The sequence below is a fragment of the Burkholderia sp. PU8-34 genome (assembly GCF_053427725.1).
Map to the genome: position 1 here is coordinate 172,807 of NZ_JBSAXC010000010.1, position 57,671 is coordinate 230,477.

Below are 57,671 nucleotides of genomic sequence, written 5' to 3' on the forward strand. Positions count from 1 at the left end.
CCTTGACTTCGGAGGGACAGAACGGCGCCGTGGCGGTGGTGGGAAGAAAGGACATGGAAGCCGGAAGTCGGGTCGCGATAGGGCCATTCTACGGGCAGCCGCGACCGCCGCCGACACCGGCCCATGCGTCGTGCTCAGCGTCCGCCCGACGCGATGATGCGCGGCCATTCGGCGTCCGGCGCGCCGGCCGGATCGCTGCCGGCCTTCGCGAGCCGTTCCCGCTCGGTCGTGCGGTATTCGGTCGGCGACATCGCCAGACACTGCCGGAAGAGTTTCGCAAGGCGCTCGCCGCTGCCGAGCCCCGTGCGCCGGGCGACCTTGTCGGCCGGCAGGCTCGTATGGATCAGCATGTGGCACGCGCGCTCGAGGCGCACGTTGAGCACGAATTCCGTCGGCGTCACGCCGATTTCCTTCTTGAAGCGCCGGAGAAAATTGCGCTCGCTCATTGCGACCGATTCCGCGGTGCTCGCGATCGAGATCCGGTTGACGCTCTGTGCGCGCAGTTGCTGCACCGACGTGCGAATCGACGGGCTCGCGCTCAGTTCGCGGATCGCCCACATCGACTGCGCGTAGCGCTGGTCGACCGGTCGCGATACATTGTGGCCGATGTCCTGCGCGACGCCCTCGCCGAGATCGCTGCCGAACATGTCCAGGACCGCGGCAAATACGTCGTCGCCCGGCTGCCCGGACGTCGCCGGCGCCGACACGAGACTCGATGAGCCGGCCGCCGGTTTCGACGCAACGATCTCGGAAAGCTTCATCGCATCGGCGATCCAGCGGGCATTCGCGCGGATGTCGGTCAACCGGCGCTGCAGCGCATCGCTCCAGGTGACGACCGCGCGATCGCCATGAAGATGAAAGAACGCGTGCGCGCGCCGGCCATGCGTGTCGTCGAGCGCGGCGGTGGCGATCTTCACGCCCGACGAAGACTGCAGCAGCCCGCCGGCCGCAGACACGAACTCGAGCTGGTAAGCGGTGCCGAGCGCCTGCATGCGGTTGGCGAGATTGAAGGCTTCTCCGAGACGTGCTGCTTGAGCCAGTGAAAATCCCGCGCTCAAAAAAATGACGACCATCCGTTGATCTTCTGCGTCCACTTGCCAAGCCCCCGACTCTCTCAGTCTTCTAATTATGACTCTCGAACCATCCGCGCCTCTATTTTGATTTAATCCATGCGCTTAATCGGATGGCGATTCTAAAGCGACACATCATAGTCCAAGCAGCGATCCAGCAGTTAATATTGTCGGCCAGCGACCGTGTTATGGCGGATTATTACAGGATATCCAGCTGGACCGGCCTTCCATCAGCAAGTTGCACGAAAGATCATTAACTCGCTTGGCTGCCGATACCTCGAATCGCATCACCCCGCGCCGAGCCGGACGATTCCGGCATTTGCCGGGCCGTCGGTCTCGTGCAATCCGCGCCGATCGACACGCGTATCGATCCGATTTTTCACGTATCTAAATATTTGTCCGATTTAAATCATCCTCTGGTTCAATTGCCTTTCGCGCAAATCGCAAACGTTTCCGCATCGCCAAAATCGAAGAACATCGGCAAACGGTATCGCAATCAAATGCGGCGGCGCCGGGGACGGCATTCCCGGCGGCTCCCGGATAGCCGCGACGCGGCGGCCGGCCGACGCGCATCAATTAGAATCGGTCACCGCCCCATTGCCTCCACGCTGCCCGTGCCTTCCGACCACCGCCTCGACCTGAACCTGTTCCGCGTGCTCGATGCCGTCTACATGCATGGCGGCATCAGCGCCGCTGCCCGCGCGTTGCACCTCACGCAGCCCGCCGTGACGCATGCGCTCAACCGGCTGCGCGCACATTTCGACGATCCGCTGTTCATCCGCCAGGGCAACCGCGTCGTGCCGACCGAGCGTACCCGCTCGGTCATCGCGGAGGTCCAGCGCCATCTGAAGGGGCTGCAAGGCGCCGCGCGCGCGCAGACTGCCTTCGATCCGGCAACCCTTGACCTCGACGTTGTCGTGGGTTTCCGCGACGTGCTCGAGTCGATCGCACTGCCGCAGCTCGTCGCCGCGTTCGCGCAGGAGTCGCCGGGCCTGAAGGTCGCCAGCCGGCACGTGCCGGTCCGCGACATCGAGCGCGAGCTCGCGTCCGGCAACCTCGATCTCGTCATCGAGCGCCGCCTGCCGACCGGCCCGCATATCGCGAGCGAGTACCTGCTCGACGAAACGCTCGTCGTCGCGATGCGACGCGACCATCCGCTCGCGAGCGCGCCGCTGCGGCGCAACGACTACTTCGACGCGCGGCACATCGCGGTGTCGTCGCTCGGCGAACCCCAGTCGCTCGACGTGCTGCTCAGCAACGACGGCCGCTTCCGCCATATCCAGATCGTCTGCCAGCATTACTTCGCGGCCTGCCAGATCGCGGCGGCCGGCGATCTGCTGCTCACGCTGCCGCACTCGTACGCGCTGCGGATGACGGCGCTGCTACCGATCGCCGTCCGGCCGCTGCCGCTGCGGCTGAAGCCGTTCCCGATCCTCGCGTACTGGCACGAAACGCGCGAAGCGGACCGCGCGCATCAATGGTTTCGCGAGCGCGTCGGCGTGCTCGTTCGCAACGTTGCCGGGGACGGTGCCGCGCTGCCTGCACACTGGCGCACACCGACCGGGTGAAGCGGTATGCTGGCGGAACTGACGGCCGCGCGAAGCGGGCTCGTCCGCCACCTTTCTCCGGAGATCCGCAATGTCGCTCATTCACGCCGCTGCCGTCCTCGAGGCCGATGCGCCCGACTTTGTCGTTAACCTGCACGCCGGTTCGCATGCGTTGACGGGTGACGAAGGAGAACGCGAAGGCGGCAGCAATCGCGGGCCTGCGCCCTTCGAGTTCGTGCTGGCGGGTCTCGCGCAATGCACGGCCGCGACGCTGCGGATGTACATGCAGCGCAAGACATGGCCGGCCGCGCGCATCGACGTGCGCACCGAACTCCACGTCGACCGCGAAGGGCTGCAGTACGTGCGCCGCATGGTGACGGTTGACGGTCCGCTCGACGACGCGCAGCGGCAACGCCTCGCGGAGATTTGCGAGAAGACACCAGTGACACTCTTCATCAAGCGCGGTACGCGTATCGAGACGACGTTGCGCTGAAGCGCGAGCCCTGGAGCAAAGACGGGAGGGGGGAGATTGCCGCCCTTCATCGGCGGGCGGACGGATTCCCGGCAATCAGGTTGACATCGAATAGTCGATTCGGTGCATGGCGCTCGCTTGAATGCATGTCGCATCATTCACCGCACTGCCCGCATCGCGAATGCGGCGCTGGAACGGATGCATTCACTCGCATTGAATCACATGAACCATTTTGGGGCAGAGATTCAAATTTATCTTGCTTACAATCCTGAAGACAATTTACGCAAACGATTTCCGCCGCCATTCGTGACAAAATTCACGAGTCTTTCATATCGATTCGCCACGTCCCGCAATGTCTGGAACAGACAATTTGCCGAAATATTTCTCACGAATTGATTATCCGTTGTACCATTAGCCGTACCACACGCAACGGGGATGACCCATGGATCTCTTGCTGTCCGCCATCTCGAAGGTGGCGGCATTGATTGTTGTCGCGTACGTGATTTATAGCGTGCACGCGGCAATTTGGGTAAGCAGCCGTCATGAAGGAAGGTACTTCCATCTTGAGTTTCAACCACGCAGGGCCAGAGGGAACACCGAGCGGGAAAAGCTCAAGCGGCTTCGCAGATTTATGTATGCTGCGGGCATTTCGCTCATCGTGCTATTCATATCTTCTTTTACGATGCTATTGACTTGAAGCATGCGCGAACTAGGGCAATTGATCATTGCATTTGCATTAACTTGCAAGGTCTAGTGCCACGAATGGTTCATGGGCAACGATGAGTGCATGTGGTAGCCCCGCCTCCCGAGCCAATCTTCCGTACGAACACTTTACGCAACCCGGATCGGCTTACCCTGCCTCGCCCCCAGTGAGGCCAGCGATGCGGCAGCAGCGCATCGATGTCGCTGGCCTTGTGGGTCGGCAAGCGAGTCAGGACGTCGCTCAGATAGGCAAGTGGATCGAGCACGTTCAGTTGCGCCGAGCGGATCAAGCATGACGGCGGCCGTGCGCCGTTCCACCGTGATCACGCCCGACGTGTAGTCCAGCTTCTCGCTCACGTCCTCGCCGATGCGCATGCGCTCGCAGCCGCACTGGCAGATCCTGCTGCCCGGTTCGTGATAAATGTCGGTGCGCGGCAGTTGCGGTGGCGCGGCGCCCGTTTCGGCTGCTCGCGTTGCCCTTCAAGTCGTGTCGGCTCGAGCTGTTTGAGCTCCATCTCGATGGCAACCAGGTCACCATTGATGGCCGCGTCGAGCAGGCTCATCTGTTCACTATTGAGCCATTCGCTGCGTCGGCCGAACTGTTGGTGTTTAAGGATCGATATCCCGTAGGTGAGTTGGTCGATACGAGGCCGCCGGTAGCGGAGTTCCCGGTTTCGTTCACTCGCTTCCCGGTCCTTCTCCCTGACCTCGGCAATCAGTTCAGCGTGAACCCGGCAGCAGCCGCGGCCGCATCGTACGTGTGCACGCTTCGGGAACCGGCGTGACGGCCAGATTCAAAGCCGCGGTGACGTTGGATGCATAGCAAACCGTGGGGCCGCATAAATAAAGATCTGATCGCAAGTACTACGTGCGTATTTGCGATCGATCGAAAACCAATAGGCGAATGATGTAGCTGCGGGTGACCGTCAATGCTACGTTCAGCGGCATTGACGCGTCATAGAAAGTACGAGTACACGCCGGAGAAGAAGTTTTTCACGACGTCATACATGACCATCATCATCACGAGCGACGCAAGCCATAAACCGATCTGATGCTTTACACGGACCTCAGGTAACAGAAATGCGACCATCACTGGCGCATAGTAGCCGATTCGACTCATCGCGAATGGGAAAACGAAGAATGCCGTCACCAGAAAGGAAATAAGCCCAAGGTGCATCACGGCGAGTCGATTCACTATGAAGTCACGAGCCTGTTGCTGTCGTACTATTTTCCAATGATAGAGGATCATCATTGGGACTATCATATAGACGGTCAATGCAACAACATACGCAGCATTGAATGTGAGTTCGAGGTCGCGATACTCTGCTACCCGCCGGCCGCCAAAATTCGCGAACAGAATTCGCGAAGCCAGTGCGAGCAGCACGCCGACGGACATACTTGTGACGGCAGAAACTACCGGTCCGCGACGTTGCGTGAGCCGTGCAATCAGCAAGAACAGTGCCGGAAAGGCAAACGTCGTATGGACCGTTGCCGCGACCAACGCACCGAGACCAGGACGCTTCCATCGAAGCGCCATATACATGGCGATCGTCAATGCCATGCCCTGGCGAATCTGGAAGAGCCCCATCGTTGCGAGGCCGACAGGAATGATGGCCCACAAGCACAAAGCGAATATTGGCCGGCGAGTGTTCCAAAGCGCGGCGATCATGGCGGCATTTAGCGCGACGACCGTAATGCGTACCCCAACCTCTGCGTCGAAGCCAATCGAGTTGATCGCGAGCACCCAGACGTGCCATCCAATTTCCTCGGTCATCGTGCTGGCCGCAAAGTTTAGCAGCGACGAGCTATCTGACCAGAGGCTCTTAAACCAATCAATGTCCGTGAACTTGAAGTAGTTGATGTAATTGTCTTGATCAAGCAGTAAGCTGCGATCTCCGAGCACCATGACACTCAGAATGGCGGCCGACAGCAATATGAAGACAACCGCAGAAGGTTGCAGTAGCTTCTTGCTAACCGAGAATGCGAGGCCGCCCTGCGAAATCGTGATCTTCATCGATCAAAACCGACATTGAGGCACACAGAGATGGCGATCGGTACGATTGCCAACATGACAAAGAGTTCGATTGCGACTCTGAGCCCGCTGCACGGAACATGCTCAACTTCACCCGACTCTTCAATATATTTGTCGGCCCATTGCATGAGCTTCGATAGCTTGTTCGTCATCAATTTGGCTTCCTCGTGTCAAGTGCACGAAGTTTCGTCTGACTATCTGCGGTGCGTACTTCGCCAATACCGCTTGACCCTCAACGCTTGTTATGCGACTTGTCGCCGTCGCTAGTGGCATACATCCGAAATGCATCGACCACGGAGAGGGCGCCCATGTTGGGCGCTGAGAATAACACATCCGGCGCTGGACGGCCATGCTGCGACGCCACCAAATCGTAGCTATCGAAGAAGCCGATTGCGGTTCGGATGCGCATTCCGGTGCCTCCGCGTTTCATCCAGACGCCCAGACCAATCATCGCGACCGAGAAGCCAAAACGACGCCTGCTTACCCATCACCCAAAGTGGTTCGATGATGCGACATAAATGCCGTGTTTTGCACTGTACATTTCGAGAAAAGACGCGTTCCTCAATGTTCAAAAATGGGGAGCAAGTTATGTGTCTGCACGAGACGCACTGCCTACGTGCTGCGGTGGTATTTTCTGATTTATCTTCGGGTTGCAATGTCCTGCAACCTCAACAAAGGAATGAATGAGATTTTCCCGAGAAGCCGCAGGTAATTCGCCCTGCATTCGCTACCAAAGTGGTGGTAACGGCCGGCACAGCAGGCTGTTGAAGCACCTCAGCGATGCGCGGCGTGCCTTTCCAAAAAAACGCCGCGTCAGCCTAGTTCGTGTCGATCTGATGCCGAACGTCACCAATCTCGGCAAGCCAATGCAATCTCCTCACTGATTTGCGCTTCTATACCGCTTTCCCGGTGAGTAAACGTACGCGCGTGAGGTTATAGGCAACCCGAGTCAGCAAGAACAACTGCTCGCCCCGTTCTCGGCCGCAATACACCGCCTGACGACACCGGCCGACCGTCTTGCCCCGGCCAAACACCTCTCTATGAATTTGGTCCGGATGACAGTGTATCTGCCCAGCGTGTCGTGCGACCATCAATCGCTGAGTTACCCGTGCGGCCAACGTTTTGCGCAACATGTGACGTTAAGCGATTGGCGCGGCAGTTCGCCCGCAACCCACCGTGTCACAGTTCTTGTCGGCCCCAACCGTGACGGGAACGGCGGTAAGTTGTGCTGCGTGCGCGAGCATTGCAGCCGCAGGGTCGCGATCGGTTGTACCACTGGCCTGCGTGACCTGCGCGTTCACAACCAAGCCGTGCCGGCTATCCGTGAGCAGCTGCCCGACATGCATAGCAGCGCGCTGGTGCAGCAACTCTTGCGAAACATATTCGCTTGACTGTCCGTACTCGATTCATGCGTCTCGTTGCTGCGATTCTCATCGTGCCAGTTCTCGCGCTAACGCACGCCACCATCGGGCGGCGCATCGTCAACGGAGCATTCATATTTTTGTGGTTCCGCGGGATTTCATTTTCGATGAAATTTGACGCGTAATTCCATTACCATAAACATCTCTCAAACCGATATCCACAAAAAGCCGATCCCAGAGAGAAAGAATTTGTGAAGGAGCAAACCTTGTAGCCACATCTGTCGCCAAGCTTGCCATTCGGCTTCTCCCTTGATGGTCGACCATTATTTTCCGCAAACCGTCGGCAAGAGCATCGACATCACCCACCTCACTCACCAGCAATCCATCTACGCCAGCACGAATAATATCCCTTGGACCAACATCACAGTCGTAACTAACCGCCGCACAACCACTTCCCATTGCCTCAGCCAAGGTTTGCGGCAATCCCTCAAATCGGGAACTCAAAACGTAAAGGTCGGCTCTCTTGTACCAATCGCCAATATTTCCAGCTCTACCCGGCATCGCAATTGATTCGTCAAGTGAGCTATCCGAGATTTTTTCTTGAAGTCGATTTCGCTCAGATCCCTCGCCAAGAATAACGAGTTTCCAACCTGGCACGCGCCGGTTAATTTTTGAAAACGCTTGAATCAGTAAATCGAATCCTTTTTGGGGCTCAAGTCGGCCTACGGCCAATAGCATTCGCGTATCCGCTGGCACAAATTGCGCGGGCGATAGCCGTGGTTCCGTATCCTCGACCGGCAAAGCAACGGGGTTCGGGATAATACTTACATTTCGACAGCTACAATTGCGCTCGAGCCAAGCCCTTGTTTCCGTCGTTAAAGCCACTACAGCAGCAGCATGTTTAAATGTCAGACTCCGCAGCCTCTCCCATATCATGCTCATTCTGAGCATGGGCGGGTGATTGTGCTCAGTAGCAATTACTTTGAATCCAAGTCCGATATTTGCAAGAATGGCAAGAATGGACGGAACCGTCATAATTCCGATTACGACATCCGGACGCTGCGTCTTCAAGAGATGACGAACTGCAGCCAACCGTCTGAAATTGGCTATCAGTCCACCAAATATCCACGATGAGGTACCGGCGAGCGCCAATTCAAGACGTACTATCCGATCATCCAATTTGTAAAAATCGGAATCAGATGACGTAAACGTTGCGATTTCTACATCGCATCCCCGCGCAGCCCATTCATTTGCAAGATTAGCGGTGACTCGCTCAGCCCCACCGCAACGCATCGAATGATTGAGGAAAAGTATCTTCATAGATTGCTTAACGATTTTTTTGCGAAATGAGAAGGTACCAGCCGAGTGACGATGCATGCATCAACGCAGTTGCAAGCAAAATTCCCGAAATTCCCATCCATTTAATTAAAACAAAATCGGCAATTGCTTTAACAAAGAAATTGATAATCGCAATAACGGCCATAGCCCGAAATCGCCCTTCACTTGCGAAGAGTTGCACCAATACAAGTACCGCGAAATAAAACGGCAGTTGTACTAGCCCCCATCTAAGGAGGGCGGATACGGCAACCGTATCCTGAGCGCTAAAGGCGCCGCGTTGGAACATCAACTGGACACCTTTCGGAGCACCAAACCAGCAGATGAGCGCGACAACCAAGCCCCCGCCAAACATCACCAGCGTCCACTTCAACGCTGTAGTACGTGCCCGACCTGGATTAGCGCTGCTCAAAATATCGGCAAAAACTGGTAATGTGGCACGACCGATAGCAAGTGCCCCCATGCTCAACAACAAACTCAAAAGTCGATTGGCATAGCCGAGCGTAGCGATCGCTCCACTGCCCAGACCTGCCACGAAATACTGATCCAATGGCGTAACGAAGCTCATAACCATTTGACCCACAATGAAGATGCCAACCGCACGATACATCGTCGGCCATTGAGAGGACCGAAAGCTAAAACGCAAACCCGGGCGGACTCCGTCTGCACGTCTAGCCAACAGGCTCAGGCAAACGGTCTGCAACAGAAAGCCGCACGTCGTGCCCCATATCAAAGGGACATATGTGTTCTTATTCGGTGTGACCAATATCCAGAGGAGGAGCACTGCTGCCGGAATACATTCCAGCAGTGTATTGACATGACGTTCACGCGCTTGCAAACGTGCACCTGAGGTGCAAATCAATAAAGTAAAGACTGAAATGAATGACATGCCCCGCGCCATTTCCCGGGACAATTCGAGCGTGCTCGGCGGCAGATGTGAATCCATAAGCCGCAACATAAAATCCCAAGCACAATAAAGCACACCGGCCAATAATGCACCAAGTAACAGGCTTGCACCTTGCAGTTCACTCAGAAATAATTTCCGCTCCTGATCCGAGAGCTTTTGAAGGCGCACCAACGTCGGAATCAGCACTACGCCCAAAACAGTTGCGATCGTCCCCGGCACCCACGTTATCATGGTGAGCGTCAGCTGGTAGGCGTCGACTGCATTACTGACGCCATACCGATACGCAATTGCCATTTCCTTAAATGCGCCGGCTGACTTACCGATCAGCACAAACAAGGAGACAAAAATTGCGCTACGCAGAATGCGCTTGTGATCGGCGTGAACAGCCGAAAAACGACTACCGATTCGTGCGATTATTGAGGCCAATGAAAATACTCTGAAACAGGGAATGCATCAAAAATCCAAGTTAAACGCGCCGAAAAATCACCTTATCCAACGAATCAATTGCAACCCATACTTCAGCGCACATTCATCCAAGATAGCTGAGATACCAAGGCATCGCATATTCGATTCCATGACTCATTCGAATCGAACCACTATAACCTAATAAAGCTCTTGCTTTATCAATATTTGCCTGAGAATGCTTTACATCGCCAGCGCGAAATTCTCTGTAAATTGGACACTGATCATTGTCTACGCCATTCTTTTTCAAAGCCTGTTTCAAAGTAGCAAACAGCTCATTCAACGTAGTCCGATCACCGACCGCGACGTTGTATACCTCGTTCTTACTTTCCTCGCCTGCAGTTGCGGCAAGAATGTTCGCCTCAATCACGTTATCGATGAAGCAAAAATCCCGACTCGTTTCGCCATCGCCATTGATATACACCTGCTCTTTCCGAATGAGCGCGCTCGTCCATTTTGGAATAACAGCGGCGTAGGCGCCATCAGGATCCTGGCGCTTTCCGAATACATTAAAATACCGCAAGCCAATTGTCCGAAAACCGTAGCTCCGAGCAAAAACATCGGCATACATCTCATTGACGTACTTCGTCACTGCATACGGCGACAATGGCTTGCCGATTCGGTCTTCAATCTTCGGCAACCCGGGATGGTCGCCGTAGGTTGAGCTTGAAGCCGCGTAGGTGAAGGATTTCACTTCGGCATCGCGCCCGGCGACCAACATATTCAGGAAACCATTCACGTTTACTTCGTTGGTTGCAATTGGATCACTAAGGGAACGTGGCACCGAGCCGAGCGCTGCCTCATGGAATACGTAATCCACACCTTTGCACGCCTTACGACAATCATCGAGAGAACGGATATCGCCCTCGATAAATCGAAATCGACTCCATTGAGTCGGCGTGACAAGACTTTGAACCTCATCGAGGTTACGCTGATAACCAGTCGAAAAATTATCAAGACCCACAACCTGCTGATCAAGTTTCAGCAGTCGTTCAAGCAGATTGGACCCGATGAATCCCGCGACGCCAGTAATCAGCCATACCTTCGGATTTCGTTGTAACTGGCGAGTAACTTCAGTGAAACTGTCAGACATTTCAGGCTCGCGTCAAAAAAGGAGCGGTAACGTAAATCAATTCACCAGTTACGAGTTACAGCCGAATATCGGTTGCACTTGAAGGGAACACGAACTTCAAATCGTAGAAGACGTGATCAGGCCTCCCAAATGCGCGAATAGCATCGGCACCAAACTCGGCAAACTCTCGATGCGCAACTGCCAACACGATCGCGTCATACTCGCCCTTCGAAGGTCTATCGATCGGATCGATTCCATACTCTTTGCGGGCAGCTTCCTTCGAAACCCACGGATCATACACGTCAACATCAACGTTGTATTCGGCGAGTTCCTGAATGATGTCGATTACTCGGCTGTTTCGGAGATCTGGACAATTTTCCTTGAAGGTCAACCCGAGCACCAAGACACGCGCGCCTTCAATATGAATGCGTCGTTTCGTCATGGCCTTGACAAGCTGCGACACGACATATCGCCCCATTCCATCATTCAGACGTCGCCCAGCCAGAATGATCTCCGGGTGGTAGCCAATCGACTGCGCCTTATGAGTCAGGTAGTACGGGTCAACGCCGATACAGTGACCGCCTACAAGACCTGGAACGAACGGAAGGAAATTCCACTTGGTTCCGGCCGCGGCAAGTACCGATTCTGTATCGATACCCATCTTGTTGAAGATGATCGCGAGTTCGTTGACCAGTGCGATATTCACATCGCGCTGTGTGTTTTCGATCACTTTGGCCGCCTCGGCAACACGAATGCTTGACGCCTTGTGCGTACCGGCGGTGATGATCTCCTTGTACAGTTCGTCGACAATGTCTGCCGCTTCAGGCGTCGAGCCAGAAGTCACTTTACGAATGGATGGCAGCCGATGCGTCTTGTCACCAGGATTGATTCGCTCCGGACTATATCCCGCAAAGAAATCTTCATTGAACTTGAGGCCGGAAACCCTCTCAAGCACCGGCACACAAACTTCCTCGGTCGCCCCCGGATAAACCGTCGATTCGTAGATCACGATATCGTTCTGCTTGAGGACGCGACCGACCGTATCGCTTGCATCGATCAATGGCTGCAGATCCGGCTGTTTATGCTCGTCGATCGGTGTGGGCACGGTAACGATATAGATATTGCAGTCCGCAAGATCCTCGTTGTTCGCGGTGACTTTCAGCCACTGCGCCTCTGCAAGCTCAGCTGAGTCCACCTCGAGCGTAGCGTCATGCCCTTCGTTCAAGGAATCGACGCGTGCTCGACTGATATCGAACCCGACCACTGGGATCTTCTTGCCGAACTCTACAGCAAGCGGCAAGCCCACATACCCCAGGCCGATAACCCCGATTTTGAATTTAAGATTTGACATAGCCCCAGTTCACCGCTTGTTTTTATTCCGGTCGAAAAATATCTTCTAAAGACTATTAATTTTTCTCGTAGTTATAGGAAACGTAGCGATAGCTGCCGTATTTACCACCATAACTATAATTTCCGCCTCGTGGTTTCATATCGTTGAAGATCAGGCCGCTGACGCGCGAACCACTTTGCGCAAGCTGCTTGACCGATTCCACCACCTCACCAACACGAGTCTGGCCAAAGCGGGCAACCAGGAACACCGTCCCCGCGACCGACGCCATGATGGCCGCGTCCGTAACAGCCAATACGGGAGGTGCGTCAATCAATACGATGTCATATTTGGCTGACGCTTCCTTCACAAAGAAAGCCCAGTTTTTGTTAAGCAGCAGTGTCGCGGCGTTCGGCGGCAGGGTTCCCGTTGTCACGATATCGAGATTGGCGATGCTGGTTCGACGGATTACCTGATCAGCAGTATGCGCCCCCGCGATGACATCCGCGACACCCGCACCTCGCTCTTCGCCAAAATATTTGTTGAGGTAGCCTCGACGCAAGTCACCGTCGATCAGCAGCACCCGCTTGCTTTCCGCCAGCACGACAGCCAAGTTGGCTGATGCAAACGATTTGCCAAGGCCAGGCGATGGGCCGGTCAGAAGCACCACATTATTGGCAGCCTCCAGCATTGCGAACTGAAGTGCGGTGCGCAGACTACGCAAACTTTCGACCGCCGGGTCACCAGGGTGCAGTTGGGCCAGCAAACTGTACTGTCCCGCTACAATCGGACCGGAGATGGTGGCAATGAGTTTGCGCTGATGCTCGCTATGCGGAACCGTAGCGTAAACTGCCAATCCGGTATGCGTCTCCAACGCACGGACGTCGGTAATGCCGGTAAAGAGCTTGTCGCGCAGAAATGCAGCGCCCGCGCCCATAAACAGACCAAGCAAAGCAGACACGGCAACGGCAAGCGCCTTCTTGGGCGAAACCGGTCGCTCGGGCAACGAAGCCGTGTCGACCATACGCACACTTCCGATCTTGCCAGCCTTCAGCAAACGTAGCTGCTCCATATTATTTCGAAGCGCCAGATAAAGATCGGTGTTCACCTGAACGTCGCGCTGGAGGCGAAGCGCATCGCGCTGCTCAGTCGGCATGCGCTTGATTTGATCTGTCAAGTCTGCAACATGCCCTTGCGCGGCGCCAATCTGCTCATCAATTGCGAGCATCCCAGGATGCATGGGACCGAAGCGCGTCAAGAGTTCCTGGCGCTTCTGCTTCATTGCGAAAAGCTGCTGCTCCGCTTCGGACGACTGGGCAAGAATCGATTTCCCCTCCTCAGTCAGATCCAAAACCTTATGCGTATTGCGATATGCGGTATATCGGTCCTCGGACTGCTCGAGGTCCCGCTTCATCTTCGGTTCCTGGACATCGAGAAACTGCAGCGAATTTTCTGCCTGCGCCGCTTTGCGATCCACATTTTGGCGAACGTACTGGCTACCGATTTCATTCAGTATAGCGCTAAGCAATACTGGATCATCGGATTGAAGCGTTGCGCTAATCACACCAGATTGCTTACCCAGTTCCTGAATACGCAACTTTTTCTGCAGATCTTCAATCGTATCTATTCGGGATGCACGAACGAGATCGAATCTAATGCCGGCCTCACCGCTCATACCGCGGACGAACAGCTTGATCGGTCCCTGTTCCGTCGAGATCGTTTCAGCGACTCCAACGCGACCTGTCAATGGCTTCTCGAAGCCGGGACCAGTTAATTCGTAACGACCACCTTGCAGCACCACAAGTTTGTACGGTTGACCTTCGAATTGTTTAGGAACATCGAATGCCTCAACGTCGATTGATTCCTTACCCCACGCAAAACCACCCATGCCGAATATGCCCGGGGAAGACAAGCCATTATTCCGACGTGCAAACCAACTGCCAATCACAGGGAAACGATGCGGCTTTGCTTGGATGAACAGCTTCAACGCGTCTACCGAGCGCGCGACGACGAGGCGTGAGCCAAGAATCTGGATTTCCGCGTCACCAGTTGACTTGATATCGAACATAGCCGAGACGCTGCCGAGAAGATCCTTCGCAGCAGATGCATCCGGACTGTCTTCGATCTGAACCATGATGTTCGATTCATAAATCGGCGTCGCAAGCAGTGCGTACAGACCTCCAGCGAGAATGAATACCGCGGAGATCGCTGCAATCAACAGCCGGTTATCGAGCAGAACATCAAGAATTGATGCGAAATCAATCTCGGCTACTTCGATGGAACTTACGTCTTCGCTATGTTTCGATTGGGCCATGAATACGACTGACTCTTTTAAATTTCAATCTTTGGTTATTGAGGCGATCTGCTTCCTATTCAGCTCACCTCGCCAGAAGCATTACTTTCCGGTCAGTTCAACTTCTGAATTCGTTGCACCCATTCCTCCACGCCTTGCTCGATCAATTTCAGGCTCTCCTCAAAAGCCGACCGGGATTGACGGTAAGGGTCCGCCACCTCCGCCCCACTAAAATGTCCAATCGGGAAAACACGCCCACGTGCATACGGGTATTGCCGCTCGATCGCGCGACGATGATCGCCTTCCATCACGAGGATCAAATCCGCGTCCCGCGAGATTTGCTCGACGAGCTGTCGGGCTCGATGGCCAGATATATCGATCCCACGATCGTTCATCAACGCCAAGGCGTGCGGGTCGGGACCGTGGCCAATCATGGCATCCAAACCTGCGGAGCTTATTTGAGCCCCCTTGATCCGATGGCGCAAAAGCCCCTCCGCCATCGGGCTGCGGCAAATATTGCCGACACACACTACAAGTATCGAGCGCATAACAAATTTAGTTCACGACGCCACGAGAAGCGTTTGCACCGACAGCAGTCGGCACCAGCAGATTGATCATGCGGCTCCAGCGCGTGAGGCCGGTGGCATCGACGTATACGACATCCTTGGGCTTCAACTCGAAATGCTCCGCGAGGGCAAAACCGACCGGCGAGCTGCCATCGAGGCGAAATACATCAGGTTTCGCGGGATCCTCGGTTGCACGTATCACGTAGATCGCGGCCGGTTCTGCGGAAGTCGGGTTCACGCTGGCGGCATTGGCCAACGCGTCGCTCAACGTAAGTTGCCCGTCGTGCATCTGAAGCGGTGTCGGCTTGTTGACTTCCCCTGCCACAAACACCTGGTTGTACGTTTGCGGCGACACCCTGACTACATCGCGATCCTGCAGCAGGATTCTTGAAACATCGAATCCGCTCGCCATCATTGCCGGAATGTTCAGCCGATATCGCTTGCCTTTACGGATGAGTTCGACCCTGCTCGTATCGCCGACGCCTGCAGGAATGCCGTTGGCAGTACCCAAAGCCTCAGGCAGCGTCATCGGGATATCTGTGATGGGCTTGATGCCGGCCTGAGCCACCGCACCTTCGACAAAAATACGCTTGCTGCGGTAGGCCACGACGCTCACCGTGATCTCGGGTGTGCGAATGTACGGCCTCAATGCCGTCTTGAGGCCACGTTGCACCTCGGCAATCGTCAGCCCGCCCACCTTGAACGTACCAATATAGGGAAACTGGACGTCACCGTTGTATCCGACCACATAGCCCGGGACCGCCTGACTGGAAAGCCCCGGTCCGCTCGGCAACGTGCCACCGGTTTCACCGATCGTATAAGTCAGGTTCGGCACGACCAGTTCCGGGTGGTCCCAAACAATGATCGAGAGGACGTCGGCGGGCCCGATCCGATAGGGCGCTGGTGCTGCCACTAATGCGTTGTAGTCCTCGGTGGTCACACGAAGACGCTCGTCTCGCTGCTTCGTGACCAGATCCGGCGTGATGGCGATCACCTGGGGAACCGTGGCTGTATTGTTTGCGTCGACGGGCTCGCTGGAGCTGAAATGCATCCCGGGCGCCAACGCACACGCGCCCAGCGATAGAGTGGAGATACCAACAAACAATACTTGACCAACGCGACGAATGAAGCGCATATGACTAGACACCAGATTTAAGTCATGCCGGCGTCACGATCTTCGTGCGCAAACGGCAATTCGCGGCATCTCGGAAAACAACGTGAATAGGTAAAACCTGCCCCGTCCCGAGTACTCGAAATTTTGTAAGAAATGTTGCGAATTGTAGCTTCTTTCCTAACGGCGGAGTCGATCTTCGTGGAAAAAATGGCCTCGCTGCAGGATCCATGTAGCGCCGGCGTCACACGCAGTTCTGGATCCTCGAACCCACGGATGCCACCCCACTATCCCGCGCTGGCAATGCAATCATCCAGATGAAACGGCGCCCTTCTTCCACTTGGCCTCCGGTCGCCTCCACCACATGCCTGCCTGAGCCGTTGCATACCTTGACGGCAACGCTCAGGCCATCAAACGCTCAGATCTGCATCGATCATATGAACCTTCGTTCGCACGACCATCCATCGGGGCACGCGGAATCTGACGATGCTGACGTAAAACCATACATAAGCGACCGCAAAAAACATCGCAAAGCAAAACAGATGGAGCGTGTAACGCCAGAATAATGTCGCAGGCGCGACCGCGATCAGGCAGAGCATCCAAAGGTATGGCGACGTCATCGAGTTCCGCTGCGTAAGCCGACGCGCAGATTTCGAGCCGACTGCCCAACGCATGATGCGCTTGTACACGAGCATATGAAGGTGAACGCCATCCGGAATTCCCGGCGACATGCCTCGCACGAATCGTTTCCGATAAATCGAGAAAATAACTTCAAAGATCGGATACATGAAAAGCAGAATCGGATACCACGCCGAGACAGCATGATTCCGCATGACGAGCATGATGGAAAGTTCCGCCAGCATGAAACCGATGAAGTATGCGCCGCCATCGCCAAGGAAAATCAAACCGCCGGGGAAATTCCAGACAAAAAATCCGAGAACCGCACCCATCATGATCAGCGATGCAGAAAGAACGACTGCATCCCCCACTTCAAAAGCGACATACGCCAATGAAGCGAACATCATGAGAGCAACCATTGATGCAAGACCATTGAAGCCATCGACGATATTGATCGCATTGGCAAGTCCCGCGGTGGCAAAAATGGTAATGACGAACGAGACCGCGACATAAGACAGCGCAAGATCAAGCCAGGGAACGCTGACACGCGTAACGGCAATATCGAGCACCCAATATCCAAGGGCAGCTGCCAGCATCGTGCACACCAACCTTGCTCGCGGCGAAACACGCTTGGTCAGGTCTTCGCACAGTCCAGAAGCAAACGCAGGCGCACTGCATGCGACCAGAAGAAGAATGGTGTTTGAAATGGACCAATACGTGAAATGCAGCCAGACAGCCGAGACAACGATTCCAATCAAAATACCGACTCCGCCGATGCGAGGCACCGGTCGTGCGTGAAATTTCTGGACGCCCGTCGTGTCAGTATCGCCTCCGGCGAATCGCTCATTCATTGACGCGTAACGAATGATCAGCAGCGTAATGGAAAGAGAGCAAAGAAATGCAACAATAAGATTATGCATTTTTGGTCTTGATCATGTTGTTGATACATTTACCCCGTAGCGCATCAATCGCACTTACCCGTCGGATTTTCCGTTCACGACAGAGCAAGCCGCCGGCGACGACCTGTACAAAACCAGCCCTTGCGCCGGCTCAAGTGGATATGCGAGACGCGCAGCATTGCCATCGACGTCGACAAGCCCAAGAACTGGCTTATAAACTGCAGTGCCGCTCGCTGGATCTCGCAAAACAGCCACCCCTCCCGTATATTTTCTCGAATAAAAGCCATCGACGTACTTGGAGGGCCCGCATGCCTCACCGATGTTTCTGTCGTATCCAAAATAGGCGCGCGCCCCGCCATATTCTTGGACCCCCGTTACGTCAATCGCACTTTTTCCATAGGCATTGACAAGGTACGCGGCCATTGCAGACTGAACGTTATTTTGCGTAACGTCTTTTACTTGATAGATCGTGTAGAGCGGCTTGTTCTTCGATTGCATCATTGAGGCAAATCCAAGCAACTGTTGAAAGCGCGATTTCGAGCGCAGTGGATACTCTTCTTCATCGAGAATCGCATCTGTCGCGTTGACAATCCGTTCGAGCAGCGGCGAATCAAGCGGCAAGTCCAGCTGATAGTTGATTGTCACCGTCTTCTTTTGAGCATGAACGGCCTTCGTCACACGTTCGAGCCATGCAACTTTCGTTTCTGCGAATTTTTTCTGCCCACCCTTGTCCGCCGAATACAACGTTACGCTCTGTCCGTCTCGTTGAATGCCGCACGCATGCTCTACGTTGGAAGTGGCAAAGTTGTCCAGCGCAATACTGTCATGCTCGGCTGCAGCGAAGTTCTTGACTTGCCATCGCTCGACGGCCGGATTCGAAATATCCAATGGGGCAATAGGATTGCCGAATAACGTCGCCATCGTTTTGCCGTCACATTGATAAAGGATCCATTCCGGATGGGTACTTATCCATTCCGCTGGCGGCCGGCGAGCAGGGTCCCGCCCATACGGAAAATAGCTGCTCAGCTGGGTGTTCGGCGCATAGGTTGCCCAAACGCGCGCGCGATCGCGATTCTTCCCATCGCCGTCGGTTGCGCCCCAGACATAAACGTATTCACGGCCATGCGCTTTTATCCAGTCGTCACTCAACGAGCTGGAGAAAGTCAAAAACTTCCTGGGCTGGGCACCGTGCGAAACGTTTGCCGCCGTGACGCATAACGCGATCACCAATGCCTTTGCTGCCGCGCTCATCAACCGTTCATGCATGCTATTTACCATTCAATAATCCACGTTGGCGATGCCCGGCATCGGGCATTGCGCCGATACGCCCATCCCCCGCTTCGATCAAACACCTTCGGAAGTAGAGCTCGGTGCGCGCGCCGCTCGTCGACTGCCTTTCAGCGCACTCGGCCTCCGGTTCGATGACCATACTGCTTCGTAGGCGCCGACCATTTTCGACAATTGAAACTCGTCGGAAACGCGTTGCCGACAACGCGCAGCACGCGCGGCGCGATTCGGACCTGAGACGTCAGCGACTGCTTTCGCAATACCATCGGCCAACGCAACTGAATTCTGCGGCTCGACAACCCAGCCCGTATCGCCCACGATCATGCTCGCATCACCGACATCCGTTGTGACACTCGGCACCTCGCACGCCATCGCCTCGGCCAGCACATTGGGAAAGGCTTCGCCGGAACTCGACAACACGTTGACGTCGAATGCGTTCATCACTGCCGGCACGTCGTCACGCGGACCCAGCAGACGCACATGATCCCCAACCCCCAATTCATTGACGAGTGCGACGAGGCGTTCATTCTCTTTCGTCATTCCCGGGCCGACGAGGACGCATACTCCGTCGAATCCGTTTTTAAGCAGGATCGCCAATGCACGGAGCAGATTTGGATGATCCTTCTGAACATCCCATCGTGCCACGCAACCCAGTACGATCCGATCACCGTCGATTCCCCACTCGGCGCGAATGCGCTCGCGTGCGACAGGATCTGAACGGAAGCGCGAAAGATCGTAGCCGTTTGCAATCAGTGCGAATCGACTCGCGTCGTATCCGACCGCCTCATGAACTGTAGCCGCGCGTTCGGAACAACAGACGATTTTGTGCGGCACCATGCGGGACAACGTCGCACACGCCTTTGCAACCAGCAACGTCATGCGCGAATTTTTGTCCTTATCCAGGTTCGCATGACGAATGCCCCACACGATATTTCGAATACCCGCTAGCCGCGAGACAACACCACCGATCAAATCGGAGTGGTACATCCAGGTCTGCACGACATCCGGGCGAAGTCGACGCATGAGCGAGAAGAGGCGAACAAGACCACCCAGACTGACACGGCCCTTAGGCATGTCCAGCGTATAGACGTCGACGTTATGCTTCGCAAGTTTCGGCCCGTAAAACCCAGGACCTTGAAGCGAAATTACGGTATGACTGCTTGCTTGCCCAAAAGCCGACGTTGCCAGACGGAACAAAACCGCCTCCGCCCCGCCTTGATCGAGGCAGGTGATAACGTGCACCACTTTCATAACACGGCCCTCGCTTTTATTGTTCGCGCAAACAACTGGTCCCACATCGTCAAAACGTTAGTGATCGAATATCGCGCGCGGACGGACGCAGCACCCTTGCCCCCGATACTCATCCGCAATACTTGGTCGCCCATCAGGCGTTTCAATTCTTCACGGAATTGCACGACGTCACCGTGGGGAACCAATAACCCGTCCTGCCCGTTTCGAGTCAATTCTCGCGGCCCACTGGGGCAATCAAATGACACGCACGGCAGCCCGATTGCCATGGCCTCCATCATTGCCATAGGCAAGCCTTCAAACTCTGAAGTAAGAGCAAAGGCGTCCGACGCGCACATTTCAGACCAGATCGCTTGAGTGGAGCCGGCAAGGATCACTCTGTCAGTCAGCCCAAGATCGCGAATCTGCTGCTCAAGCGCCGGGCGTTGCGGGCCCTCGCCCCAAATATAGAGATCCCATTGAGGAAAATCACTTTCCAGCGACGAGAATATTTCAATCAATAGATCAAACTGCTTCAACTCCAGCAATCGCCCAACTGCAATCAATCGCTTACGGCCAGCCACCGACTCGGTTCGCTGAAAACAGAAGACATCTTCGGGCAGCGGATTCGGCATGACAGCGATATTCTCCAACCGCGGAATTTCAGCCTTGAGCGGCGACACGACGCCCTCTGTCAACACGGTCAGGACATCAGCCTTTGGATATAGCAGCCGTGCGAGGAGCTTTTGCTTTTGCGTCCGGGTCGACGCAACAGGATTGCTATGCTCGCATGCAACAATCGGGATACCAATCCAACGACTCGCCGCAATCGCCGCCGTATTGACGTGCAACAGAAATGAAACCAGCACATCGGCACGACTTTCACGGAATATTTTCCGCAGCGCGAGAAACCGCTTCACTGAACTAACCAAACCCTTCCGGGTAGTACCAACGACATCAGCGAGATAAACAATCCTGACTTTTTCTGATACTTGGTAAAAGCACTCCCCTCGCCCGGAATAGGTCGACACCAGGGTCACGGAATCCCCGCGCGCTGCCCATGCATTGACGAGAGTCACTGCCACTCGCTCAGCTCCGCCTGCACCAAGCGCCCCAATAACCAGAACAATATTCATATCGCCAGACGTACTGCCCCTCTATTGCTCGCAAGAAGGATCATCACCCAGAAGCACCTTCGCACGATCAGATATTATTCCCCGCACTCGACAGAATCGAATCCAATCAAAAAAGCCTTCATTCAACTCGAAACATCGCAACCGCCAACTGCAACCCGCCGGCCGCCAGCCGCGGGCATTTCTCTGACAAATAGCCGGCCAACACCGATACTTTCCGCCCCAGGAATCGGACTCTTGCTCATCCCTGAGTCAATCTGATTAACCCTTTGCAAATGGCAAGCACGAAATAGGCCAATGTTTGCGATCTAACAGCATCCACCCGCCGCGCAAAGAGAAATCTCAGCAAAATCAACACACAACATTCACCACCTCAAGAGCACCTTCATTGCTCCGAAGGCTCTCGCACACTTTCCCGCAAGGCTGGTTACGTAACGCACACGCCGCCACGTAACGTGACAATTGCACAATCAATCCCGTGTCACGACGCCGCAACCCAACGCTTGCGATCGGCGCGCCACCGATGATCAAGCATGACTCGTGAACCTTCAGGGAAATTGAAATCGAAATGTGCGCCAACCAGATTTCCGTTCGCTAACCCGTCCGATTGACATTGACATTTTCCGCACCGTTGACGACCGACTGAACCATGACATCGTACGTACCGCTCCCTGCCAGGCGACTCCGCTCTGCCATGCGGTACTCCAATGGCGAAATTGACATCCGTTGACGAAACAGCTTTGCAAGACGCTCGCCGCTGCTCAGCCCGGTACGACGCGCTACCTTGTCCGCCGGCAGGTTCGTAAAGACCAGCATGTGACAAGCGCGCTCGAGGCGCACCCCCAACACGAACTCCGTCGGCGTCACGCCGATTTCTTTCTTGAAGCGTCGAAGGAAATTTCGCTCGCTCATCAACGCAGATTGCGCGATGTCGGCAATCGAAATGCGATCGGTACCCTGAATGCGCAAGCGCTGTGCGGATGCGCGGATCGACGGACTCGCCCTCAACTCGCGCACGGCCCACATCGACCGCGCAAACCGCTCATCGACCAGCCCCGACACACTGCGGGAGATTTCCTGCGCCACATTCTCTCCAAGGTCGCACCGGAACATGTCCATCGCAGTCAACAACGCGTCGTCCGTTGCGGCCAGCTGCGCCGCACCGTCCACGTCATCCGGTTGCACGGCCGCCGTCGCGTCTTCGCCCGACACTGCCCAGCCCGAATCGCCAACAGCCACGAATCTCATTCCGTCGACAACCCACCGCGCGCTGGCCCGAACTTCGCGCAGACGCTGAAAGAGGTCCTGCCCCAGGGAAATAATCTCACCGTCACCGTGCAGGTGAAAAAAAGCACAAACCTGCCGGCAATGCTTGTCGCCCAGCGCGTCAGTGGCAATCTGCACGCCGGACGATGACTGAATCAGATCACCGCTTGCGGAAACAAATTGCATCCGGTAAGCGCCGTCGACATTCGGCAAGCAGTTCGCAATATTGAATGCTTCAACAAGTCGCCCGGCCCGATCCAGCGAAAATCCCGCGCTTAAAAATAAGACTACGTCACGTTGACCATTTGCATCCACTCCCCCCGCCCCCGGTCCTTACCGCTTCTCTCAGATTCATCGCTTCTTGTGTATTTCAAAGCATTTCAGGAACGGGGGCGATACCCCGTCCCAAGCCGTCGAATCATATCTTGTTTGGAACTATTTTGAAAGAATTGTCTGGCATGCACCACATTGTGGCGGATCGGTACAGGGGGCGCTTGTCAGCCCGATCCCGTTGACGTAGGGCCGACCTGCCCGCATGAATCGTCGGGCGAGCCTCATGCCGTTTCGATATTAATTAATAAAATTTGGTGATATCCCAAGAGCGCGCGCCGGGACGCAAACGATTTCCCCAGGGGCGAGAACGCGCATCAATGCCAAATCGGAAAAAAATACACATCTGGCCCTATGTACCTGCATTTATCATGCGGGGTATATTTATCGCGCAACGAATAGGCACGCCCGATTTAAATCGACCGCCGCATCCATTTGCGCCACAGCCCTTGACCGCCAATTGCGGCCTCATTCTCAACCCGTTCCGCGTAATCGATTTCGTCGTGTACAACAGCGAGCCCATCATGCGCCGTAGCGCCGGAGCCGCCGCATGATGGGGTTTGCTGGGGACATCGGTCGCGCCGCGGCCTCTCTTTCCCGCTCACCGTCTTCATCAAGCGCGGCACGCACATCGAAACGACGCTGCGCTACGGCGCGTCAGCGCAACCGCCTCCGCAAAATGAAACAGGCGGGCTGCGCGTTTCGCGCAGCCCGCCTGTCAGTCGATCCTCGGCGCGGTGCTTACAAACCCAACACGGACAGATCCAGCTTGCCGTTCTTCATCGGCGGGCACCAGAAATACGCGCCCGTCAACGGCCGCGTGAAGCGGAACAGGCCGTCGACGATCCCGTCGTCCGCGCCGCTCATCCGGCGCATCTGCACGTCGAACGCGCGGAACGAGTGGCCGAACGCGACGAAATACAGGCCCGCGCGGCGCGCATCCGACCACGGCGCCGACCGGCGCACCATGAACGCTTCGGGTTCGAAGCTCTCCTGCGCGGTGCGCTTCACGTGCGCGAATGCCGGCGCGTCGTCGAGTTCCTCGTTGTCCGACTTGCGACGCCCGATGATGTTGTCCATGTCGTCCGACGGGATGTTTTCCATCTGGTCGAAGTCGTGCAGCCACTGCTGGACCGCGACGAAGCTCGCGCCGTCGAGCCCCGCGCCCTGCCCCGACACGATCGCCGCCACAACTGCATCGTCGCCGGTCGGGTTCTCGGTGCCGTCTTCGTAGCCGGACAGGTCGCGATCGTTCGCATAGCGGAACGCATCGACTGCATCCTGAAGCGCAAACGCGGGTGCGAGCAGCCGCTCGATCGCCCGTGCGCGCAGCGTGATCTCGCCGCGATCGTCGGAGCGCAGCCACACCCACACGTCGGCCGGCGTCGCCGGCAGCGGCCGGTCGTTCACGGCGAAGGCCGGAAACTCGGTCAGGCCGGCAATCGGCCGCCCGACGCGCACCGCGAGCGAATGGCCGAAACCGACGACGGTATCGCGTCCGTTGACGACTTCGCGCAGCGCGACGAGCGCCGCGGCGACGTTGTCTTCGTTGGAAATCGTGAAAGTGAGGTATCGGGCCGCCGCATCGATCGGAGCCAGAATGCCTTGCTGAACGTCGCTCATCGTTTCCCCAGGAATGTGTCGTGAATCTGCGATGGCCGCTCGGGCCGGCTCGCGCCCGGCCTCGTCCGGCCGTCGCATGGCGCGCGCAGCCATGCAGTGTAATCGATGCGCACGCACCCGCTGAGCGTCGGCGCAGACTCGCACGACGGCGCGTCGCTCGCGCGGCATGTCGCGCCGCGTCGGATCACGCGAAATCGGGGCCGAAATGCTGATTTAAAACGTCTCGGCACGGCAACGTGCCATTCGTCAGACATTGCAGTCGGCCGAATTCTGCTGATAGAATCGATTCACGTCTTTTCGACGCCTTTTCATCTTTTCAACCATTCACTTCAGGGAGGTGCAGATGTTCCGAATGCAATCCGCCTTCCCGAACGTGGTCTCACGGCGCAGCTGATCCAGCCAGCCGTTCGCGCCGGCGCCTGACGGCCCGCGCATCTTCCCGACAGCTCGTTCCACTCGATTCGCGTCCCATGCGCGGGTCCGGCTGTTGCGTTTTCGACGTTCTCTGAACCGGAAAGTCCCGTCGCGCGATGCGCCGGGCAACGACACATGATCAGAAAAACCACCGACCTGGGCGGCCATGCGTTCAAGGCCGTTTTCGGCTTCACCTTCCACTACTGGCGCAAGCAACCGGTGCGCATCCTCGCCGTCGCCGCGTGCGCGCTGCTCGTCGCGCTGGCCGACGTGCTCACGCCGCTGTTCGCCGGCCGCCTCGTCGACGCGCTGTCGACCGGGCTCACCGACAAGGCGGCCGCCTGGCATGCGGCGTTGTCGGCATTCGGCACGCTCGTCGCGCTCGGCATCGGCGCGACGCTGCTGCGGCAAGGCGTCTACCTGAACATCATCGCGCTCACGCTGAAGATGATGGGCGACATCGCCGCTGCATCGTTCCATCGCGTGCAGCGCTTCTCGACCGACTGGCACGCGAACAGCTTTGCCGGCTCGACGGTGCGCAAGATCACGCGCGGAATCTGGGCGATCGACCTGCTGAACGACACGCTGCTGATCGCGCTGCTGCCGTCACTGGCGATGCTCACGGGCGCTACCCTGCTGCTCGGCTGGCACTGGCCGGTGATGGGGCTCGTCATCGGCGTCGGCTCGCTGCTGTACATCGCCGTGACGGTCTCGATGTCGCTCGGCTTCGTCGCGCCCGCCGCGCGGCTCGGCAACATGTGGGACACGCGGATGGGCGGCGCGCTCGCCGACGCGGTGAGCTGCAACACGGTCGTCAAGGCGTTCGGCGCCGAGGGCCGCGAGGAAGCGCGGCTGTCGCGCGTGATCGGCAAGTGGCAGAAGCGCACGCGGCGCTCGTGGATGCGCGGCACGTTCAACGGCGGCCTGCAAGGCGCGATGCTCGTCGCGCTCCAGGCCGCGATGATCGGCGTTGCGCTCGACCTGTGGCTGAACGACAAGGCGAGCATCGGCGACATCGCGTTCGCGCTGACGATGTTTTTCATGCTGCAGGGCTACCTGCGCGACATCGGCTTGCACATCCGCAACCTGCAGCGGTCGGTCAACGACATGGAAGAACTCGTCGAGCTCGAGCGCCAGCCGCTCGGCGTCGACGACCAGCCGGGTGCGCAGCCGATCCGCATTACGCAGGGCGAGATCCGCTTCGAGCATGTGACGTTCCGCTACGGCAACCATCCGGTGCCGCTTTACGACGACTTCTCGATGCGCATCGCGCCGGGCGAGCGGATCGGCCTCGTCGGGCATTCGGGGTCCGGCAAGACGACGTTCATCAAGCTGATCCAGCGCCTGTACGACGTGGGCGGCGGCCGCATCACGATCGACGGCCAGGACATCGCGCAGGTGCGGCAGGAGTCGCTGCGCAGCCAGATCGCGATCGTCCAGCAGGAGCCGGTGCTGTTCCACCGCACGCTCGCGGAGAACATCGCGTATGCGCGTCCGGGCGCGAGCCGCGCCGACATCGAACGCGCGGCGCGGCTCGCGAGTGCGCACGATTTCATCGCGGTGCTGCCGGACGGCTATGACACGCTCGTCGGCGAGCGCGGGATCAAGCTGTCGGGTGGCGAGCGGCAGCGCGTCGCGATTGCGCGTGCGTTCCTCGCAGACGCGCCGGTCCTGATTCTCGACGAAGCGACGTCGAGCCTCGACAGCGAGAGCGAGGTGCTGATCCAGCAGGCAATGGAACGGCTGATGGAAGGCCGCACGACGCTCGTCGTCGCGCATCGGCTGTCGACCGTGCGCGCGCTCGACCGGCTGCTCGTGCTCGATCGCGGCAAGGTAATCGAGGAAGGTAGCCACGATGCGCTGATCCGGATCGAAAGCGGCGTGTACCGCCGACTGTTCGAGCGGCAGGCGCTGGAGCTCGCGAAGGGGCTGGCCCACGAGCCGGCTGGCCAACACGCCGTCGATGCGCGCGGACTGGGGCAGCCGGCCGAGGCATAGCATATGGCCCAGGCACGCACGCAGCGCGCCTGGGCCGGTGATTCGGAATTCGGTCATGCAGGCACGCGGCCCGCGCTCGCTGACGGAGCGCGGGCCCGTGCATCACGCCGGTGCGCCGCTGCCGCCGCTGCCGCCGCTACCGCCCGTGCCGCCGGTCGGCTGGCGCGCCGCCGTACCGGCCGACGCCACGTCAGACGTCACCGATGCCGACAGCTGGCCATTGCTCGTCACCACACCCTTGGACTTCAGCGTGTCGAGGTCCGCATCCTGGCCGGGTTGGCCAGGCGTAAACGCGGTCGTGAGGAAGGCGTTCGTCGAAAGGGTGATGCCGTACTTCGTCTTGAGGACCCCAGCGACGCCATTCTGCGCGGCAGCGATCGTCGAGCTGTTGGTCAGCGCACTCTGGTACGTCGAGTTGCTTGCGAGGCCAGTCAGCAGCCCGTTCAGATCCGTGCCGAGTTCCGCCGCAAGATAGATCAGCAGAAGTTCCGTCAAAGGCGTCACGTTGAACGTGCCGCCGCCGCTCGCGAACGAATGGAGCGTAGTCGTCCCATTGGTGCCCGTGATCGCGCACGGGCCCGTGAGCACGAACGTCAGCGAGTATGCGCCATTCGCGTTGGCCGTACCGGCACTGTTGCCCGATTTGCACGCAATCGTGATCGACGCGTTCGCCATCGGCGCGCCGGTCGCGGCGGTGCCGCTGATCGTGGCCGACTGCGGTGTCGATGATCCGCCGCTCGAACCGTCGCTGCCACCTTCGCCACACGCTGCAAGCGTACTGGCCGCCAGCACCAGCGTACCAATCTGCAACGCCCTCTCTGCCACAATCTTGATTTTCTTCATTACCAATCTCCGTAAGGTCTACTCGGTCAGTCTGAGGACTCTCCGGTCCCTCGATCATTGATTGCGTCGAACACGCAATCGGCCTACTGTTGCGTGCCGTCTCCCCGCACCTGCGTCGTCCCGCCGCCCTGCCCCGTCTCGCCTGCCGCAGGGGGTGCATACCGCTTGTATGCATCGCGCATCCGGTAAAGCTGGGTCGCGAAGTAATCGGCACTGAAGCGCCCGCTGTTAAGCAGGAATTGCTGCGTGTTGTATGCAAAGCCCAGGTTTTCCGCACCGTCCGCGGCGATATAGTTCGTCGAGCCGACCCGCGTGCGGAAGCTGAGGCCGAACTGCTCGGGCCCGTTGACCTGAACGATTCCCGCCTTCATGCCCTGACGCGGCGTCAGCGGGAAGCTGACGGTCACCCCGGCGAACGAACCCCGGCCGCTGTGCCACCCCTGGACGCTGAAGGCCACGTCGTCGAACCAGCGCGTCACCGTGATCAGCGGCCCCTTGTCGCCGCCGATGTAACGCGCAACGCCCGCTTCCACCCACATCTTCCACGACGGCTGCACCCACCGGTACGTGAGGAGCGCGTTCTTCACGTCCGGGAGCGCGTCCTTGCCCGGCTCACGATGCAGATAGGCCAGCTTCAGTCGCACCATGTCCGGGCGACCCGGCACGAATGCGGTCGTCTCGTTCTCGACGCCGAGATACTGGAGATTGAACTTGCCGAGCGCCGTGACGTTGAATACGCGCGGCGCGATCCAGAAGCTCTGCACCAGCGCAACCGACGACAAGCCGCCCCGCAGCCGGTATTGGCTGTACACCTGGCCGTTGTCCAGGTTCTTGCTGTTCGCAAGTGGAACGATCACGCTCGAATACAGCTCCGCGCCACGCCATAGCGGCACAAATCCCTGGATGTTGGCGCCGACCGAATAGTCGAAATTGCCGTAGTCGGTTCCGTACAGATAGCTCGTGACCGGTGCGATCTGGATTCGCACAAGGCCGTGCGCGCGGGCATTGCCGGCCCATGCGACGGAATCTGCATCATGGGTCGGACGGGTGCGCATCGACAGCGACGCGCCGACGGCATTCGGCGAACCACCCTCGACGAATTGCGCATAGGCCGCGCGGGCGACGGTCACTTCGCCCACCGGCTCGTTCGTCTTCTTGATCACGACGCGCACGGTTTCGACACCTTTCGGTGCATGCTCGACGGCCGCGCCGAGCGCGATGCCCAGCGCATCCGCTTCGTTCTGGTTATAGCGGTGGTTCTCGTATTCGACGATCAGGTCTGTGCCGACGATCCCGGCGCGCACGCGCTCGAGGCCGGCCGCCGTCAGCACGTGCACGATCGTATCAAGCGATGCCGGATCCGGCACGGCGTCGGGCACTGACGCGACGGTGGTTGCCTGCGCAGCCGTCTTCACGAAAACCGGCGGTGGGAGAGGCGAACGCATGTCGAGGTCGTCGCGCAACGACATGGCGCTCGTGACCGGTTGCGTGGCGGGGGTAACGCGCGAGAATGAACCCAATGCCGCCAATCGGGCGGCAGATTGCGGCACGACCTCCTCTGCCGGCCGTGCATCATCAGTCGACGTGGCCTGCACCGCCGCGGCGGGAGTTTCCCCACACAAACCGTCGCCGCAACGCGCCGCATCGAACCGCTTGCCCAGCGGAATCTGCACGCCGATCGAAAACGACGTGCGCGCGGCGATGCCGTTCGTATCCTTGAGCGAACGCATGACCGTTCCGACGATGCTTGCGTCGGCCAGCCACTTGATCGGCGGCGAGTGGTAGCGAATCCCCGCGTACGGCGTTTTCGAATCGTGCTCCGCGAGCAGCGACAGCCCGGTCTGCCACAGCCGAAGCTCCGCACCGCCGAAGACGCCGTCGAGCCGGTCGCCCTGGCCATAGCCGACCGTCAAGGTAGCCGGCCCGAGATCCTGCGACACGACACCGTACTTGGACCGGAAGAAATGCGACTGCCCGCCGATGTCGTTGACGCCGAATGCGATGTCCGGCTGATATTTGAAGAACTTCGGGATCGCGACCTTGACGTTCGCCATCAAGTGTCGAAAGATGATGTGATCAAACCCGGGAAACGCCGCTGGCACGTTACCCACGTAATTCGCCAGCCCGCCCGACACTTCGACGTACGGGAACAGCCCCACCGCGCCCCAAACGATATCCGAGCTCGTCGTTTTCTTGCCGAAGCGCGGATCAATATAGTTGTTGTATTGCCCTTCGAATGTCCCTTCCGGCAGCGTAAAGCCGTACGGAATCACGAGTCCGCCCGATTGCCCAAGCGAAGTCAGCGTCGGCTGGCCGGCGGCATGAACGGGTGCGGATAAGGCAAATGCCGCGCCGGCTACCGCGGCAATCGGTCTTTTTTTAATTGACTGCGTGCGAAATCGCATTGTCATTTATCTGTTGTGGAAACGCTTCTGGTTGTATTGCGAATCCCGCAAACGCCACGGCACGACGAACGACCACCCCTGGGCCGTCAAGTCTCGTCATCTCCATACGTCTGCTTGCACGACGCCATCGCCGATCATGCGTAATCCCCCCGTCAGATCGTTAATCCCGGAACCGATTCGCCGATACCGCCAATATGACATCGCGATGCATGGGCACGCGCGCATGCAGCCCCGACCCGCGTCGCTCGACTGGCACGATCGTCGACGACAGGATGATCAGAACTGCCGGTTCGAAACCCGAAAACAGGCATGCGAGCAGCCGGTTGGCATCGCCCGGCCTTCTTTTCCCACCCCGCTCCCGGGCAGCCTCGAACAGGCTGCCATCTTCTCTTCAGTTTCTTTCCGTTACGTGACCGATGTAGCCGGACAACACGCATACCTGCCTGCGAACGTTCTTTTTGTTGACCTCATCCGACAAATCCCCAAACACATCAAATAGTTATCTTGAAATTCAGGCAAGGCACGCCAAAGAAACAATTCGATCGACAGTCAGGCGTTGCGTGAAAATTCCAATCACCGCAACGCGCTTCTCTTGCCGGAAACCACGCAAATACGGTAAGCCGAGCCGTGGCTGAGCGTACCGTAAAGGTATTTTGACTGCAAGGTGGATGCAGGAAATTGCAACGCCCGTCGTAAATTCGTCATTTTCCGAACGGATATTCGCGGCGCGGCACCCCGTTCAATCCGAGGGCGACTGCCCGTGCACACCCATGCGCTTCGCCAGCCCTCCACGCATTCCGGCTCGCGTCGCGCGCGGTTCGCGACACGCGTCAATCGCCCGCCCCCTGCGCGCCCTTCCCGACCGCCACCCGCTGCGCCCGATAAATCCCCGCGTGCCCGGAAAACAGATACGCGACGACACACGCGACGATTGCATACACGCCGATATCCGCGCCGAACAGCTCGATCGCCATGATGGTCGAAGCGATCGGCGTATTGGCCGCGCCCGCGAACACCGCGACGAAGCCGAGCCCCGCGAGCATCGGCACCGGCAGCGCGAGCAGCTGGCCCAGCGCATTGCCGAGCGTCGCGCCGATATAGAACAGCGGCGTCACCTCGCCGCCCTTGAAGCCCGATGCGAGCGTGACGACGGTAAACACGAATTTCCCCGCAAAATCGTAAAGCGGCAACGGGCCGTGAAACGCCGCCTCGATCGTCGGGATGCCGAGGCCGAGATACTGCGGCACGTTCAGCGCGGTCGCCGCGGCCGCGACGAGCACGCCGCCGACCACCGGCTGCAGCGGCGCATGGCGGACGCGCAGGCGAAACAGCGCCGACAGCGCATGCGTCGCATGCGCGAACAGCCGGCCGACGACGCCGAACGCCACACCCGCGACGACCGTCGCGGCGAGCCCCGCCGCCGTGACGGGCGGCACGAACGGGATCGCATACACGGTGTGATGCACGCCCCACAACCGGCACACGGCGTCCGCGACGATCGCCGACGCGACACATGCAAGCAGCGCGTCGTAACGCACGCGCCCGATCGCGAGCACTTCGAGCCCGAACACCGCGCCGGCGAGCGGCGTGCCGAACACCGACGCGAAACCCGCCGCGATCCCGCCCATCAGCAGCACGCGGCGATGCTCGCGGTCGAGGCGAAAAAGGTGCGTGACGCGATCGGCGAGCGCGCCGCCCATCTGCACGGCCGTGCCTTCGCGCCCGGCCGAGCCGCCGAACAGATGCGTGACGACGGTCGCAACGAGCACGAGCGGCGCCATCCGTTTCGGCACGAGCGCCTTCGGGTCGTGAATCTCGTCGATCAGCAGGTTGTTGCCGCGCGCGACCGACTGGCCGAAGCGGTGATAGACCCAGCCGGTCGCGAAGCCCGCCGCGGGCAGCCCCCACACCAGCCACGGGTGCGCGACGCGCGTGCCGGTCGCCCAGTCGAGCGCGATCAGGAACAGCGCGGACGCGGACCCGGCGAGCGCGCCGAGCAGCACCGAGAGCGCGAGCCAGCGGCACACGTAGCGCGCGGTCGCGAAAAGGTCGGCGGAAGTGTTGAACATCGGGTGATTTCCAGATTCGACAGAACACCAAACCTGGGCGGCAGAACACCGCATGGACGGCCTGCGACCTCCCGTACCCAGGAACGCGCAGGCATCATCAGCCGAGCAGTCGGACTGCCGGCGGTTGAGGGCCGGTGCGTGCTCATCGCGAGCGGGCGCGGGCCCCGGGGAGGCATGCCATCTCCGAAGCGCGCATTGTACGTGACGGCCAGCGTGGCGTGCAACGCGGGCCGTCAGACGCGCGGCTTGCGCGCCACGCGGGCGACCAACTGCGGCGCGATCCGGTCGAGCGGCAGGATCGCGCACGCCGCATCGATCGCGGCGGCCGCCTTCGACATCCCGTACACGGCGCTCGTCGCCGCGTCCTGCGCGATCGTGTAGCAGCCCTTCATGCGCATCGCCTTCAGGCCCAGCGCGCCATCGCGCCCCATCCCCGTCAGCAGCACGCCGATCGCATCGCCCTCCGGTTCCAGCAGTCGTCGACGGCGATCGCCACGTCGGTCAGGTCAACGGCCTCGCGGTTCATCATGTCCTCTTCTCATGCCGGCGTACGTCGCACGACGCTGGTTCGTTCATTGTCCTGCCGAGCGCCGCGCGCGCTCGAGCAGCCATTGCGCGCCCGCGCGGTCGCCGCCGACGTCGAGCAGCGTCGCGAGATGCGTGAGCGCTTCGTGATGCGTCGGCCGCAGATACAGCGCCTTGCGATAGAAATCGCCGGCTTCCGAGGCACGCCCCCGTGCGTCCGCAATCAATCCATGCAGATAGAACGCTTCCGCGTGCGGCCCGACGCAGTCCGTGAAGCGCGCGAGCGCGCGCTCGGCTTCGTCGAACGCGCCCGCGTTCGCGAGCGCCTGTGCGTCTTCCAGCGTCGGCGCATCGGCGCTGGCCGGCCGCGCTTCGGCATCCGCCGGCGCACGCTTGTCGCGTTCGCCGGCTGCGCGCTCCACTGCCGGCACGAACGGGCGCCGCGTCCCGTCGAGCCATGCCGGCTGCGCCGCCCGCGCCGCTGCGATGCGCGCCGCCGCGTACCGTTCGGTCCGGCGGTAGGGCGCGGCGGGCCGCGTCACGGCGAACCCACCGGGAAAGCTGCCGGCGACGCCGCCGGCGAACCCGTTTGCGAACCCGCCGGCGAACCCATCGGCGAGCCGGTCGGCGGCGCGCGGCCGCTGGAACGCAAACGCGAGCGGAATCCGCGCGGAGCGCAGCCCGTGCCGCATCGCGACCCCGGTCTCGGCCGGCCCGACGAACAGCATCCCGTCGTCGGCGAGGCGGTGCGCAAGCGAACGGATCACGCGGTCCTGCGCATCGCGCTCGAAATAGATCAGCACGTTGCGGCAGAACACGAAATCGTAGCGGGCGCCCCCGTCGCCGAGCGGCTCGATCAGGTTCGCCTGCCGGAACTGCACGCACGCGCGCACGCGCTCGTCGAGCAGCCAGCCGTCCGCCACCGGCACGAAATGCCGCGCGCGAAATTCCATCGCGCTCCCGCGGAACGCATTGCGCCCGTACCGGCCCCGCCGCGCGTGCTCGAGCGCATTGTCGCTCAGGTCGAGCGCGTCGATCGAGAAGCGGGCCGGATCGAGCCCTGCATCGAGCAGCGCCATCGCCGCCGAAAACGGCTCCTCGCCGGTCGAGCATGGCGCACTCAGCACGCGCACCACGCGTGTCGGATGCGCGGCGAGCCGCTCGAGCGCGAGCCGCGCGAGCGTCACGAATGCCTCGCGATCGCGGAAGAACCAGGTTTCCGGCACGACGATCAGCTCGATCAGCGCGCGCCGCTCGTCCGAGCTCGCGTTGAGGCGCTGCCAGTACGCATCGAGCGCCTCCGGCGACACGGGCGGCCGCGCGGCAGACGGCACGCGCGCGCCGTCCGTCGCCTGCGTCGCGTGGATACGCTCGGCCACCGCGCGCATCAGGAAATCGCTGCCGAGCGAGTCGGGATCGATGCCCGTCTCGCGCAGCACCCACGTATGAAAACGCGAATCGCCGATCCTCATGCTGGCAGCCCTCCGGGGCCGGACGTGTCGTCGAACAGGTGCAGCCGCGCGACCGCGTCGATCATGTCGCACACCGACACCTGCTGGACGATGCCGTCCGGCGTGTTCGCGATCGGGCCGAGCCAGCGCGTACGCGGTGTCGCGACGACGGTCGTGCGGAACGCGCCGCGGTCGATCCGCATCGTCTGCGTCGCGCGCTCGACGATCAGGCCGAGCACGCGCTCGCCGGCCTCCGCGCCGTTCGCGCCGTTCACACAGTTCACACAGTTCACCCCGTTCACACCGTTCACACCGTTCGCGCGATAGCGGACCATCACGAGCCGCGTCGAGCGCAATGCCTGCGCAGGCCGGCCGAGCGCAAGCATCGGCACGTCGATCACCGGCACCGGCACGTCACCGCACATCAGCAACCCGGCGATCCACGCGGGCGCGCCAGGCACCGCCTTCGTGGTCGCGAGCGGCAGCACCGCGTCGATGCCGGCGGCGTCGAGCACGTAGCGCTCGCCGTCCAGATCGAACAGCAGGAACAGCGCATGCGCGCCGTGCTGGGCGTCCGCGCGCATCACGCGTCGACCTTGAAGCGCGACACGCTGGTGCGCAGCTGGCTCGCGACACGCGTCAGGTCATCGATCGCCTGCGACGACTGGCGCAGCGATTCGGCCGTCTGCTGCGCGGCTTCCGACAGCTGCGACAGCGCCTGCGTGATCTGCTCGGCGCCGCTCGCCTGCGTCTGCATCCCTTCGTTGACCATCTGGAAGCGCGGCGCGAGCGTCTGCACCTCGGCGATGATCTGCGACAACTGGCTGCCAACCTGCTGCACGTCGAGCATCCCGCGCCGCACCTCCTCGGAGAACTTGTCCATCCCCATCACGCCGGCCGACACCGCCGACTGGATTTCCTTCACCGTCTGTTCGATGTCGTAGGTCGCCACCGCCGTCTGGTCGGCGAGGCGGCGGATCTCGGTCGCGACGACCGCAAAGCCGCGGCCGTACTCGCCGGCCTTCTCGGCTTCGATCGCCGCGTTCAGCGACAGCAGGTTGGTCTGGTCGGCGACTTTCGTGATCGTCGCGACGACCTGGTTGATGTTCAGCGCCTTCTCGTTCAGGATCGCGAGCTTCGCGTTCACCGACCCCGCCGCGTCCATCACGCTGCGCATCGTCTCGCCCATCCGCGTGAGGCCGCTCTGGCTCACGCCCGCGAGCGTCGCCGACTGCTCGGCCACGCCGGCGACCTCGTTCATCGTGCTCAGCAGGTCGCGCGACGTCGCGAAGATCTCGCGGGACGTCGCGCCGATCTCGGTTGTCGTCGCGGCCGTCTCGTTCGCGGTCGCCTGCTGCTCGCGCGACGTCGCCGCGATCTCGGCAACCGACGTCGTCACCTGCAGCGACGATTGCTGCGCGCGCGCGACGAGCTCGGCCAGTTCGTCGGCCATCCGGTTGAAGCCGCCCTGCAGCGTGCCGAATTCGTCGTGGCGGCGCAGGTCGAGGCGCTGCGTGAGGTTGCCGGTGCGCATCGCGTCGTGCACGCCGACGAGCCGCGCCATCGGCACCGTGATCGACCGGTACAGCCCGTAGCCGAGCGCGAGCGCGATCAGCAGCACGGCGGCCAGCGCGACCGCCAGCACGATCTCGGTGCCCTGCACCGATTCGCGGATCAGTTTCGCGGACTGGTCCGCGAACTTGCGGTTTTCCTGGACCATCGTGTTCGCGCCGCGCACGGCCTCGCTCCACGCGGGCACCGTGCGCGCATAGGCGGCGAGCGCCTCGTCGCGCGATGCGCCGTTCTTCTGTACCGCGTCGATCAGGAGCGGCAGGTAGCGGTCGTACGCGGCGCGAAACGACACGAAACGCGCGCGATCCTCCTCGCGGAAGATCGAGTTCTGATAGTCGACCGACAGCGCGTCGATCTCCTTCGTCGCCTCACCGATCTTCGCGAGTTCGCGGTGCACGGCCTCGGGATCGGTCTCGACGAAGGTCGCCTGCTGCAGCCGCACGAACGACTCGTTGACCGACGCGCGCAACGACGACGCGAGATACACGCCCGGCAGCGAGTCGCGCTCGATGCTGACCGCTTCGCTGTTGATCGCGCGCAGCCGATCGTAGGACACGCCGGCCGTCAGCAGCATCAGCACGAACAGCACGCCGAAGCTGAGCAGGATGCGGTTGCCGAGCGTCAGCCGGACACCGCCGATCGTCGGATGCAAGCTTTCATTGGTCGCGCTGGGCGTCACGGTAGCCATGTTCGTTGTGGGCTTTCAGAATCAGCATTGAAAAAAGACTGCGGAAAAGGACTGCGCCCGAAGCCGCGCCCGCCGCAACGGTGCGGCACGGTCACATGAGGATCGGGCGATGACGCGCGCGGTGCGGCCGGCACGAAGCGCGCCGCAGCGCCGGCTCACCGTTCCGCTTGCGCCGGCAGCCGGAGCGCGACCATGAAGCCGCGCGCGGTATTGCGCATCAGGATCTGGCCGCGGTGCCGCGCGGCGGTCGCGCGGACGAACGCGAGCCCGAGGCCGAAGCCGGCGCGCGCCGCGCCGTGCGCGGACTCGAGGCGCACGAACGATTCGGTCGCCGACGCGCGCTGCGCGGGCGCGATGCCGGAGCCGGCGTCCTCGACGCCGATCAGCCACGCGCCGCCGTCGCCGCTCAGCGCGCAATGCACGTCCGTGCCGGCCGGGCCGTACTTCAGCGCGTTGTCGATCAGGTTCGCGACCGCGCGCGTCAGCATCATCCGGTCGCCCATCGTCACGCATTCGGCATCGGGCACCTGCGCGGCAACCCGGCTGCCGAACCCGGCCGCCTTCTCCCACAGCTGGTCGACGGCGTCGAGCACGATCTCGTTGAGGCTGACGACATCGTGCGCGCGCCGCTCCGATTGCGCACGGGTCAGGTGGATGAAGCCGTCGGCGAGCGCGAGCGCGCGGCGCGCGTGGCCCGCGATCCGCTCCATGATCGGCGGCATGTCGCCATGCTCGGCGCGGTACACGTCGAGCAGCGCGAGAATCGACGTCTGCGGCGAACGCATATCGTGCGACAGGAAATCGAGCGCCTCGTCGCGCTGGCGCGACATCAGATAGGAATTCGAATGGTAGCGAATGCGCGCCGTCAGCTCCATCGCGTCGGGCAGCTTGACCAGATAGTCGTTCGCGCCGGCGACGAACGCCTCGCGCTTGACAACCGGCTCTTCCTTCGCGGACAGCACGATGATCGGCACGCGTGCGGTGCCCGCGTCCGCGCGCCACGCGCGGACGAGGTCGAGACCGTCGATGTTCGGCATCACGAGATCCTGCAGGATCACCGTCGGCTTCACGTCGCGCGCGACGGTCATCGCGCGCTGCGCGTCGGTGCAAATATGCAGGTCGATGTCGTGCTCGCCGCGCAGCGCGCGGCGGATCACTTCGCCGACGAACGGTTGATCGTCGACGAGCAGGACCGATAACCCGGATTCAAGACAATCCGATGGGTTTTCCTCGTTCGATTCTTTCATAAATTCCGTTTCATGCGCCGAATATCCAATCGATTCTTTCATGAGAGTTGTTTATCCGACTTAAACACAATCTTATTTTTACGGAAGAGAGACCTCTCTGTATTTGCCGATCTGGCCCGTCGGCATTGCCTTGCGGGGCGGCGAGCGCCGATTTTCCCCGTCGCCGCTCGCACGCCTTCCCCCGCCGCGTCTCTCAATAAAAATAACCGGCTGATTCTAAATGAAATTAGAACCAAGCATCCATCTAGTCCCATGCCGGTTTTGCCAAATTCGCGAAATGCGTCGCGTTCGGTTAAACGGGACCATTTTCCGGGTTGAAATCGCGCGTCGCGATGCAGCCGCCGCGGGCATGCTTGCACGCGCTGCAAGGCGGCAAAGCCGCGCCGAGGCAAACGCAATGAGGTGATGCGGAATCGAAGCGCCCGCCGCCGCCCGGCGTTCAGCCGCGTGCGTGCTGCGCGGACACTTCCTGCAGATCGAGATCGCGTTCGAGCGCGTGCAGCATTTCGTCGTGGATCTGGCCGGAGCGATGCAGCCGCAGCAGTTCCGCGCGGCCCGCCGCGATCGCGGCCAGCACGACGTCGTAGTGCGCGGTGCGCGCGCTTTCCGGATACGCGGGCTCGTTCTGCACCCGTTGCGTCAGTTCCGCGCGGTACGTGTACTGCTCGAGCAGGCGCGGGTGGATCACGACACCGTTCGCATCGCGCACCAGCGGCTGGATCGCCGCGAGCTGCGCGGCCTCGACGCGCGCCCACGCCTGCGGCTCGGTCAGGTGAGGCCCGGCATTCGCGGGATGCTGCGCCAGCCGCAGCAGCTGGATCAGCGGGCCGATCGTCGTGCCCTGCAGCAGCACGGTGACGAGGATCACCGCAAACGCGGCAACGAGGATCAGGTCGCGGCCCGGCATCGCTTCGGGCAGCGACAACGCGACCGCGAGCGTCACGACGCCGCGCATCCCCGCCCAGCTCATCACCGTCGCGGCTTTCCAGTCGGGCCAGCACCGGCTGCGCGTCAGTACGCGCGCCGGCCACTTCAGCGCCTCGACCGCATAGATCCACACGAATCGCGACACGACCACCGAGGCCAGCACCGCGAGCACGGCCGGCATCATCGTGCCGATCACCTGTTCGAAGCCGCCGAGCCGGTGGATCACGCCGCGCAGCGACAGGCCGATCAGCACGAACACAAGCGCTTCGAGCAGGAACACGATGACCTGCCAGAACGCGGTGGCGCGCGTGCGCACCGCCGCCGAGAACACCTCGTGCTGGTGCCAGCCGAGCATCATGCCGACCACGACGGTCGCGATTACGCCGGACACCTCGAGCATTTCGCCGGCGATGTAGCCGATCCAGCCCGACAGCACTGCGACGGTGATCACGAGGTAATCGTCGTCGAGCAGTTTCAGGAACCGCACGACGAGCCAGCCGATCACGAAGCCGACCACGACGCCGCCGATCCCCAGTTCCGCGAAGCCGACGAGCGCATGCTGGAAGCTGAACGCGCCGGTCAGCGCGGCGACGACCGCGAAGCGGAACAGCACGAGGCCCGCCGCGTCGTTCAGCAGGCTCTCCCCTTCGAGCAGCACCATCAGCCGGCGCGGCAGCGCGACGCGCTCGAGCACGGCCTTCGCCGCGACCGCGTCGGGCGGCGACACGATCGCGCCGAGCGCGAAACAGGCTGCCCACGGCAGCGACGGCACGACCCAGTGCACGGCGAGCCCGACCGCGAGCGTCGTGAAGGCCACCGCGCCGATCGCGAGCAGCAGGATGCCGCCCACGTTGCGCTTGAATTCCTCCCACACGGAGAAATACGCGCCGTCCATCAGCAGCGGCGGCAGGAATACGACCAGCACGAGTTCGGGATCGAGGTTGATCGGCGGCAGACCCGGAATGAACGCGATGCCGATGCCGCCGACGAGCAGCGCTGCGGCGGGCGGCAAGCGCACGCGCTTCGCGATGCATTCGAGTGCAACAATCGCGAGGAATGACAACAGAACCAGCTTGAATGCCGAGACGGGGGACATGAAACGACCTCGCGAGGAAATAATCCGCCGGCGGCCGGGAGTCGGACCCCGGCCGCCGTGTCGCGCGATTACATCACGACGCCCCCATGCAGTCGAGGATGCGCGGCGAACGCGTGACGTGTACGCCAGGCATCGATCGGCATTCGACGCGTGGCCGAAACGAAACGCGGCATGCAAGGCCGGTTCCGACGCCGGCCTGCATGCCGCGAGACTTCCCGGGCCGCCGCGCGCTACCTGCGCCGCACGACCATCAGGCGAGGCTCGGTCATGTCCTCGATCGCATAGCGGATCCCTTCGCGGCCGAGGCCCGAATCCTTCACGCCGCCGTACGGCATGTTGTCGACACGGAACGACGGCACGTCGTTGATCACCACACCGCCTACGTCGAGCTCGTCCCACGCGCGCTGCGTGTGCGCGAGCGAATCGGTGAACACGCCGGCCTGCAGCCCGAAGTCACTGTCGTTCACGCACGCGAGCGCATCGTCGAAAGCGTCGAATTTCTCGAGGATCGCAACGGGGCCGAACGCTTCCTTCCGGTACAGGTCCTGATCGCGGCCAACGTTCTCCAGCAGCGTCGCCTCGAACATCGCGCCGTCGACCTTGCCGCCCGCGACGATCTTCGCGCCCGCCGCGACGGCCGCGTTCATCCACCCTTCGAGCCGGCGCGATTCGGATTCGGAGATCATCGGGCCGACGAACGTCGCCGGATCCTTCGGGTCGCCCATCTTCAGCGAACGCGTCTTTGCGATCAGCTTGTCGCGCAGCGCGTCGTACAGGTCAGCGTGCACGAGGATCCGCTGCACGCCGATGCAGCTCTGGCCCGACTGATAGAACGCGCCGAACGCGAGCCGGTCGACCACGTAGTCGAGCCGGTCGCGCTGGTCCGCGTCGACGATCGCGGCCGCGTTGCCGCCCAGCTCCAGCACGACCTTCTTCTTGCCGGCCTTCTCCTTCAGCGCCCAGCCGACCGCGGGCGAGCCCGTGAACGACAGCAGCTTGAAGCGCTCGTCCGTCGTGAACAGGTCCGCGCCGTCGCGATGCGCGGGCAGCACCGAGAACGCACCCTTCGGCAGGTCGGTTTCCGCGAGCACTTCGCCGATGATCAGCGCGCCGATCGGCGTGCGGCTCGCCGGCTTCAGCACGAACGGGCAGCCGGCCGCGAGCGCGGGCGCGACCTTGTGCGCGGCGAGGTTCAGCGGGAAATTGAACGGCGAGATGAACGAGCACGGGCCGATCGGCACGCGCTTCGTATAGCCCGTGTAGCCCTGCGCACGCGCGGAGATCTCGAGGTTGATCACCTCGCCGTCGATCCGCACCGATTCCTCGGACGCGACGCGGAACGTGTCGATCAGCCGCGTCACTTCGCCCTTCGAATCGTTGATCGGCTTGCCGGCCTCGATGCACAGCGCCTCAGCCAGCTCGTCGAAGCGCTCGCGAAAGCGTGCGACGCAGTGGTCGAGCACGGCCTGCCGCTTGTATGCCGGCAGCTCGCGCATCGGCTTCGCGGCGGCAACCGCCGCGCCGATCGCCGCATCGATCGCCTTCGCGTCGGCGAGTGCGACGCGCGTCGCCACTTCGCCGCTGTACTTGTCCGTCACCTCGAGATCGGTGTTCGCGTACACGGCAACGTTGGCCAGGTAATACGGATAGGTTTCCTTCAGCATGGAACGTCTCCTTCCGGTGAAGTCAGAGCTGCGCCGACAGGCGCTTGATCTCGCGGTTCAGCACGCGCTCGTTGTCCGAGTAGTCGATCGGCACGTCGATCACGTGCACGCCCGGCGACGCAAAGCACTCGCGCAACAGCGGCTCGAGATCGTCGGCCGCCTCGACGCGGTGGCCGTGCGCACCGTAGCTTTGCGCATACGCGACGAAATCGGGGTTCTGCAGCGTCATCGCGAAGTCGGGGAAGTTCATGTTCTCCTGCTTCCAGCGGATCATCCCGAACGCGTCGTCGCGCAGGATCATCACGACGATGTCGAGCTTCAGCCGCACCGCCGTTTCGAGCTCCTGCGAGTTCATCATGAAGCCGCCGTCGCCGCAGACGGCGATCACCTTGCGCTGCGGATGCACGATCTTCGTCGCGATCGCCGACGGCAGGCCCGCGCCCATCGACGCGAGCGCGTTGTCGAGCAGCAGCGAGTTCGGCTCGTGCGCGCGCCAGTAGCGCGCGAACCAGATCTTGTACATCCCGTTGTCGAGACAGACGATCCCGTCGTCCGGCAGCGCGTTGTACAGGTCGTTCACGATCCGCACCGGATACATCGGGAAGCGCGGATCGTGCTGCCCCTTCTGCAGGTGGGCCTCGAAGTGCTCCTTGATCATCGCGAAGCGCGCGAAATCCCAGTGCGGCTGCGGCGCGATCGCTTCCTTCATCTGCCACACAGCGTTCGCGATGTCGCCGACCACCTCGATCTGCGGGAAATAGACGGGGTCGACCTGCGCGCCGAGGAAGTTCACGTGGATCACCGTCTTGTCGTCCGCGCGCATGAAGAACGGCGGCTTCTCGATCACGTCGTGGCCGACGTTGATGATGCAGTCCGCATGCTCGATCGCGCGGTGCACGAAGTCGCCGTCCGACAGTGTCGCGTTGCCGAGCCACAGCGGGTGCATCTCGTCGATCACGCCCTTGCCCATCTGCGTCGTGAAGAACGGAATGCCCGTCTTGTCGACGAATTCGACCAGGATCTTGCGGGTGGTCTTGCGGTTGCCGCCCGCGCCGATCATCAGGAGCGGATAGCGCGCGGCCTGGATCGCATCGACCGCATGCGCGACCGCCTTCTCCTCGGCGATCGGCCGCCGGCTGTAGCTGCGCGGGATCGGCTTGCCGTCGCCTTCCTCGTGCGCGATGTCTTCCGGCAGCTCGAGGTGGGCCGCGCCGGGGCGTTCCTCCTCCGCGCGCCGGAATGCCTCGCGCACGGCCGACGGGATGTTGCCGATCGACACGATCTGCCGCGTGAATTTCGTGAGCGGCTGCATCATGTCGACGACGTCGACGATCTGGAAGTGGCCCTGCTTGCTGGACTTGATCGGCTTCTGCCCGGTGATCATCAGCATCGGCATCCCGCCGAGCTGCGCATACGCGGCCGCCGTCACGAAGTTGGTCGCGCCCGGGCCGAGCGTCGCCAGGCAGACGCCCGTCTTGCCTGTCAGGCGCCCGTAGGTGGCGGCCATGAACCCGGCCGCCTGCTCGTGCCGGGTCAGCACGAGCTTGATCCGCGATCGCCGCAGCGATTCGAGCAGATCGAGGTTTTCCTCGCCGGGAATGCCGAACACATACTCGACGCCTTCGGCTTCCAGCGCCTTCACGAACAGATCCGATGCTTTCATGGGGGGACTCTCGGTTGATGCCGCCTGCCCGGCCTACGGACGCGCGGCGCTCAGGACGCACGCCGGCCTACGGCGCGCGGACGTTTACCTGCTGCTCACACACCACTGCACTTGCCCGCCGCGCAGCGCGCGGCGGCGTCTCCGGAACCCGGAGGACGAACGGATCCGCCGGCGCGCAACGAACGCGCACCGGCGGCAAAGACATTTTTGATTGTAGTCGGAATCCGGAAATGTCGACTTCGATCGCCGGCCGCACCGGGCTGTCACGGACGGATCGGCCGAACGGTCATTTAACCGACAAATGGAGCGGGCGGCCTTATGGTCGTCGGTACGACAGAAACCGGCAGGCACGCATTTGCGATGCCCTCCATCTTGCATTCGCCACGCCGAAACTTGATCGGTTAGGTCTCCTGTTGGCGATTGCACACATCGGTGCTTCGGCGCACGCGTCGCCGGAATTCTGGCTGAACCTGCAAGCCACGTACGACCTCAAAACGCTGCCGACGCGCAATGAGATCGACCGGAAGGTTGAACCGCGCGAGCGCAGGCACGCATAAGCACGCGTCCCGCAGAACAATCCACGCTGGAGAGCGTCCGCGATCACGGCCGCGTCAATGCAGCCAGCCGCCCGCCCAGCGCGGCACCAGCGACACCAGATACAGCCCGAGCCCGATCAGCCCGCCGACCAGCGTGCCGTTGATGCGGATGTACTGCAGATCCTTGCCGATGTTGAGCTCGATCTGCCGCGACATCTCGCGCGCATCCCAATTGCGCACCGTGTCGCGGATGTGACGCATCAGGAAGTCCGCGAAATCCGGCGCCATCTCGTACACCGCTTTCTCGATGTGCTCGTTCAGCGACGCGCGCAACGCCGGGCTTTCCGCGAGCCGTGCGCCGAGCCAGCCGCCGAGCGTCGCGGCCTGCCGGTGCAGCGTCGAATCGGTACGCGCGAGATCGGCCTTCAGCCACGCGCGCAGTTGATCCCACAGATCCCTCACGTACGTGTTGAACGCGTCGCCGTCGCGGATGTAGCGCTTGATCTCCTCACCCTTCTCGATGAACGCGGGATCGTGCTTCAGGCGCTCGGTCAGGCGCTCGACGACCCGGTCGAAGCGCTGGCGCAATTCATGCTCGGGATCGGCCGCCACGCCTTCGAGCACGCGGCTGACCGCATTCGCGACCAGTTCCGCGCCGTTCTCGCCGAGCCAGTGGGTCGGCATGATCTTCTCGAATTTCGGATACTGCGTCTTCAGCCATTCGACGATGAAGCCCGCGATCACCTCGCGGTTCTCGGGTTTCGCGAGCACGTCGACGACCTGCTCGATCGCGTCGTCGAGCAACGCCTGGTGGCGGCCGTCCTTCGTCAGCGTATCGAGGATCGCGCCGGCCGATTGCGACAGGTCGACCTTGTCGACCAGCGCGCGAAACGCGTCGTGCACGAACGACTGGATCCGCGCGTCGTCGGTCATGTCGAGCGCGAAGCTCATCAGCTTCGTCACGTAGCCGCCGAGCGCGTCGGTGTTTGCGGGCTCGCCGAGCCACGCGCCGAGCATCTGCGCGGGATCGTGCTGGCGGATCTGCGCGGCGAGTGCCTCGGGGCCGAGGAATTTCTCGCGCACGAAAATCGCGAGGTTGTCGGCGATCTTGTCCTTGTTCTGCGGAATGATTTCGGTGTGGCGCGACACGATCGGGATCGGCACGCGGCGGAACAGCGCGACGACCGCGAACCAGTCGGCGAGCGCGCCGACCATCGCGGCCTCGGCCACCGCCTTGATCCCGTCGACCCACACGCCGCGCGGCAGGAAGATCGTGGTCGCGAACACCGCGACGGCGACGAGCAGCAACGACAGCGCGCGGCGCTTGCTGCGATTCAGTTCGAGGGCTTTGTCTGGCGTCATGGCGGCAGGCGAATCGGGGATGCCGCTAATATCCCCGATTTCGCGGCGGCCGACAAACGCGCTGCGTGATGCTCGACAGGCCCGCGCGACCGCCGCCGAGCGTCACGTCGCGCATCACGTCGTACATCACGTCATACATCACGTCGTACATCGCGTCGCGCAGTCGTCCGGCATGTGCGCGCAGCCGGCAACATCATCGCCAACTGCAATCCGACGTCCACGGCGGCGATGCCCGCCGCGCGCCCTTTTTGTCACAAAAACGTCTTCAGGTTCACCGCCGGATCGGCAAGCCGCTCCGGATCGGGCACCGCACCCGCCGCGATCATCCGGCGGCATGCGCCGATGTCGCGCCCCGCCTTCACCGCGGCGGCCGCGACAAGCTTGCCGTCGTCGCCAAGCCCGAACACCGTGAACGGCCCGTTCGACGGATCGCCGCGCACGACCGTGGTCTTCTCGCCGCCGAACAGCCCGAGCATCTGCAGGTTGCAGTCGTACTGATCCGACCAGAGCCAAGGCAGCTCCGCATAGGCCTCGTCCGCGCCGAGCACGTTCGCCGCCGCGACGGCCGGCTGATTCTCCGCGACCTGCCACGACTCGATCCGCACGTGCCGGCCGAGCAGCGGATTGAAGTGCATCGTCACCTCGCCCGCCGCGAAGATCGCCGGATCGTTCGTGCGGCAGCCCGCGTCGACGCGCACGCCGTTGTCGACGTCGAGCCCCGCCGCTTCGGCGAGCTCGACGTTCGGCACGACGCCGATCCCGACGACCACGACATCGGCCGGCACGTCGCCGCGGTCCGTCTCGACCACCGCGCCACTCGAAGCGTTACCCGATGCGCCGCGCCGGATCGCGCGCGGCAGCGTCGACAGCCGGAACCCGACGCCACGCCCGTCGTGCATCTGTTGCGCAAACGCGCCGACCACTTCAGGCAGCGCGCGCTGCAGCAGACGCGCGGCCGGATCGATCACCGTCACCGCGCAGCCGAGCTGGCGCGCGGCCGCAGCCACTTCCAGACCGATGAACCCGCCGCCGAGGACCGCGACATGCTTGCCCGGCGCCAGCGCTGCACGCAGCGCACGCGCATCGGCGACCGTGCGCACGTAATGCAGCGGCACGTCCGCATCCACCGGCCCGCCGAACCTGCGAACCCGCGAGCCGGTCGCGAGCACGAGGCGCCGATACGGCAGCGTCGCGCCGTCAGCGAGCCGCACGCGCTGCGCGACGCGCTCGATCGCCTCGACCCGCGTGCCGAGCCGCAGCTCGATCCGCTGCGCGTCGTACCATGCGGCATCGCGCACGAACGCGCGCTGCTCGCCCTCGTCGCTCAGCAGTGCATCCTTCGACAGCGCGGGCCGGTCGTAAGGCAGCTCGCGCTCCGCGCCGATCATCACGATGCGCGCGTCGGCGTCGCGCGCGCGCAGCGCCTCGGCAGCCCGCCGCGCGGCGTGCCCGGCGCCGACGATCACGATAGGGTCAGCCGACATTGACTTCTACCTGTCCGTCGACGATCCGGATCGGATAGGTCCGCACCGGTTCCGTGATCGGCGCGCATTTCGGCGCACCGGTGCGGATGTCGATCAGCCCCTGATGCAGCGGGCATTCGACGCAGCCATCCTCGACATAGCCTTCCGACAGCCGCGCGTGGCCGTGCGTGCACAGGTCGTGCATCGCGAACAGTTCGTCGCCGATCCGGAAGACGGCGATCGGCTTCTGCCCGGCGACGCGCGCCGCCGGTTCGTCTTCGGAGAATTCGTCGAAGGCGCCGAGCGGATGCCACTCGGTCAGTGTTGCTTCAGTCATGGCGTTCCTCTCTGTCAGATCGGAGTGGCGAGCAGCGTCTGCACGCGCGACGTGTCGTAGATCACGCGCTTCGTCTTGTAGCGCAGGCCGTCCGGCGTGCGCACGATCGTGTCGTAGTACTTGCCGGCCTGGTACACGTTCGATTCGCCGTTGCTGCGCGTCTGCACGACGACGTAGTTGCTTTCGGTATCGATCTCGCCGTCGCGCGCCGCGACGATCGTCAGCCCCGACGTCATGTGCCGGTACGTGTGCTCTTCAAAGATGTTCGCGTGCCGCAGCGACACGACGCGGTCGCGCAGCATCCGCTGGTTCGTGCAGTGGACGATCCCGACCGGCAGTCCGAGGTCGGCGTTTTCCTTCGGAACGATCTCGTACGTGCAGTCCTCGGTGAACATCTCCGGCCACTGTTCGAGCCGGTTGTTGTCGAGGTGGCCGATGTAGCGGTTCTGCAGCATATGGATCTCGAACCACGTCTTCATGTCTTCCGTCATTTCGCGCTCCCGCTTCAATAGCCCATCAGCTTCTGGTAGCCGACCCAGAACTTGCGGATCAGGCTTTCGGTAATGACCGTGTCCTGCTGGTCCGGATTGCCGCGCGACATCTCGATCACCGACGTCGCGTCGGCGTCGCGCACCGTGCCGCGCTGCACGAGCTCGGTCGCTTCGGTGTCTTCCATCGAGATGTAGCCGGCCGGCCCGACGAGGTTCGCCTGCTTGATGCGCAGCGCGCGCAGCTCGGGCGTGTCGTCGGCATAACCGAAGAAGTGGAAGATCAGCTCGAAGTTGTCGGGCCCCTTCGGCAGGATCTGCCGCGCGACCAGCGTGTTGTGGATCTGCTGGATCACGAGCTGCGGGAAGATCGGCTGGATGTGGTTCGTGCAGTCCTCGTCGTATTCCGACACGAGATCGAGGATCGACTCGTCTTCCAGCTGGAAGCCCTCGTCGAACGAGCGGATGTTCTGCTGCTTGTACGCGGCCGACGTATCGTCGCCGGTCTTCGTCACGGTGATGATGCTGTGCAGCCCGTGGTTCGCATCCGGAATCGAGCGCGCCTTCATGCCGACGCGGAAGATGTTGAAGGTCGTATGGAACAGGTGCAGCATGCTCGCGTGGTACGGGTCCTTCACGTTCTCCATGTACAGCTTCCAGTTCGACTTCGAGTACTGGCGCGTGCAGCCGAGGTATTCGATCGGCTTGTGGAAGATCCGGTCGATCCATGGGCGCATCTGCTCACCGAGATAGTCGGGCAGCGGCATCACGTCGTCGCTGAAGGTCGCGAACACGAGGCCGCGATAGCTGTCGACGCGCAGCTTGCGCAGCCCGTGCTGCTTCGGATCGAAATCGGCCGGCATCCCGGTCATCCCCTTCTGGCCGCGCCGGAACGGCACGCCGAGCAGGTTGCCCGTGTTGTCGAAGCTCCACTGGTGATACACGCAGGTATGCGACGTCGCGTTGCCGCGCGACTTGCGGCACACCTGCGCGCCACGGTGCGCGCAGCGGTTCACCCACGCGGCAAGCGAGCCGTCCTCGGCGCGCGTGACGACGACGGGCGTGTCGCCGACGAACGTGCTCTTGAAGTCGCCCGCATTCGGAATTTCGGCTTCCAGCGCAACGAAATTCCACGTCGGGCCGCGGAAGATGCGCTCCTGCTCGCGGTCATAGACATCACGCGAGCTGAACACCTTGTACGGTACGCGCGAGCCGTCGTCGTGAGGAAACGTCACGTCGGACGCGTCGCTGCGCGCCGCGAACAGGACTGGCGATTCTGTCTGCTCCATGTCGGACTCCTTGTCGATCCGGTTGGGATGTTTGATGGAGCCGATTTTTGAAAAGTTAAAATTCGCCGTCTATCCGGAATCTGCAAATGTGGCGGCGCAGTATCCACTTCCGGCAGGTTTCTGCGCTAGGATGGCGGCACACGCGACGCTCGCTCGCGATCCCGCCCCATTCGTCGGATCGAAGCACGCGTCCCAAAAAACCAGACCGATGCCCATGTCCCCAACGTCGTTCGAGCCGCTCGCGCTGCGCGCGCACCGGCTGTTCGAATCCCGCGATCTCGACGAGACGCGCGAGCGGATCTCGCGCGTGATGCAGCCGCACGCGCTGCTGCCTAGCGGCCGCGTGCACGGCGCGTCGCACATGGATTTCGTGCGGATCGGCGGGCTCGGGATCGGCGCGATCGCGTTCGGCGAGCCGATGCGCGTGCAGGTCGACGCGGTCGACGGCTATTACCTGCTGATGTTCTGCCTGTCCGGGCAAGCCGACGTGCGGGCGATGGGGCGGCAAGTCGGTGTCGATGGCCAGACCGGCGTGCTGTGCGCGCCCGGCGAGCGCTTCGATGCGCAGCTTTCCGCCGATTGCGAGCAGTTCGTGCTGCGCATCGATGCGGCCACCGTCGGCGCGCTGACCGGCGATCCGCGCGCGACGCTCGACCCCGTGCTGCGCGTAAGCGACGCGGCGCTCACCGCGTGGCGCCAGCAACTGATGCTCGTCGCGGGCTCGCCGGCCCTGCTCGAACGCGCGAACGCGAATCCGCGCGTCGCGTCGCAACTCGAACACCTGCTGATCGACCTGCTGATCGAAGGGCATCCGCCGTCGGCCGTCCCGCCATCGCGCCACGACCCCGCGCCGGGCTTCGTGCGGCGCGCACAGGAGTTCGTCGCGGCCCACTACGCGCAACCGCTGCAGCTCGCCGACATCGTCGGCGCGGCCGGCGTGCCCGAGCGCACGCTGCGCGATGCGTTCATCCAGTTTCGCGGGATGAGCCCGATGCAGTACCTGCGCCACGCGCGGCTCGAGCATGCGCGTGACCTGCTGCGCGCTGCGGGCAGCGAGCGGCGGATCGCCGACATCGCGCTCGATTGCGGCTTCACGCACCTCGGCCGGTTTGCGATCGCGTATCGGGAGACGTTTGGCGAACTGCCGTCGGAGACGCTCGACGGCAAGCGCTGATGCAGCGTGCGGGGCGAGCTCCCTGCGCGTTTTCGCTCACGGCGGTCACATTCTTCATCACTTTTTTCGCGTGCGCCGGCACATGTGTTTTCGCCTGCGCGTGCACACGTGGCTGCGCTCGCTCGGCGTCTGCGTCTGCGTCTGCGTCTGCGTCTGCGTCTGCAAGCAGGTTCGCCGCGCGGCATCGCGCCGACGTACGGCCCGGGAATCGACCGTTAGTTGCGATATGTGACGCAACAGTAACCGTCAGCCCGCCGGCGCGATCATCTCGCGGGCGATCGCGCAGAACGCCGCCGTCGCGGGGCTTTCGTCATGCAGCCGGCGGCTCATGATGATCGGCGACGTCGCGACCGGCTCCGGCAGGCGGCGGTACACGACACCCCTCACCCGCACGCCCTCGACACTTTCCGGCACCAGCGACACGCCGACCTTCGCGGCGACGAGCCCGAGCGCCGTCTGCAATTCGCGCACCTCGTGCACGGCGGCCGGCGCGAGCCCGCCGTCGCGCAGCGCGGACAACTGCTGGTCGGCAAAACTCGGCCGCGGCGTGCTCGGATAGACGATCAGCGTCTCGTTCGCGACGTCGGCCAGCGTGAGCGGCCGGTCCGGATCGGCGAGCGGATGCCCGACCGGCAGCGCCGCGATCAGCTTTTCCTCGATCAGCGCCTCGCGCACGAGCTGGTCGTCGTCGAACCGCAGGCGGCCGAACCCGACGTCGATGCGCCCGCCTTTCAGCGCGCCGAGCTGCTCGAGCGTGAACATTTCGATCAGCGACAGCTCGACGTCCGGCTGCGCCTCGCGGAACGCGCGGATCACGTCCGGCAGCGCGCCGTACAGCGTCGACGGCACGAAGCCGATCACGATCCGCTCCGACATCTGCGCGAGCCGCCGCGTCAGCGGCCCGAGCTCGTCGGCCTGGTCGACGAGCCGCTTCGCCTGCGCATAGAACACGCGCCCCGCCTCGGTCAGCTTCAGCGGCCGCGCGCCGCGCTCGAACAGCGGCAGGCCGATCTCGTCCTCGATCGCCTGCAGCTGGCGGCTGAGCGGCGGCTGCGTCATGTGCAGGCGCTCGGCCGCCCGCGTGATGTTCATCTCCTCGGCGACGGCCATGAAGTACCGGAGCTGACGCAATTCCATTGCATACCTCGAAAGTATGGAAGTAGTCGGAAAGAGTGTTGGACGCCGCCGGGCGGTTGTTCCTACCATGTGCACCAACAGGAGGAATCGCATGATAGCAACTGCCGCCACCATCGACCGCGTCGAGACCCTGCTTGTCGACGTGCCGACGATCCGCCCCCACAAGTTGTCGGTCGCCACGATGAATTGCCAGACCCTCGTGCTGGTCCGGGTTCGATGCTCGGACGGTATCGAAGGCGTCGGCGAAGGGACGACCATCGGCGGCCTCGCGTACGGCGAGGAAAGCCCGGAAAGCATCAAGGTCAACATCGACACCTACTTCGCGCCGCTCTTGCAAGGGATGGACGCCACCCGCCCGGGCGCCGCGATGGCGCGCGTGCGCAAGCTGTTCCAGGGCAACCGCTTCGCGAAGTGCGCGCTCGAGACCGCGCTGTTCGACGCGCAGGCGCGCCGCCTCGGCGTGCCGCTGTCCGAGCTGTTCGGCGGCCGCACGACCGACGCGGTCGACGTTGCGTGGACACTCGCGAGCGGCGACACGCAGCGCGACATCGCGGAAGCCGAAGCGATGCTCGACGCGCGCCGCCACCGTACATTCAAGCTGAAGATCGGCTCGAACGCGGTGGCCGACGACGTCGCGCATGTGATCGCGATCAAGCGCGCGCTCGGCGAGCGCGGCGACGTGCGGATCGACGTGAACCAGGCGTGGACTGAAACCGACGCGATCTGGGCCGGCCCGCGTCTCGCGGAGGCCGGCGTGAGCCTCGTCGAGCAGCCGATCGCGGCGGCCAACCGCGCGGGCCTGAAGCGCCTCACGCAACTCGCGCAGATTCCGATCATGGCCGACGAAGCGCTGCATGGCCCCGTCGACGCGTTCGCGCTCGCGCAGGACCGTGCGGCCGACGTGTTCGCGGTGAAGATCGCGCAGTCGGGCGGCCTGCTGGGCGCCGCGAGCGTCGCGGCGATCGCGTCGGCGGCCGGCATCGGCCTGTATGGCGGCACGATGCTCGAAGGCGCGGCCGGCACGATGGCGTCGGCGCAGCTGTTCAGCACGTTCGGTTCGCTGCAATGGGGCACCGAGCTGTTCGGGCCGCTGCTGCTGACCGAGGAAATCCTCGTCGAGCCGCTGCGTTACCAGGATTTCAAGCTGCACTTGCCGGCGACGCCCGGCCTCGGCATTACCTTCGACTGGGCCCGCATCGAACGGATGCGACGCGACGCCCGCTGATTCCCCGCACGACACCCGATATTGGAGACACAGATGAACAAGGACGCCATCGACGCGCTGCTGAAGACCTTCGACGATGCCGCTGAAAAGCCCGGCAACCCGCGCGTGCGCGCGATCGTCAACCGGATCGTGAAGGACCTGTGCTACACGATCGAGGATTTCGACGTGCAGCCGAGCGAGTTCTGGACCGCGCTCAACTACCTGAACGAGGCCGGCAAGGAATTCGGCCTGATCGCCGCGGGCCTCGGCTTCGAGCGCTACCTCGACGTACGGATGGACGAAGCTGAAGCAAAGGCCGGCATCCACGGCGGCACGCCGCGCACGATTGAAGGGCCGCTGTACGTGGCGGGCGCACCGGAATCGGTCGGCCATGCGCGCCTCGACGACGGCACCGATCCGGGCCAGACGCTCATCATGCGCGGCCAGGTGCTCGGCGACAACGGCGCACCGCTCGCGAACGCGCTGGTCGAAGTGTGGCACGCGAACCATCTCGGCAACTATTCGTACTTCGATCAATCGCAGCCGGCGTTCAACCTGCGACGCTCGATCCGCACCGACGCCGAAGGCCGCTACAGCTTCCGCAGCGTGCTGCCGGTCGGCTACAGCGTGCCGCCGGGCAGCAAGACCGAGCAGCTGCTCGACCAGCTCGGCCGCCACGGCCATCGTCCCGCGCACATTCACTTCTTCGTTTCCGCGGATGGTTATCGTAAGCTGACGACGCAGATCAACATCGAAGGCGATCCGCACATCTGGGACGACTTCGCGTTCGCGACCCGCGAAGGGCTGATTCCGAAGGTCAAGCAAGCCGAAGGGGCGGAAGGCAAGCCTTACGGCGTCGATGGCCAGTTCGCGCTGATCGATTTTGACTTCACGATGATCAAGGAAAAGGCGAACGTGCCGGACAGCGAAGTCGAACGCGTGCGCGCGCAAGCCTGAGCGGTTGCGCGACGAACCGATAACGCAAGGAGCGAGTGATGCTGTTTCATGTGGAAATGACCGTCCATCTGCCGGCGGATATGGATCCGGTCAAGGCGGCGACGCTGAAGGCCGAAGAGAAGGCAATGTGCCAGCGGCTGATGAACGAAGGGGTCTGGCGACATCTGTGGAGGATCGCGGGGCAGTATGCGAACGTCAGCATTTTTGATGTCGACAGCGTGCAGCAGCTGCATGACACGTTGAGCCAGTTGCCGCTGTTTCCGTATATGAAGCTCGAGGTGCGGGCGCTGTGCCGGCATCCGTCGTCGGTTCGGGAAGATGATCGGTAAGTGAGCAGTGCAAACGTGGTCGCCGCCTGGCGGCCGCGTCTGTTTGCAACGCGGGCGACCTGGGATTCCACTCAGGTCGCCCGCTTCGTTTCGTGATCTGCCATTGCGCGTCGTATCGCGTGCTCGCACGGCCCGCATCGCCGGGCGCACCTCGCCGCCCGGACGCCTGCGTATCGAACGGCGCATCCACAACCGTCATTGATCGGGCCTCAGCGGCCCACCTCCTCCACATGCGCCGCGAACCCCACCCGTTCCGGCGCGATCTCTGCCTTCAACGTCAACGCCGGAATCTCGTATTCGCCGGAGTTCTGCCGCCGGAACGGAATCGGCGAAATCTCCCACAGACTGTCGAGACGCGCGCCGAGCGCATCGCGCGTTGCCGCAAACCGCGCGTCATCCATCTCTCCCGTCCGGTAGATCACGAACGGCGGAAGCACGTCGAAGCCCGGGTAAAACAGCACCCCATGCTGGATCGGAAACAGCACTTCGTCGATCGCGCCGTTGATGCCACGCGGGCTGTAGTGCGATTCCCAGCCGCCCGTCGTGACGAGCACCATCGCGCGCTTGCCTGCGAGCGTGCCTTCGCCGTACCGATTGCCCCAATGTGAATCCGAATGCTCGCCGACCCCATACGCGAAGCCGCACGCATATACGCGCTCGACCCAGCCCTTCATGATCGCCGGCATCGTGAACCACCACAGCGGGAACTGCAGGATCGCCGCATCGGCCCACTTCAGCTTCGCCTGTTCGCGCGCGATGTCGTCGGGTTGCGTGCCTTGCTCGAACGCGCGCTTTGCGTCGTCTGACGGATCGAATCGCTCGCCGGGCGGCTTCGCAGGCCCCCCTCTCCGGCCAGCGTCGCGTGCCACCGCCGCAGGTCACTGTTGCGGATCGTCTTCGCCAGTCGCCCTTACCCGTTACCCTCGCCAATCGCCCCGACCGCTCGCTGACACCCACTGCCAAAAATCTCTATCCAGGACTTGAAACCGTCCGAATCACTGTATATATTTACAGTGCTTTTGGCCATATGACCCGATTTCCGTCATCTTCGACGAACGGACCTTGTGAGGCGACCATGTTCCAGTCATCCGCTTTCGATCCCGAGCAACCCGGCTTCAATCCCGTCCACTTCGAGCGCGCCGCGCAGCGGGCGGTCGTCGACCTGCAGCGTGTGGTCGGCGGGCCTGCCCAGCGTGCGCTCGGCCTGCGCCGGCGCACGCACCCGGCCGCGGTGCGCACGATGAGCTGGCGCGCGCTGCTCGACGTCGAGGAGCTGGCTTTCTCGAATTCGGGGTTTCTGAACCGGAACGATCCTGCGGTGATCGACGCGTTCATCCGGCTGCGCGACAGCCGCCTGCTGGCCGCGGACGTCGAGGAACCAGTGGACTGGCGCCGCGACGACGACGACCTGCCGGCCGTCTATCTGATCGTGAAGGCGATGCTCGAGGCGGAAGCCGCGGAACAGGCCGAGGCCGCCTGAGCATCGGCAGAGTGCGCCATCAGCACTGTGAACGGGTCGGCAGCCGATATTGATCAGGCCCGACGATCGCCCACGCAATGCGAAAACGATCGTTGGGTAGCGACCGCCGCTGCGACGGCTACGTAGCCGTACGGGCCAGCCGCCCTGCCCTCATCGAGAGACGTAGCACGCGCCGATGAGGGCAGGGCCTGCGTACCCGGTGCCGGAGGTTGAGATCAGTGGCAATACGCACTACACGCGTTACAGCCGCGCCGCCAGCCGCGCACCCTGGTCGATCGCACGCTTCGCATCGAGTTCGGCGGCCAGTTCCGCGCCGCCGATCAGGTGCACCGATTGCCCCGCTGCCTGCAGCGGTTCGACGAGCGCGCGCTGCGGCTCCTGGCCCGCACACAGCACGATCGTGTCGACCTCGATCAGCTCCGGATCGGCGCGCTTCTCGCCGTACGACACATGCAGCCCGCGCACATCGATCCGCTCGTAGTTCACGCCGCCGATCATCTTCACCTGCTTCATCTTCAGCGTCGCGCGGTGAATCCAGCCGGTCGTCTTGCCGAGCCCCTTGCCGAGCGGCGCGGCCTTGCGCTGCAGCAGTGTCACCTCGCGGGCCGGCGGCGTCGTCTGCGCACGCGTCACGCCGCCGCGCGTCGCCGCCGGATCGGTCACGCCCCATTCGGCCTTCCATTCGTCGAGATCGAGCGCCGGCGACACACCGTCCTGCACGAGAAACTCCGCGACATCGAAGCCGATCCCGCCCGCGCCAACCACCGCGACCCGCTTGCCGACCGGCCGATTGCCCGCGAGCACGTCGATATAGCTCAGCACGTTCGCGCCGTCTTGCCCTGGAATCTTGGGATCGCGCGGTGACACGCCGGTTGCGAGCACGATTTCGTCATACCCGCCCGCGATCAGGTCGCTTGCATCGACACACCGGTTCAGGTGCAACGACACACCGGTCAACTCGATCTGCCGGCGGAAATAGCGCAGCACCTCATGGAATTCCTCCTTGCCCGGAATTCGCTTCGCCATGTTGAACTGCCCGCCGATATCCGCCGCCGCATCGAACAGGTCGACCCGATGGCCGCGCTGCGCGAGCACCGTCGAACACGCGAGCCCCGCCGGCCCCGCGCCCACCACGGCGATGCTCTTCGGTTTCGCCACCGGCGCATATTTCAGCTCCGTCTCATGGCACGCGCGCGGGTTCAGCAGGCACGACGCGATCCGGTTCTTGAACGCGTGGTCGAGACACGCCTGGTTGCAGCCGATGCACGTGTTGATCTCATCGGCGCGCCCCTGCGCGGCCTTGATCACGAATTCGGCGTCGGCGAGCAGCGGACGGGCCATCGACACCATGTCCGCGCAGCCGTCCGCCAGGATCTGTTCGGCGACTTCCGGCCGGTTGATCCGGTTCGTCGTCACGAGCGGGATGCCGACCTCGCCCTTCATCTTCTTCGTCACCCACGCGAACGCGCCGCGCGGCACCGACGTCGCGATCGTCGGCACGCGCGCCTCGTGCCAGCCGATCCCCGTGTTGATGATCGTCGCGCCCGCGCGCTCCACGGCCTTCGCGAGCTGCACGACTTCGTTCCAGTCGCTGCCGTCCGGAATCAGGTCGAGCATCGACAGCCGGTAGATCAGGATGAAATCGCGGCCGACCGCCTCGCGCGTGCGCTCGACGATTTCGATCGGCAGGCGGATGCGGTTCTCGTAAGCGCCGCCCCACTCGTCGGTGCGCTTGTTGGTGTGCAGCGAGATGAACTGGTTGATCAGGTAGCCCTCGGAGCCCATGATCTCGACGCCGTCGTAGCCGCCTTCGCGCGCGAGCTGAGCGCAGCGGACGAACGCGCGAATCTGCCGCTCGATGCCGCGCGCGGTCAGCTCGTGCGGCGTGAACGGCGAGATCGGCGACTTGATCTTCGACGGCGCAACCGCGAACGGGTGATAGCCGTAGCGGCCCGTGTGCAGGATCTGCAACGCGATCTTGCCGTCTTCGGCGTGCACGGCGTCGGTGATCACGCGATGCCGGCGCGCGGCCGACGACGTCGAAAGCGTGCCGCCGAACGGCTTGGTCCAGCCGGCCACGTTCGGCGCGAAGCCGCCGGTGACCATCAGGCCGACACCGCCGCGCGCGCGTTCGGCGAAATAGTCGGCGAGCCGCGGCAGCGTCTTGCGGCTGTCCTCGAGGCCCGTATGCATCGAGCCCATCAGCACGCGGTTCTTCAGCGTCGTGAAACCGAGATCGAGCGGCGCGAGCAGATGCGGAAACTGTGTCGTCATGATCGTGGGAACTCAAAGCGATAACGTCATCGTAGGACGCGCGCCACCTTGAGCGTGAGGGGGCAAACAGCCATAATGCTTGTCATTTCCGGCCAAAAGAACCGATGACTTCCCCGCTCGCCAAGGACCGCCTCGGGCTGCGCCGGCCGACGATTCCGGTCGCCTATCCGCGCCTGCTGCTGCAGGTGCTCGGCGCGCGCGGCGTCGATCTCGCCGCCGTGCGCGCCGGCACGGGCCTGCGCGACGCAGTGCTGTCCGAACCGGACGCGCGCGTCGCGCCGTCGCAATGGGGCCGGCTCGTGCTGAATGCGATCGAGATTGGCGGCGACGAAGGAATCGGCCTCGCGTTCGGCCTCGAGCTCAAGACGACCGTGCACGGTTTTCTCGGCTACGCGACGCTGACCGCGCGAGACATCCGCGAATCGCTGCAGGTGACGAT

The 57,671-nt window shown here is 62.1% G+C and carries 46 protein-coding genes, 6 pseudogenes and 1 riboswitch (2 of these 53 only partly in view); of the genes and pseudogenes, 12 read left to right on the forward strand and 40 right to left on the reverse strand.

Annotated features, from left to right (window positions below; translation table 11 throughout):
- Both ACV22Z_RS23330 and ACV22Z_RS23335 read right to left on the reverse strand, forming a co-directional pair.
- Nucleotides 1–55, reverse strand: partial view of an Nramp family divalent metal transporter gene (locus tag ACV22Z_RS23330; protein WP_448078633.1) — the beginning only. 1,262 nt of this gene lie to the left of the window's left edge; the window shows 55 of its 1,317 coding nt (coding positions 1–55); its start codon is at nt 53–55; the stop codon falls past the left edge of the window.
- Between the two features lie 79 nt (nt 56–134).
- Complete coding sequence (locus tag ACV22Z_RS23335; protein WP_448078634.1) at nt 135–1,073, reverse strand: helix-turn-helix domain-containing protein; 939 nt, start codon at nt 1,071–1,073, stop codon at nt 135–137.
- A gap of 611 nt (nt 1,074–1,684) precedes the next feature.
- Here ACV22Z_RS23335 and ACV22Z_RS23340 point away from each other — a divergent pair.
- The 3 genes from ACV22Z_RS23340 (at nt 1,685) to ACV22Z_RS23350 (ending at nt 3,786) form a co-directional block, all read left to right on the forward strand.
- Entirely contained in the window at nt 1,685–2,638 is a 954-nt protein-coding gene (locus tag ACV22Z_RS23340) for a LysR family transcriptional regulator (RefSeq protein ID WP_448078745.1), read from the forward strand.
- 70 nt (nt 2,639–2,708) lie between these two features.
- Complete coding sequence (locus tag ACV22Z_RS23345) at nt 2,709–3,110, forward strand: OsmC family protein (RefSeq protein WP_448078635.1); 402 nt, start codon at nt 2,709–2,711, stop codon at nt 3,108–3,110.
- A 421-nt stretch (nt 3,111–3,531) separates the two neighbouring features.
- A complete protein-coding gene (locus tag ACV22Z_RS23350) occupies nt 3,532–3,786 on the forward strand; it encodes a hypothetical protein (protein WP_448078636.1) in 255 nt (84 codons plus the stop codon).
- Between the two features lie 178 nt (nt 3,787–3,964).
- On the opposite strand, the pseudogene ACV22Z_RS23355 reads toward ACV22Z_RS23350, so the two are convergent.
- The 19 genes and pseudogenes from ACV22Z_RS23355 to ACV22Z_RS23445 all read right to left on the reverse strand — a co-directional run.
- Nucleotides 3,965–4,081: pseudogene (locus tag ACV22Z_RS23355) on the reverse strand (transposase domain-containing protein); the annotation flags it as partial.
- Between the two features lie 19 nt (nt 4,082–4,100).
- A pseudogene (locus ACV22Z_RS23360) lies at nt 4,101–4,510 on the reverse strand (IS66 family transposase); the annotation flags it as partial.
- Between the two features lie 236 nt (nt 4,511–4,746).
- Nucleotides 4,747–5,805 carry an EpsG family protein gene (locus ACV22Z_RS23365; RefSeq protein WP_448078637.1) on the reverse strand — a complete coding sequence of 353 codons (1,059 nt, stop codon included), beginning with the start codon at nt 5,803–5,805 and terminating at the stop codon, nt 4,747–4,749.
- Nucleotides 5,802–5,975: a hypothetical protein gene (locus ACV22Z_RS23370; RefSeq protein ID WP_448078638.1), complete on the reverse strand. Its 174-nt coding sequence runs from the start codon at nt 5,973–5,975 to the stop codon at nt 5,802–5,804. Before ACV22Z_RS23370 ends, ACV22Z_RS23365 begins: the two co-directional genes overlap by 4 nt.
- Nucleotides 5,976–6,055: 80 nt before the next feature.
- Nucleotides 6,056–6,232, reverse strand: coding sequence for a hypothetical protein (locus tag ACV22Z_RS23375; protein WP_448078639.1), 177 nt, complete (start codon nt 6,230–6,232; stop codon nt 6,056–6,058).
- A 484-nt stretch (nt 6,233–6,716) separates the two neighbouring features.
- Nucleotides 6,717–7,312 (reverse strand): annotated as a pseudogene (locus ACV22Z_RS23380) (IS5/IS1182 family transposase); the annotation flags it as partial.
- A gap of 4 nt (nt 7,313–7,316) precedes the next feature.
- Nucleotides 7,317–8,504 (reverse strand): glycosyltransferase family 4 protein, encoded by a 1,188-nt coding sequence (locus ACV22Z_RS23385; protein WP_448078640.1) that lies wholly within the window; start codon nt 8,502–8,504, stop codon nt 7,317–7,319.
- 7 nt (nt 8,505–8,511) lie between these two features.
- Nucleotides 8,512–9,852: a murein biosynthesis integral membrane protein MurJ gene (gene murJ / locus ACV22Z_RS23390; RefSeq protein ID WP_448078641.1), complete on the reverse strand. Its 1,341-nt coding sequence runs from the start codon at nt 9,850–9,852 to the stop codon at nt 8,512–8,514.
- A 103-nt stretch (nt 9,853–9,955) separates the two neighbouring features.
- Nucleotides 9,956–10,981: an NAD-dependent epimerase/dehydratase family protein gene (locus tag ACV22Z_RS23395; RefSeq protein ID WP_448078642.1), complete on the reverse strand. Its 1,026-nt coding sequence runs from the start codon at nt 10,979–10,981 to the stop codon at nt 9,956–9,958.
- A gap of 55 nt (nt 10,982–11,036) precedes the next feature.
- Nucleotides 11,037–12,311, reverse strand: coding sequence for a Vi polysaccharide biosynthesis UDP-N-acetylglucosamine C-6 dehydrogenase TviB (gene tviB / locus ACV22Z_RS23400; RefSeq protein WP_448078643.1), 1,275 nt, complete (start codon nt 12,309–12,311; stop codon nt 11,037–11,039).
- Nucleotides 12,312–12,366: 55 nt separating this feature from the next.
- The gene (locus ACV22Z_RS23405; RefSeq protein WP_448078644.1) at nt 12,367–14,601 is read right to left on the reverse strand and encodes a polysaccharide biosynthesis tyrosine autokinase; all 2,235 of its coding nucleotides are present in this window, start codon (nt 14,599–14,601) and stop codon (nt 12,367–12,369) included.
- A gap of 92 nt (nt 14,602–14,693) precedes the next feature.
- Nucleotides 14,694–15,110: a low molecular weight protein-tyrosine-phosphatase gene (locus ACV22Z_RS23410; protein WP_448078645.1), complete on the reverse strand. Its 417-nt coding sequence runs from the start codon at nt 15,108–15,110 to the stop codon at nt 14,694–14,696.
- 25 nt (nt 15,111–15,135) lie between these two features.
- Nucleotides 15,136–16,281 (reverse strand): polysaccharide biosynthesis/export family protein, encoded by a 1,146-nt coding sequence (locus tag ACV22Z_RS23415; protein ID WP_448078646.1) that lies wholly within the window; start codon nt 16,279–16,281, stop codon nt 15,136–15,138.
- Between the two features lie 386 nt (nt 16,282–16,667).
- The gene (locus ACV22Z_RS23420) at nt 16,668–17,795 is read right to left on the reverse strand and encodes an MraY family glycosyltransferase (protein ID WP_448078647.1); all 1,128 of its coding nucleotides are present in this window, start codon (nt 17,793–17,795) and stop codon (nt 16,668–16,670) included.
- Between the two features lie 54 nt (nt 17,796–17,849).
- Nucleotides 17,850–19,052 carry a putative glycoside hydrolase gene (locus tag ACV22Z_RS23425; protein ID WP_448078648.1) on the reverse strand — a complete coding sequence of 401 codons (1,203 nt, stop codon included), beginning with the start codon at nt 19,050–19,052 and terminating at the stop codon, nt 17,850–17,852.
- Between the two features lie 66 nt (nt 19,053–19,118).
- Nucleotides 19,119–20,312 carry a glycosyltransferase family 4 protein gene (locus ACV22Z_RS23430; protein WP_448078649.1) on the reverse strand — a complete coding sequence of 398 codons (1,194 nt, stop codon included), beginning with the start codon at nt 20,310–20,312 and terminating at the stop codon, nt 19,119–19,121.
- Nucleotides 20,309–21,424: a glycosyltransferase family 4 protein gene (locus ACV22Z_RS23435; RefSeq protein WP_448078650.1), complete on the reverse strand. Its 1,116-nt coding sequence runs from the start codon at nt 21,422–21,424 to the stop codon at nt 20,309–20,311. The genes ACV22Z_RS23430 and ACV22Z_RS23435 overlap by 4 nt, the downstream gene beginning before the upstream one ends.
- 591 nt (nt 21,425–22,015) lie before the next feature.
- Entirely contained in the window at nt 22,016–23,002 is a 987-nt protein-coding gene (locus ACV22Z_RS23440) for a helix-turn-helix domain-containing protein (RefSeq protein ID WP_448078651.1), read from the reverse strand.
- Nucleotides 23,003–23,758: 756 nt separating this feature from the next.
- Nucleotides 23,759–24,640, reverse strand: a complete 882-nt coding sequence (locus ACV22Z_RS23445) for a Dyp-type peroxidase (protein WP_448078652.1) — start codon at nt 24,638–24,640, stop codon at nt 23,759–23,761.
- Nucleotides 24,641–24,745: 105 nt separating this feature from the next.
- Between ACV22Z_RS23445 and ACV22Z_RS23450 the strand changes: the two genes are divergently transcribed.
- Together ACV22Z_RS23450 and ACV22Z_RS23455 are read left to right on the forward strand one after the other, a co-directional pair.
- Nucleotides 24,746–25,063: a hypothetical protein gene (locus tag ACV22Z_RS23450; RefSeq protein ID WP_448078653.1), complete on the forward strand. Its 318-nt coding sequence runs from the start codon at nt 24,746–24,748 to the stop codon at nt 25,061–25,063.
- Between the two features lie 126 nt (nt 25,064–25,189).
- The gene (locus tag ACV22Z_RS23455; protein ID WP_448078654.1) at nt 25,190–27,052 is read left to right on the forward strand and encodes an ABC transporter ATP-binding protein; all 1,863 of its coding nucleotides are present in this window, start codon (nt 25,190–25,192) and stop codon (nt 27,050–27,052) included.
- A gap of 102 nt (nt 27,053–27,154) precedes the next feature.
- Here ACV22Z_RS23455 and ACV22Z_RS23460 read toward each other — a convergent pair whose 3' ends face one another.
- The 11 genes and pseudogenes from ACV22Z_RS23460 to ACV22Z_RS23510 form a co-directional block, all read right to left on the reverse strand.
- Nucleotides 27,155–27,895 carry a carboxypeptidase-like regulatory domain-containing protein gene (locus tag ACV22Z_RS23460; protein ID WP_448078655.1) on the reverse strand — a complete coding sequence of 247 codons (741 nt, stop codon included), beginning with the start codon at nt 27,893–27,895 and terminating at the stop codon, nt 27,155–27,157.
- An 83-nt stretch (nt 27,896–27,978) separates the two neighbouring features.
- Nucleotides 27,979–30,306, reverse strand: a complete 2,328-nt coding sequence (locus ACV22Z_RS23465; protein ID WP_448078656.1) for a YjbH domain-containing protein — start codon at nt 30,304–30,306, stop codon at nt 27,979–27,981.
- An 824-nt stretch (nt 30,307–31,130) separates the two neighbouring features.
- Nucleotides 31,131–32,369 carry a voltage-gated chloride channel family protein gene (locus ACV22Z_RS23470; RefSeq protein ID WP_448078657.1) on the reverse strand — a complete coding sequence of 413 codons (1,239 nt, stop codon included), beginning with the start codon at nt 32,367–32,369 and terminating at the stop codon, nt 31,131–31,133.
- A gap of 81 nt (nt 32,370–32,450) precedes the next feature.
- Nucleotides 32,451–32,563, reverse strand: a riboswitch (Fluoride riboswitch).
- A gap of 39 nt (nt 32,564–32,602) precedes the next feature.
- Nucleotides 32,603–32,833 (reverse strand): annotated as a pseudogene (locus ACV22Z_RS23475) (chemotaxis protein CheB); the annotation flags it as partial.
- Between the two features lie 108 nt (nt 32,834–32,941).
- The gene (locus ACV22Z_RS23480) at nt 32,942–34,366 is read right to left on the reverse strand and encodes a CheR family methyltransferase (RefSeq protein ID WP_448078658.1); all 1,425 of its coding nucleotides are present in this window, start codon (nt 34,364–34,366) and stop codon (nt 32,942–32,944) included.
- On the reverse strand, nt 34,363–34,932 hold the full coding sequence (locus ACV22Z_RS23485; protein WP_448078659.1) for a chemotaxis protein CheW: 570 nt from the start codon (nt 34,930–34,932) through the stop codon (nt 34,363–34,365). Before ACV22Z_RS23485 ends, ACV22Z_RS23480 begins: the two co-directional genes overlap by 4 nt.
- Complete coding sequence (locus tag ACV22Z_RS23490) at nt 34,929–36,605, reverse strand: methyl-accepting chemotaxis protein (RefSeq protein WP_448078660.1); 1,677 nt, start codon at nt 36,603–36,605, stop codon at nt 34,929–34,931. Before ACV22Z_RS23490 ends, ACV22Z_RS23485 begins: the two co-directional genes overlap by 4 nt.
- Before the next feature lie 155 nt (nt 36,606–36,760).
- Entirely contained in the window at nt 36,761–37,894 is a 1,134-nt protein-coding gene (locus ACV22Z_RS23495) for a hybrid sensor histidine kinase/response regulator (RefSeq protein WP_448078661.1), read from the reverse strand.
- A 397-nt stretch (nt 37,895–38,291) separates the two neighbouring features.
- The gene (locus ACV22Z_RS23500) at nt 38,292–39,875 is read right to left on the reverse strand and encodes a Na+/H+ antiporter (protein ID WP_448078662.1); all 1,584 of its coding nucleotides are present in this window, start codon (nt 39,873–39,875) and stop codon (nt 38,292–38,294) included.
- Nucleotides 39,876–40,105: 230 nt separating this feature from the next.
- On the reverse strand, nt 40,106–41,539 hold the full coding sequence (locus tag ACV22Z_RS23505) for an aldehyde dehydrogenase family protein (protein ID WP_448078663.1): 1,434 nt from the start codon (nt 41,537–41,539) through the stop codon (nt 40,106–40,108).
- Between the two features lie 22 nt (nt 41,540–41,561).
- Entirely contained in the window at nt 41,562–43,202 is a 1,641-nt protein-coding gene (locus tag ACV22Z_RS23510) for an acetolactate synthase large subunit (protein ID WP_448078664.1), read from the reverse strand.
- Nucleotides 43,203–43,432: 230 nt separating this feature from the next.
- On the opposite strand from ACV22Z_RS23510, the gene ACV22Z_RS23515 reads away from it, so the two are divergent.
- On the forward strand, nt 43,433–43,759 hold the full coding sequence (locus ACV22Z_RS23515; protein ID WP_448078665.1) for a hypothetical protein: 327 nt from the start codon (nt 43,433–43,435) through the stop codon (nt 43,757–43,759).
- A 54-nt stretch (nt 43,760–43,813) separates the two neighbouring features.
- Here ACV22Z_RS23515 and ACV22Z_RS23520 read toward each other — a convergent pair whose 3' ends face one another.
- The 5 genes from ACV22Z_RS23520 to andAc form a co-directional block, all read right to left on the reverse strand.
- A complete protein-coding gene (locus ACV22Z_RS23520; RefSeq protein WP_448078666.1) occupies nt 43,814–45,100 on the reverse strand; it encodes a DUF445 domain-containing protein in 1,287 nt (428 codons plus the stop codon).
- A 251-nt stretch (nt 45,101–45,351) separates the two neighbouring features.
- Nucleotides 45,352–46,584 carry an anthranilate 1,2-dioxygenase system ferredoxin--NAD(+) reductase gene (gene andAa, locus ACV22Z_RS23525; RefSeq protein ID WP_448078667.1) on the reverse strand — a complete coding sequence of 411 codons (1,233 nt, stop codon included), beginning with the start codon at nt 46,582–46,584 and terminating at the stop codon, nt 45,352–45,354.
- Nucleotides 46,574–46,900: an anthranilate 1,2-dioxygenase ferredoxin subunit AndAb gene (andAb, locus tag ACV22Z_RS23530; RefSeq protein ID WP_089474370.1), complete on the reverse strand. Its 327-nt coding sequence runs from the start codon at nt 46,898–46,900 to the stop codon at nt 46,574–46,576. The genes andAa and andAb overlap by 11 nt, the downstream gene beginning before the upstream one ends.
- A 14-nt stretch (nt 46,901–46,914) precedes the next feature.
- A complete protein-coding gene (andAd, locus tag ACV22Z_RS23535) occupies nt 46,915–47,391 on the reverse strand; it encodes an anthranilate 1,2-dioxygenase small subunit AndAd (protein WP_448078668.1) in 477 nt (158 codons plus the stop codon).
- 14 nt (nt 47,392–47,405) lie between these two features.
- Nucleotides 47,406–48,677, reverse strand: a complete 1,272-nt coding sequence (gene andAc / locus ACV22Z_RS23540; protein WP_448078669.1) for an anthranilate 1,2-dioxygenase large subunit AndAc — start codon at nt 48,675–48,677, stop codon at nt 47,406–47,408.
- A 214-nt stretch (nt 48,678–48,891) separates the two neighbouring features.
- Between andAc and andR the strand changes: the two genes are divergently transcribed.
- Nucleotides 48,892–49,851, forward strand: a complete 960-nt coding sequence (andR, locus tag ACV22Z_RS23545) for an anthranilate 1,2-dioxygenase regulatory protein AndR (protein WP_448078670.1) — start codon at nt 48,892–48,894, stop codon at nt 49,849–49,851.
- Between the two features lie 246 nt (nt 49,852–50,097).
- On the opposite strand, the gene ACV22Z_RS23550 is transcribed toward andR, so the two are convergent.
- Nucleotides 50,098–50,988 (reverse strand): LysR family transcriptional regulator, encoded by an 891-nt coding sequence (locus ACV22Z_RS23550; protein WP_448078671.1) that lies wholly within the window; start codon nt 50,986–50,988, stop codon nt 50,098–50,100.
- A gap of 91 nt (nt 50,989–51,079) precedes the next feature.
- Between ACV22Z_RS23550 and ACV22Z_RS23555 the strand changes: the two genes are divergently transcribed.
- The 3 genes from ACV22Z_RS23555 to catC are packed head-to-tail and all read left to right on the forward strand — an operon-like array spanning nt 51,080 to nt 53,478.
- Entirely contained in the window at nt 51,080–52,213 is a 1,134-nt protein-coding gene (locus tag ACV22Z_RS23555) for a muconate/chloromuconate family cycloisomerase (protein ID WP_448078672.1), read from the forward strand.
- A 33-nt stretch (nt 52,214–52,246) separates the two neighbouring features.
- On the forward strand, nt 52,247–53,149 hold the full coding sequence (gene catA / locus ACV22Z_RS23560) for a catechol 1,2-dioxygenase (protein ID WP_448078673.1): 903 nt from the start codon (nt 52,247–52,249) through the stop codon (nt 53,147–53,149).
- 38 nt (nt 53,150–53,187) lie between these two features.
- A complete protein-coding gene (catC, locus tag ACV22Z_RS23565; RefSeq protein ID WP_448078674.1) occupies nt 53,188–53,478 on the forward strand; it encodes a muconolactone Delta-isomerase in 291 nt (96 codons plus the stop codon).
- Between the two features lie 209 nt (nt 53,479–53,687).
- On the opposite strand, the pseudogene ACV22Z_RS23570 reads toward catC, so the two are convergent.
- Nucleotides 53,688–54,311, reverse strand: a pseudogene (locus tag ACV22Z_RS23570) (NAD(P)H-dependent oxidoreductase); the annotation flags it as partial.
- Nucleotides 54,312–54,553: 242 nt separating this feature from the next.
- Here ACV22Z_RS23570 and ACV22Z_RS23575 point away from each other — a divergent pair.
- A complete protein-coding gene (locus ACV22Z_RS23575; RefSeq protein ID WP_448078675.1) occupies nt 54,554–54,958 on the forward strand; it encodes a DUF2471 family protein in 405 nt (134 codons plus the stop codon).
- A 240-nt stretch (nt 54,959–55,198) separates the two neighbouring features.
- Here ACV22Z_RS23575 and ACV22Z_RS23580 read toward each other — a convergent pair whose 3' ends face one another.
- On the reverse strand, nt 55,199–57,232 hold the full coding sequence (locus ACV22Z_RS23580) for an oxidoreductase (protein WP_448078676.1): 2,034 nt from the start codon (nt 57,230–57,232) through the stop codon (nt 55,199–55,201).
- A gap of 75 nt (nt 57,233–57,307) precedes the next feature.
- On the opposite strand from ACV22Z_RS23580, the pseudogene ACV22Z_RS23585 reads away from it, so the two are divergent.
- A pseudogene (locus tag ACV22Z_RS23585) lies at nt 57,308–57,671 on the forward strand (AraC family transcriptional regulator ligand-binding domain-containing protein); it runs 754 nt beyond the window's last position.

Bases quoted from the DNA above. Each gene is read 5' to 3' on its own strand.
- ACV22Z_RS23335 (WP_448078634.1), bottom strand. From the start codon at position 1,073: ATGGTCGTCATTTTTTTGAGCGCGGGATTTTCACTGGCTCAAGCAGCA.
- ACV22Z_RS23345 (WP_448078635.1), top strand. From the start codon at position 2,709: ATGTCGCTCATTCACGCCGCTGCCGTCCTCGAGGCCGATGCGCCCGAC.
- ACV22Z_RS23350 (WP_448078636.1), top strand. From the start codon at position 3,532: ATGGATCTCTTGCTGTCCGCCATCTCGAAGGTGGCGGCATTGATTGTT.
- ACV22Z_RS23365 (WP_448078637.1), bottom strand. From the start codon at position 5,805: ATGAAGATCACGATTTCGCAGGGCGGCCTCGCATTCTCGGTTAGCAAG.
- ACV22Z_RS23370 (WP_448078638.1), bottom strand. From the start codon at position 5,975: ATGACGAACAAGCTATCGAAGCTCATGCAATGGGCCGACAAATATATT.
- ACV22Z_RS23375 (WP_448078639.1), bottom strand. From the start codon at position 6,232: ATGCGCATCCGAACCGCAATCGGCTTCTTCGATAGCTACGATTTGGTG.
- ACV22Z_RS23385 (WP_448078640.1), bottom strand. From the start codon at position 8,504: ATGAAGATACTTTTCCTCAATCATTCGATGCGTTGCGGTGGGGCTGAG.
- ACV22Z_RS23395 (WP_448078642.1), bottom strand. From the start codon at position 10,981: ATGTCTGACAGTTTCACTGAAGTTACTCGCCAGTTACAACGAAATCCG.
- tviB (WP_448078643.1), bottom strand. From the start codon at position 12,311: ATGTCAAATCTTAAATTCAAAATCGGGGTTATCGGCCTGGGGTATGTG.
- ACV22Z_RS23405 (WP_448078644.1), bottom strand. From the start codon at position 14,601: ATGGCCCAATCGAAACATAGCGAAGACGTAAGTTCCATCGAAGTAGCC.
- ACV22Z_RS23415 (WP_448078646.1), bottom strand. From the start codon at position 16,281: ATGCGCTTCATTCGTCGCGTTGGTCAAGTATTGTTTGTTGGTATCTCC.
- ACV22Z_RS23420 (WP_448078647.1), bottom strand. From the start codon at position 17,795: ATGCATAATCTTATTGTTGCATTTCTTTGCTCTCTTTCCATTACGCTG.
- ACV22Z_RS23425 (WP_448078648.1), bottom strand. From the start codon at position 19,052: ATGGTAAATAGCATGCATGAACGGTTGATGAGCGCGGCAGCAAAGGCA.
- ACV22Z_RS23430 (WP_448078649.1), bottom strand. From the start codon at position 20,312: ATGAAAGTGGTGCACGTTATCACCTGCCTCGATCAAGGCGGGGCGGAG.
- ACV22Z_RS23435 (WP_448078650.1), bottom strand. From the start codon at position 21,424: ATGAATATTGTTCTGGTTATTGGGGCGCTTGGTGCAGGCGGAGCTGAG.
- ACV22Z_RS23445 (WP_448078652.1), bottom strand. From the start codon at position 24,640: ATGAGCGACGTTCAGCAAGGCATTCTGGCTCCGATCGATGCGGCGGCC.
- ACV22Z_RS23450 (WP_448078653.1), top strand. From the start codon at position 24,746: ATGCGCACGCACCCGCTGAGCGTCGGCGCAGACTCGCACGACGGCGCG.
- ACV22Z_RS23455 (WP_448078654.1), top strand. From the start codon at position 25,190: ATGATCAGAAAAACCACCGACCTGGGCGGCCATGCGTTCAAGGCCGTT.
- ACV22Z_RS23460 (WP_448078655.1), bottom strand. From the start codon at position 27,895: ATGAAGAAAATCAAGATTGTGGCAGAGAGGGCGTTGCAGATTGGTACG.
- ACV22Z_RS23465 (WP_448078656.1), bottom strand. From the start codon at position 30,306: ATGACAATGCGATTTCGCACGCAGTCAATTAAAAAAAGACCGATTGCC.
- ACV22Z_RS23470 (WP_448078657.1), bottom strand. From the start codon at position 32,369: ATGTTCAACACTTCCGCCGACCTTTTCGCGACCGCGCGCTACGTGTGC.
- ACV22Z_RS23480 (WP_448078658.1), bottom strand. From the start codon at position 34,366: ATGAGGATCGGCGATTCGCGTTTTCATACGTGGGTGCTGCGCGAGACG.
- ACV22Z_RS23490 (WP_448078660.1), bottom strand. From the start codon at position 36,605: ATGGCTACCGTGACGCCCAGCGCGACCAATGAAAGCTTGCATCCGACG.
- ACV22Z_RS23495 (WP_448078661.1), bottom strand. From the start codon at position 37,894: ATGAAAGAATCGATTGGATATTCGGCGCATGAAACGGAATTTATGAAA.
- ACV22Z_RS23500 (WP_448078662.1), bottom strand. From the start codon at position 39,875: ATGTCCCCCGTCTCGGCATTCAAGCTGGTTCTGTTGTCATTCCTCGCG.
- ACV22Z_RS23505 (WP_448078663.1), bottom strand. From the start codon at position 41,539: ATGCTGAAGGAAACCTATCCGTATTACCTGGCCAACGTTGCCGTGTAC.
- ACV22Z_RS23510 (WP_448078664.1), bottom strand. From the start codon at position 43,202: ATGAAAGCATCGGATCTGTTCGTGAAGGCGCTGGAAGCCGAAGGCGTC.
- ACV22Z_RS23515 (WP_448078665.1), top strand. From the start codon at position 43,433: ATGTCGACTTCGATCGCCGGCCGCACCGGGCTGTCACGGACGGATCGG.
- ACV22Z_RS23520 (WP_448078666.1), bottom strand. From the start codon at position 45,100: ATGACGCCAGACAAAGCCCTCGAACTGAATCGCAGCAAGCGCCGCGCG.
- andAa (WP_448078667.1), bottom strand. From the start codon at position 46,584: ATGTCGGCTGACCCTATCGTGATCGTCGGCGCCGGGCACGCCGCGCGG.
- andAb (WP_089474370.1), bottom strand. From the start codon at position 46,900: ATGACTGAAGCAACACTGACCGAGTGGCATCCGCTCGGCGCCTTCGAC.
- andAd (WP_448078668.1), bottom strand. From the start codon at position 47,391: ATGACGGAAGACATGAAGACGTGGTTCGAGATCCATATGCTGCAGAAC.
- andAc (WP_448078669.1), bottom strand. From the start codon at position 48,677: ATGGAGCAGACAGAATCGCCAGTCCTGTTCGCGGCGCGCAGCGACGCG.
- andR (WP_448078670.1), top strand. From the start codon at position 48,892: ATGTCCCCAACGTCGTTCGAGCCGCTCGCGCTGCGCGCGCACCGGCTG.
- ACV22Z_RS23550 (WP_448078671.1), bottom strand. From the start codon at position 50,988: ATGGAATTGCGTCAGCTCCGGTACTTCATGGCCGTCGCCGAGGAGATG.
- ACV22Z_RS23555 (WP_448078672.1), top strand. From the start codon at position 51,080: ATGATAGCAACTGCCGCCACCATCGACCGCGTCGAGACCCTGCTTGTC.
- catA (WP_448078673.1), top strand. From the start codon at position 52,247: ATGAACAAGGACGCCATCGACGCGCTGCTGAAGACCTTCGACGATGCC.
- catC (WP_448078674.1), top strand. From the start codon at position 53,188: ATGCTGTTTCATGTGGAAATGACCGTCCATCTGCCGGCGGATATGGAT.
- ACV22Z_RS23575 (WP_448078675.1), top strand. From the start codon at position 54,554: ATGTTCCAGTCATCCGCTTTCGATCCCGAGCAACCCGGCTTCAATCCC.
- ACV22Z_RS23580 (WP_448078676.1), bottom strand. From the start codon at position 57,232: ATGACGACACAGTTTCCGCATCTGCTCGCGCCGCTCGATCTCGGTTTC.